Annotated in this window: 55 protein-coding genes and 2 tRNA genes (1 of these 57 running past the window's edge); 28 read left to right on the top strand and 29 right to left on the bottom strand. The window is 43.3% G+C overall.

The features are described 5' to 3' along the window. The 9 genes from HYV65_00285 to HYV65_00245 all read left to right on the top strand — a co-directional run. Window positions 1-769: the 3' portion of a hypothetical protein gene (locus tag HYV65_00285; GenBank protein MBI2462675.1), read on the top strand. Its footprint begins 281 nt before the window's first position; the window shows 769 of its 1050 coding nt (coding positions 282-1050); the start codon falls outside the window, past its left edge; it ends in the stop codon at window positions 767-769. Between the two features lie 44 nt (window positions 770-813). Further along, on the top strand, window positions 814-2379 hold the full coding sequence (locus HYV65_00280; GenBank protein MBI2462674.1) for a phenylacetate--CoA ligase family protein: 1566 nt from the start codon (window positions 814-816) through the stop codon (window positions 2377-2379). 11 nt (window positions 2380-2390) lie between these two features. Continuing rightward, window positions 2391-3425, top strand: a complete 1035-nt coding sequence (locus HYV65_00275) for a ThiF family adenylyltransferase (protein ID MBI2462673.1) — start codon at window positions 2391-2393, stop codon at window positions 3423-3425. 10 nt (window positions 3426-3435) lie between these two features. After that, complete coding sequence (locus tag HYV65_00270; GenBank protein ID MBI2462672.1) at window positions 3436-5004, top strand: hypothetical protein; 1569 nt, start codon at window positions 3436-3438, stop codon at window positions 5002-5004. Window positions 5005-5017: 13 nt separating this feature from the next. Beyond that, entirely contained in the window at window positions 5018-6418 is a 1401-nt protein-coding gene (gene aspS / locus HYV65_00265) for an aspartate--tRNA ligase (protein MBI2462671.1), read from the top strand. A gap of 106 nt (window positions 6419-6524) precedes the next feature. Continuing rightward, window positions 6525-7766 (top strand): D-alanyl-D-alanine carboxypeptidase, encoded by a 1242-nt coding sequence (locus HYV65_00260; GenBank protein ID MBI2462670.1) that lies wholly within the window; start codon window positions 6525-6527, stop codon window positions 7764-7766. A gap of 152 nt (window positions 7767-7918) precedes the next feature. Further along, window positions 7919-8437: a hypothetical protein gene (locus tag HYV65_00255; GenBank protein MBI2462669.1), complete on the top strand. Its 519-nt coding sequence runs from the start codon at window positions 7919-7921 to the stop codon at window positions 8435-8437. Window positions 8438-8535: 98 nt separating this feature from the next. Next, entirely contained in the window at window positions 8536-9669 is a 1134-nt protein-coding gene (locus HYV65_00250; GenBank protein MBI2462668.1) for a DUF1611 domain-containing protein, read from the top strand. Window positions 9670-9715: 46 nt separating this feature from the next. Continuing rightward, window positions 9716-11071, top strand: coding sequence for a hypothetical protein (locus tag HYV65_00245; GenBank protein ID MBI2462667.1), 1356 nt, complete (start codon window positions 9716-9718; stop codon window positions 11069-11071). A 243-nt stretch (window positions 11072-11314) separates the two neighbouring features. On the opposite strand, the gene HYV65_00240 is transcribed toward HYV65_00245, so the two are convergent. Beyond that, on the bottom strand, window positions 11315-11479 hold the full coding sequence (locus HYV65_00240) for a hypothetical protein (protein ID MBI2462666.1): 165 nt from the start codon (window positions 11477-11479) through the stop codon (window positions 11315-11317). Between the two features lie 73 nt (window positions 11480-11552). On the opposite strand from HYV65_00240, the gene HYV65_00235 reads away from it, so the two are divergent. The 10 genes from HYV65_00235 (at window position 11553) to HYV65_00190 (ending at window position 23323) form a co-directional block, all read left to right on the top strand. Further along, the gene (locus HYV65_00235; GenBank protein MBI2462665.1) at window positions 11553-12455 is read left to right on the top strand and encodes a pyridoxal-phosphate dependent enzyme; all 903 of its coding nucleotides are present in this window, start codon (window positions 11553-11555) and stop codon (window positions 12453-12455) included. 217 nt (window positions 12456-12672) lie between these two features. Continuing rightward, a complete protein-coding gene (locus tag HYV65_00230) occupies window positions 12673-13902 on the top strand; it encodes a hypothetical protein (protein ID MBI2462664.1) in 1230 nt (409 codons plus the stop codon). 84 nt (window positions 13903-13986) lie between these two features. Next, window positions 13987-14757, top strand: coding sequence for a hypothetical protein (locus HYV65_00225; GenBank protein MBI2462663.1), 771 nt, complete (start codon window positions 13987-13989; stop codon window positions 14755-14757). Beyond that, entirely contained in the window at window positions 14727-15875 is a 1149-nt protein-coding gene (locus tag HYV65_00220; protein ID MBI2462662.1) for a hypothetical protein, read from the top strand. Before HYV65_00225 ends, HYV65_00220 begins: the two co-directional genes overlap by 31 nt. A gap of 123 nt (window positions 15876-15998) precedes the next feature. Then, the gene (locus HYV65_00215) at window positions 15999-17564 is read left to right on the top strand and encodes an amidohydrolase family protein (GenBank protein MBI2462661.1); all 1566 of its coding nucleotides are present in this window, start codon (window positions 15999-16001) and stop codon (window positions 17562-17564) included. Window positions 17565-17698: 134 nt separating this feature from the next. After that, complete coding sequence (ftsW, locus tag HYV65_00210) at window positions 17699-18757, top strand: putative lipid II flippase FtsW (protein MBI2462660.1); 1059 nt, start codon at window positions 17699-17701, stop codon at window positions 18755-18757. 97 nt (window positions 18758-18854) lie between these two features. Beyond that, on the top strand, window positions 18855-20018 hold the full coding sequence (locus HYV65_00205; protein ID MBI2462659.1) for a UDP-N-acetylglucosamine--N-acetylmuramyl-(pentapeptide) pyrophosphoryl-undecaprenol N-acetylglucosamine transferase: 1164 nt from the start codon (window positions 18855-18857) through the stop codon (window positions 20016-20018). An 82-nt stretch (window positions 20019-20100) separates the two neighbouring features. Then, on the top strand, window positions 20101-21678 hold the full coding sequence (locus tag HYV65_00200; GenBank protein MBI2462658.1) for a glutamate--tRNA ligase: 1578 nt from the start codon (window positions 20101-20103) through the stop codon (window positions 21676-21678). A 68-nt stretch (window positions 21679-21746) separates the two neighbouring features. After that, window positions 21747-22976, top strand: a complete 1230-nt coding sequence (locus HYV65_00195; GenBank protein MBI2462657.1) for a peptidoglycan DD-metalloendopeptidase family protein — start codon at window positions 21747-21749, stop codon at window positions 22974-22976. A gap of 32 nt (window positions 22977-23008) precedes the next feature. Then, the gene (locus tag HYV65_00190) at window positions 23009-23323 is read left to right on the top strand and encodes a hypothetical protein (protein ID MBI2462656.1); all 315 of its coding nucleotides are present in this window, start codon (window positions 23009-23011) and stop codon (window positions 23321-23323) included. Window positions 23324-23524: 201 nt separating this feature from the next. Here HYV65_00190 and HYV65_00185 read toward each other — a convergent pair whose 3' ends face one another. From HYV65_00185 to HYV65_00175, 3 genes are all read right to left on the bottom strand, one after another. Continuing rightward, complete coding sequence (locus HYV65_00185) at window positions 23525-25369, bottom strand: ABC transporter ATP-binding protein (GenBank protein ID MBI2462655.1); 1845 nt, start codon at window positions 25367-25369, stop codon at window positions 23525-23527. 207 nt (window positions 25370-25576) lie between these two features. After that, window positions 25577-26056 carry a hypothetical protein gene (locus tag HYV65_00180; protein MBI2462654.1) on the bottom strand — a complete coding sequence of 160 codons (480 nt, stop codon included), beginning with the start codon at window positions 26054-26056 and terminating at the stop codon, window positions 25577-25579. A gap of 135 nt (window positions 26057-26191) precedes the next feature. Continuing rightward, window positions 26192-26578, bottom strand: coding sequence for a hypothetical protein (locus HYV65_00175; GenBank protein ID MBI2462653.1), 387 nt, complete (start codon window positions 26576-26578; stop codon window positions 26192-26194). A gap of 223 nt (window positions 26579-26801) precedes the next feature. On the opposite strand from HYV65_00175, the gene rpmA reads away from it, so the two are divergent. Beyond that, a complete protein-coding gene (gene rpmA / locus HYV65_00170; GenBank protein ID MBI2462652.1) occupies window positions 26802-27074 on the top strand; it encodes a 50S ribosomal protein L27 in 273 nt (90 codons plus the stop codon). A gap of 78 nt (window positions 27075-27152) precedes the next feature. Here rpmA and HYV65_00165 read toward each other — a convergent pair whose 3' ends face one another. From HYV65_00165 to HYV65_00120, 10 genes are all read right to left on the bottom strand, one after another. Beyond that, the gene (locus HYV65_00165; GenBank protein ID MBI2462651.1) at window positions 27153-28886 is read right to left on the bottom strand and encodes a CTP synthase; all 1734 of its coding nucleotides are present in this window, start codon (window positions 28884-28886) and stop codon (window positions 27153-27155) included. Window positions 28887-29218: 332 nt separating this feature from the next. After that, window positions 29219-29665: a 50S ribosomal protein L9 gene (rplI, locus tag HYV65_00160; GenBank protein ID MBI2462650.1), complete on the bottom strand. Its 447-nt coding sequence runs from the start codon at window positions 29663-29665 to the stop codon at window positions 29219-29221. Between the two features lie 49 nt (window positions 29666-29714). After that, window positions 29715-30968 (bottom strand): S41 family peptidase, encoded by a 1254-nt coding sequence (locus HYV65_00155; GenBank protein ID MBI2462649.1) that lies wholly within the window; start codon window positions 30966-30968, stop codon window positions 29715-29717. Window positions 30969-30989: 21 nt separating this feature from the next. Next, a complete protein-coding gene (locus HYV65_00150) occupies window positions 30990-32087 on the bottom strand; it encodes an LCP family protein (protein MBI2462648.1) in 1098 nt (365 codons plus the stop codon). A 93-nt stretch (window positions 32088-32180) separates the two neighbouring features. Further along, window positions 32181-33209: a glycosyltransferase gene (locus tag HYV65_00145; protein MBI2462647.1), complete on the bottom strand. Its 1029-nt coding sequence runs from the start codon at window positions 33207-33209 to the stop codon at window positions 32181-32183. Between the two features lie 109 nt (window positions 33210-33318). Then, window positions 33319-34881: an O-antigen ligase family protein gene (locus HYV65_00140; GenBank protein MBI2462646.1), complete on the bottom strand. Its 1563-nt coding sequence runs from the start codon at window positions 34879-34881 to the stop codon at window positions 33319-33321. 211 nt (window positions 34882-35092) lie between these two features. Then, window positions 35093-36328: a glycosyltransferase family 4 protein gene (locus HYV65_00135; protein MBI2462645.1), complete on the bottom strand. Its 1236-nt coding sequence runs from the start codon at window positions 36326-36328 to the stop codon at window positions 35093-35095. Between the two features lie 7 nt (window positions 36329-36335). Further along, window positions 36336-37316, bottom strand: a complete 981-nt coding sequence (locus tag HYV65_00130; protein ID MBI2462644.1) for a glycosyltransferase family 2 protein — start codon at window positions 37314-37316, stop codon at window positions 36336-36338. Between the two features lie 103 nt (window positions 37317-37419). Next, a complete protein-coding gene (locus HYV65_00125; GenBank protein MBI2462643.1) occupies window positions 37420-37662 on the bottom strand; it encodes a hypothetical protein in 243 nt (80 codons plus the stop codon). Window positions 37663-37739: 77 nt separating this feature from the next. Then, complete coding sequence (locus tag HYV65_00120; protein ID MBI2462642.1) at window positions 37740-38450, bottom strand: WecB/TagA/CpsF family glycosyltransferase; 711 nt, start codon at window positions 38448-38450, stop codon at window positions 37740-37742. 146 nt (window positions 38451-38596) lie between these two features. Between HYV65_00120 and priA the strand changes: the two genes are divergently transcribed. The 3 genes from priA (at window position 38597) to fmt (ending at window position 42169) form a co-directional block, all read left to right on the top strand. Further along, entirely contained in the window at window positions 38597-40561 is a 1965-nt protein-coding gene (gene priA / locus HYV65_00115; protein ID MBI2462641.1) for a primosomal protein N', read from the top strand. Between the two features lie 158 nt (window positions 40562-40719). Next, entirely contained in the window at window positions 40720-41217 is a 498-nt protein-coding gene (gene def, locus HYV65_00110; GenBank protein MBI2462640.1) for a peptide deformylase, read from the top strand. After that, a complete protein-coding gene (gene fmt, locus HYV65_00105) occupies window positions 41207-42169 on the top strand; it encodes a methionyl-tRNA formyltransferase (GenBank protein MBI2462639.1) in 963 nt (320 codons plus the stop codon). The genes def and fmt overlap by 11 nt, the downstream gene beginning before the upstream one ends. Before the next feature lie 142 nt (window positions 42170-42311). On the opposite strand, the gene HYV65_00100 is transcribed toward fmt, so the two are convergent. From HYV65_00100 to HYV65_00055, 10 genes are all read right to left on the bottom strand, one after another. Then, entirely contained in the window at window positions 42312-43526 is a 1215-nt protein-coding gene (locus HYV65_00100; GenBank protein ID MBI2462638.1) for a hypothetical protein, read from the bottom strand. Then, complete coding sequence (locus tag HYV65_00095) at window positions 43504-44187, bottom strand: hypothetical protein (GenBank protein MBI2462637.1); 684 nt, start codon at window positions 44185-44187, stop codon at window positions 43504-43506. Before HYV65_00095 ends, HYV65_00100 begins: the two co-directional genes overlap by 23 nt. 29 nt (window positions 44188-44216) lie before the next feature. Continuing rightward, window positions 44217-44558, bottom strand: a complete 342-nt coding sequence (locus HYV65_00090; protein ID MBI2462636.1) for a hypothetical protein — start codon at window positions 44556-44558, stop codon at window positions 44217-44219. Window positions 44559-44562: 4 nt separating this feature from the next. Continuing rightward, window positions 44563-45534: a hypothetical protein gene (locus tag HYV65_00085; protein MBI2462635.1), complete on the bottom strand. Its 972-nt coding sequence runs from the start codon at window positions 45532-45534 to the stop codon at window positions 44563-44565. 29 nt (window positions 45535-45563) lie between these two features. Next, window positions 45564-46136 (bottom strand): serine hydrolase family protein, encoded by a 573-nt coding sequence (locus HYV65_00080; protein ID MBI2462634.1) that lies wholly within the window; start codon window positions 46134-46136, stop codon window positions 45564-45566. A 230-nt stretch (window positions 46137-46366) separates the two neighbouring features. Next, window positions 46367-46439 (bottom strand) — tRNA-Lys (locus tag HYV65_00075). 13 nt (window positions 46440-46452) lie between these two features. Beyond that, the gene (locus HYV65_00070; GenBank protein MBI2462633.1) at window positions 46453-46695 is read right to left on the bottom strand and encodes a GIY-YIG nuclease family protein; all 243 of its coding nucleotides are present in this window, start codon (window positions 46693-46695) and stop codon (window positions 46453-46455) included. A gap of 4 nt (window positions 46696-46699) precedes the next feature. Continuing rightward, the gene (locus HYV65_00065; protein MBI2462632.1) at window positions 46700-47233 is read right to left on the bottom strand and encodes a hypothetical protein; all 534 of its coding nucleotides are present in this window, start codon (window positions 47231-47233) and stop codon (window positions 46700-46702) included. Window position 47234: 1 nt separating this feature from the next. Further along, window positions 47235-48317: a molecular chaperone DnaJ gene (gene dnaJ / locus HYV65_00060; protein MBI2462631.1), complete on the bottom strand. Its 1083-nt coding sequence runs from the start codon at window positions 48315-48317 to the stop codon at window positions 47235-47237. A 13-nt stretch (window positions 48318-48330) separates the two neighbouring features. Then, window positions 48331-49290 carry a hypothetical protein gene (locus HYV65_00055; GenBank protein MBI2462630.1) on the bottom strand — a complete coding sequence of 320 codons (960 nt, stop codon included), beginning with the start codon at window positions 49288-49290 and terminating at the stop codon, window positions 48331-48333. A 168-nt stretch (window positions 49291-49458) separates the two neighbouring features. Between HYV65_00055 and HYV65_00050 the strand changes: the two genes are divergently transcribed. Beyond that, a complete protein-coding gene (locus HYV65_00050) occupies window positions 49459-50133 on the top strand; it encodes a hypothetical protein (GenBank protein ID MBI2462629.1) in 675 nt (224 codons plus the stop codon). Window positions 50134-50224: 91 nt separating this feature from the next. On the opposite strand, the gene HYV65_00045 is transcribed toward HYV65_00050, so the two are convergent. The 4 genes from HYV65_00045 to rpsB form a co-directional block, all read right to left on the bottom strand. Next, window positions 50225-50297: transfer RNA gene (locus HYV65_00045), tRNA-Thr, on the bottom strand. Window positions 50298-50336: 39 nt separating this feature from the next. Continuing rightward, window positions 50337-51152, bottom strand: a complete 816-nt coding sequence (locus HYV65_00040) for a hypothetical protein (protein ID MBI2462628.1) — start codon at window positions 51150-51152, stop codon at window positions 50337-50339. A gap of 100 nt (window positions 51153-51252) precedes the next feature. After that, window positions 51253-51840, bottom strand: coding sequence for a translation elongation factor Ts (gene tsf, locus HYV65_00035; GenBank protein MBI2462627.1), 588 nt, complete (start codon window positions 51838-51840; stop codon window positions 51253-51255). Window positions 51841-51932: 92 nt separating this feature from the next. Beyond that, the gene (gene rpsB, locus HYV65_00030) at window positions 51933-52865 is read right to left on the bottom strand and encodes a 30S ribosomal protein S2 (protein ID MBI2462626.1); all 933 of its coding nucleotides are present in this window, start codon (window positions 52863-52865) and stop codon (window positions 51933-51935) included. Window positions 52866-53258: 393 nt separating this feature from the next. Here rpsB and HYV65_00025 point away from each other — a divergent pair, with 393 nt between their 5' ends. The 4 genes from HYV65_00025 (at window position 53259) to HYV65_00010 (ending at window position 56464) form a co-directional block, all read left to right on the top strand. Beyond that, a complete protein-coding gene (locus HYV65_00025; GenBank protein ID MBI2462625.1) occupies window positions 53259-53783 on the top strand; it encodes a hypothetical protein in 525 nt (174 codons plus the stop codon). 152 nt (window positions 53784-53935) lie between these two features. Beyond that, window positions 53936-54154, top strand: coding sequence for a 50S ribosomal protein L31 (gene rpmE / locus HYV65_00020; GenBank protein MBI2462624.1), 219 nt, complete (start codon window positions 53936-53938; stop codon window positions 54152-54154). 129 nt (window positions 54155-54283) lie between these two features. Continuing rightward, window positions 54284-55336 (top strand): peptide chain release factor 1, encoded by a 1053-nt coding sequence (prfA, locus tag HYV65_00015; GenBank protein ID MBI2462623.1) that lies wholly within the window; start codon window positions 54284-54286, stop codon window positions 55334-55336. A gap of 414 nt (window positions 55337-55750) precedes the next feature. Further along, complete coding sequence (locus HYV65_00010) at window positions 55751-56464, top strand: hypothetical protein (protein MBI2462622.1); 714 nt, start codon at window positions 55751-55753, stop codon at window positions 56462-56464. 114 nt (window positions 56465-56578) lie between these two features. Here the strand turns inward: HYV65_00010 and HYV65_00005 are convergent. After that, window positions 56579-57671, bottom strand: a 1093-nt coding sequence (locus HYV65_00005) for a DUF2190 family protein (GenBank protein MBI2462621.1), incomplete at its 5' end; no start/stop codon positions are given.

Below are 57671 nucleotides of genomic sequence, written 5' to 3'. Positions count from 1 at the left end.
CGGTTTTGAATGCGCTGTTCATTATAACGAACAGCTTTCAAACGCTAACGCCGAGCACGCCGTAACGCTAACATGCGACGATAAAGGCCTTGTTAGCCATGATGATGCCTTATTTTCAGCAATTACGCAGCGCGTTTCATACAGAGCAGAGTATCAGAACAAAGAAGTGCCAGCGGAAATTATTGATGATCTTCAGAATCTAGTTAGCGAAAGCGGCATCAATCTAACTATTACCAATAATTTCACCGATAAAAAACTATTGGCTTCGATAGCGGGGGAAGGCATGAAAGAAAAAATGTCGCAGCTTGATTTCCGCAAAGAACTTGCGACATGGATTCGCAATAATTGGACGATGAGCCGAGATGGCATGCCGGGATCTGGACACGAAATGTCTATGCTTAAATCACTTGCGGCACCTTGGGCGTTACGCTTAATAGATGTATCGCCAGTAGAGGAGAAAAAAGCGATTAAGCGCGTGCTAAATTTCGGAGCTGTTGGTATAATAAGCACCAAAGATGATAATGCGGCGGCGTGGCTGCATACCGGAGAGCTTCTTGAAAGCGTACTTCTGACATTACAAAGCAAAGGCATGGCCGCGTCCATTATGGTTGCTGCAATTGAAAGTGGCGAGTCCAGAAAAAAACTCTCGACTTTTATTTTTGAAAAAACTAACCAGACCCTCTCTCCGCAAATGTTTTTTGGACTAGGATATCCTACAAAAGTTGCGCCACATAGCCCGCGAAGAGGAGTTGAAGAAGTGCTAACATGAGATATTCATGAGATATTATTGAAGTTTGCGTCACGTATAAAAATATGAAACACGACACGTTAAATCCTTTTTATAAACTTTTCTTACGCCTTTTTGACAGGCGTGGATTTAAATATGACGGAATCCTCAATTTGTATAAAATAAATCTTGACGAAGCAAATTCCTTGCTTTGCTCAAAAAGCGCCGATTTTTGGGAAACTCACGGACAAGAGATGGCTCTTTCTCTATTTCACGAAGCGGCAGAAAGCGTGCCCGCGTATAAAGATTTTCTAAGAAAGAACAATATCAAGCACACCGAAATTAAAACTATAGATGATTTTAAGAATGTACCTTTTACTGATAAAGAAAACTATATCAAGGCATATTCGTCCGAAGAGCTGTCGTGGGATGGCAAGGTTGAAGAAAATACTATCTTTTCTGTCAGCTCTGGCTCTTCAGGTACGCCATATTTTTGGCCTAGGGGTGACAATCTTGAAATAGAAACGTCTCTTATCCACGCTCTTATATTAAAAGAATTTTTTGATGCCGGCAGCACGCCCACGCTTGTAGTAATAAGTTTCTCAATGGGTATTTATATTGCCGGAATTATTACACTTGATTCTATTTTACATACATCGCAAATGGGGTTGCCTATCAGTATTATTGCTCCGGGAGTTGAGCTTAATGACGTACTGCGTGCTATAAAGGAACTGGGCCCAAAATATAACCAGATTGTTCTCGCCGGGTACCCGCCGTTTGTTAAAGATATTATTGACGCCGGAGAGAAAAGGGGGATATCGTGGGAAAATCAAAAGATAAAATTTCTTTTTGCTACAGAAAATTTCAGCGAAGCATTTCGCGACTACATACTAAGTAAAACCAACGCGACTAGCGCCGAATCTACATCAATTAATATATATGGCTCTGCCGATTCGGGGATTCTGGGACACGAAACACCTCTTTCGGTTGCCATACGCCGCGCGGCATCAGAGGATAAAGACACAGCATCGGAATTGTGGGGAGATGAAACGTTTACCCCGACATTTGTGCAATATCATCCCATCTTTAAATTCTTCGAAGAACAGGAAGGGGAGCTTCTTTTTACGGCAAGGGGTGGAGTGCCGCTTGTAAGGTATAACGTCCACGATGCCGGAAAAATTATTCCTTTTGACGAAGTGATGAAAATTTCAAGCCTTGCTAGCGATCAGTCGGTACAAAAACAACCTAAATGGACGTTTCCATTTTTAGCAGTATTTGGAAAAAGCGATTTTACCATCTCTTTTTACGGGCTAAAGATTTATCCAGAAAACATCAAGGAGGGATTGGAGAACGAAGAAGTTGTGCCATTTGCGACGGGTAAATTTGTGATGCAGCAAAAAAGTAAAAGCAACCAGGACCAATACTGGGAAATTACTGTTGAATTGCGCGAAGGCGTAAAGGAAAGCGCGCTCGCCCGAAAAATCGTAAGCGATTACATCGTCGCGGCGCTTCGCAAAAGAAACCTTGAATACAATCGGCTCTATGATGCTATTGGAGAAAGAGCTATTCCGTCAATTCGTTTTGCAGCCAAGGGAGATGAAAAATACTTCAATGTAAAATCTATTAAACAAAGGTGGACTAAAAAGACGTAATATGCATATCTATGCAATCAATTCGTATAGAAAAAGATAAACAATTGTTACCCGCCGGCGCGATTTTTGTTGACACAATCCCCACAGCGCTGAAAGAACTCTGCGTTATCCGCAACCCCGCGCTAAAATCCGCTCCGCCAACAGAGAGGGCGGAAAAGTGCGATATTTTTATCAAAAATAACGAAGGTTTGCCCGCAGTGTATGTATATTATCCTTGGCGAAATATCGTGGCGCGCGTGCCTAGCGAGGAGATTTATCTTGAGTTGCGCACTGCGCGCAACAAAAATATTATTACCAAGGAAGAACAGGAAACATATAGAGCGGCGAGAGTAGGAATTATAGGTCTTTCCGTTGGTTCTAATGTAATAAACGCGCTGGTTTTCAGCGGTGGTCCGAAAAATTTAAAAATAGCCGACTATGATGTCATTGAGATTACTAATCTCAACCGCCTTCGCGCGCCAGTATTTGCCATAGGAATGAATAAAACTGACTTTGCGGCACAACAGGTTTGGGAGCTAGACCCTTTTTCAGAATTGGATTTATGGACTGATGGTGTAAATCGCCAAACGCTTGAAAAATTTATTCTTGAGCCAAAATTAGACGTTTTCATTGATGAAATGGATAGCTTGGAATTAAAGCTTCTTTCACGCATAGTGTGCCGCGAACATCGCATTCCGGTGGTTATGGCTACAGATAACGGAGATAATGTTATACTTGATGTTGAGAGATTTGATGAAGAACCAGAAAGACCTATTCTACACGGTCTGGTTGAAGGAGTTGATCCCGACAAGATAGCTGGACTGGCGTATTCTGAATGGGTAAAGGTTGCGACAAGAATAGTTGATCCCGCTAACCTCACGCAAAGAATGCGGGAGTCTCTTTCTGAAATCGGCAAAACGATTGCGGCAGTGCCTCAGCTTGGAACCACCGCGACAATCGCGGGATCGGCAGTAGCTTATGCAGTTCGAAAAATTACTACAAAACAAGATTTAAAATCAGGCAGGTATATCGTTTATCTTGATAATAGCAATCAGACAATAAAGTAACTTTTTTCTTATGCCATCACTTTTTGGTGATGTCACATTTATCTCGGCTTTTATTGCTGTCGCGGCAAGTATATTTCTTGGCGCGCTTATTTATTTTAAGGGCGATTCGGGCCCCAGCAGACGATTCTTTGTCTTATCCACAATAGCCCTTGTTCTGTGGACTATTGCAAATTATTTTTCATTGCAGCCATCGCCATACATGCTGATATGGGCAAGGATAGTTTTGATGGTTGCGGTTTTCCTGCAGCTGATGTTTTTCTTTTTGGTTCAAGTCTTCCCGGACGAGGAATTGAAAATGCCGAAGTTCGCCCATGCAGGAATATGGATACTTTCGATCGTCACGATCATAGCCACTCAAACGCCATTTGTTTTTAAGTACATTGATGCCAATGGAGCGCCAATACCCGGGTCACTTATTCCACTATTTGGCATCACGATCCTCCTACTCTTTATATTGGGAGGTAGGCAGTTGATACTTAAATTAAAAATAGCTACTGGACTTAGGCGGGCGCAGATGGTTTACGTTGCTACTGGCTATTTCTTAATGTTTGCGCTACTTATACTAACTCAATTTGTCGCGACGGCATTGCTACACATTACATTCTTCATAAAATTCGGGCCTATTTTTACGTTGCCGTTTCTAATACTCACGGCATATGCCATATTTAGACATCAGCTATTCAATATTCGCGTTATTGCCACAGAAACATTTACTTTTCTAGTTATTCTTATTTTCCTCATAAATGTACTAACATCGCCGACACCGCGAGAATTCTCAGTCAATAGTATTCTATTTATATTTGTAACTATATTTGGCATCTCTCTTATTCGCGGCACGCTTCGTGAAATCAGAGAACTGCAAAAAATTTCCGACCTCAAATCAGAGTTTATCTCCATCGCCTCGCATCAGCTACGCACGCCTCTCACGGCCATCAAGGGCTATCTTTCTATGGTTATTGATGGCGACTACGGAAAAATAGACATCAACGCAAATGACGCGTTAAAAAAGGTTTATTCAAGCAACGAGGTGCTCATAGGACTTGTGAAAGATTTGCTAGACGTGTCTCGCATTGAACGAGGCGAATTTCATTATGTCTTCCAAAAAATCTGCATTCCCGATATGATAGACAGTATTGTAGACGAGCAAAAAATCTCTGCTGAATCAAAAGGCCTAAAGCTTATTTGGCACCATCCAGAAAATGCCGTGCGGTTTTGCGTCAAAGCAGATGATAGCAAATTGCGCCAGGTGATATTGAACCTTATCGACAATGCGATAAAATATACGCCGCGAGGGTCTGTGGAGGTAAGCGTTACTCAATTATACAATAACCCATTGCGCATGCGCATCTCCGTGAAAGATACGGGCATTGGCATTACCGAAGCGGATAAAGAAAAGTTGTTCCAGCGTTTTTCCCGTGGGGAGGGAGGTAAAAAAATTGACGTTAATGGCACCGGACTTGGCTTATTTATAGTCAAGCGTATTGTAGAAGATCACGGCGGTACGGCGTGGGTTGAGTCAGAGGGGGAAGGGAAAGGGTCAACCTTTATAGTGTCACTGCCGTTTTATAGAAACGAATAATATAACTATAACTATGAACAGAATTCTTATAAAAGACATAGTTCAACACGAAAACGAATCGGTAACCATCGCCGGATGGGTGCATGTTCGCCGCGACCATGGCAAGATTATTTTCCTGGACATGCGCGATGTATCCGGGCTTTTGCAGGTCGTGATATTGCCTTCTGCGGGTGAATTCTACGAAAAGGCAAAAGACGCGCGTTCAGAATGGGTTTTGAAAATTACAGGCACAGTCCAGCGCCGCCCTGAAAACATGAAAAACCCAAATATGATAACGGGTGATTTTGAAATGCTGGCGCAAACGATTGAAGTTTTAAGCGTGGCAAAAACACTGCCGTTTTCTATTGATGGTGATGGATACGATATCAGCGAAGAACTTCGCTGGAAGTATCGTTACCTTGATATTCGCCGCGCTCGCGTGCGAGAGATATTGCAAGCGCGCCACAAAGTGAAGCAGACCTTGCGCAATATGCTGACGGAAAAAGGATTTACCGAAATCGACACGCCAATCCTTACCAAAAGCACACCGGAAGGCGCGCGCGACTTCCTTGTACCATCTCGTCATTATCCGGGAAAATTTTACGCACTCCCGCAATCACCACAGCAATACAAGCAATTATTGATGGTTGGCGGCATGGATCGGTATTTTCAATTCGCGCGTTGTTTCCGCGATGAAGATTTGCGCAACGACCGCCTCTTTGAGTTTGATCAGTTAGACATAGAAATGTCATTTGTAGAGCAAGAAGATATTATTTCTCTGCTTGAGGAGCTCGTGGTATATGTCACGGAGAACGTGCTGGGCAAAACAATACAGGAAAAGCCATTCCCGCGTATGTCATACGCCGATGCTATGAAAGATTATGGCCGCGATAACCCTGATGTGCGCAAGAATAAAGAAGATAAAAATGTAATGGCCTATACATGGGTTGTAGATTTTCCAATGTTTGAAAAAAAAGACGATGGAAGTTGGGGAGCAGCTCACCATCCGTTTACAGCAATTGTAGATGATGACATAATAAAATTAGACGATCCTTCCGCGTACGGCCAAATTCGCGCAAAGCAATACGACTTGGTGCTAAATGGCGCTGAAGTCTTCGGAGGCAGTATCAGGACCACAGACCCCAATGTTCTTACAAAGGTTTTTCAAGCGCTAGGGCATAGCAAAGAAGAAATTGAAGATCGTTTCGGACATCTTCTTGAAGCTTTTTCTTTCGGCGTTCCTCCTCATGGAGGCATTGCTGGCTTTGACCGCTGGCTTCTGGTATTATTAGGAGAGCAGAGTATTCGCGAAGTAATTCCGTTTCCAACAACCGGAAATGGCAGGACTTCCGTAATGGAAGCGCCAAGCACGGTTGACGAAGCGCAACTTAATGAATTACATCTCAAGATTATTCCTGTAAAAGAAAAAGAATAGAACTGATCGTTAGTAGCAGCTGTCATCTCGAACATAGTGAGAGATCTCTCGTCCCGCCGCTACGGGACTTCGAGATGACAAATCTTTCAAAGAGTTAAAACCTTAAATGGACACAAGACATATTCTTATTTCAGTTGGATTTGCAATTTTTCTACCAGTGTTTGCGCTGGCGGGTATTTTTGCTGGAAATGTACAGAACCCTCCTTCGCACGAGGCTACGGCGAGGCAAGGTCAGCCACCGGCAATTTCTTCTTTTGAAGCTTCAGTTAATGAAGCGGTAAGCGATACGCCAACGCAACCTGCTGAAAGTCCTGAAATTCAGCAAGGACAAGGATTGAAGGAAGCTCAATCTGCAAGCCAAGATGAAACGATAAAAGAAGATAATGCAGATGACACCCCCACCGAAACTCAACCAACTTCAGTAGATAAAGAGCCATCACCGCAAACACCACTAATTCAAGACTGGAAAGACTTTCTATCTAAATACAATTCCGCGCCCGCGAATCTACCAGTTTCATCAGTAATGATGTCGTCTAATTCTCTGTTCTTGCACGGAGTGCGATCGCCCGATCTTTTCCCAATTCGCAATTGGCAAGTGCCTCTTATGGATATAGATGGCTTGTCCGTGCTTGCGGTAGAGCTTCCTGATAACAAAATCTTGTACGAGAAAGATTCCCTCACCGCGCGGCCAATCGCCAGCATTTCAAAATTAATGAATGCTCTCGTCGTTGTTGATTCTATGGCACTCGATGAAAAAGTGGTCATAAGCCAAAATGCAATAAATACAACGGGAACAGAAGGGGATCTAGTAGTAAATGAAATTTTTTCTGTAAACCAGCTTTTGTACGCGTTGCTTTTGGAATCAAGCAACGATGCCGCGGTGGCACTGCAAGAACAATATGATAGAAATAATTCAGGAGAGGGAATTACATTTTTAGGCACTATGAATCAAAAAGCGCACGAACTTGGACTAGCTTCCGCTTTTTTTGAAGATTCAAGTGGGTTATCGCAAAATAATGTGGCGAGCGCGTCTGATGTGGCAACGCTTATTTTTGAAGCATACAAGAACGAAACCCTTCGCGGCATTCTCGCATTGCCAATATACGAAACTAAAAGCAAAGATGGAATTTCTCATCGTTGGGTTAGCACAAATTCGCTTCTCGGGGCAATTTCTGGCGTTGTAGCGGGCAAAACCGGCTATACCGACGAGGCAGGAGAGTGCATGACTATTGTGACAAAGATTACAAACGACAAATCTGTCGTCACTGTTGTGTTGGGTTCCACCAATCGCATTCAAGCGATGACTAACCTTATCACGTGGGTTAAGGATGCCTATTATTGGCAATGAGCCAGCTAGTAGTTAATATATTAAACACAATGCGTTAGTGCATTGTGTTTAATATTGACAAAGATGTTATTATCATGTAATCTATAAAATACGAAAAATGGCTGCTGGGGTATTGAATACTACCGAAGGAGGTGTCTGTGGGGAGCGTTATAATGGATGTCATAAGTTCTTTTGACAATTTTATACTGCGTGTCGTGAGGCGCGCGGTTGATTTTTGGTCAGAATGGACGGGCGAAACCAACATCGCATTGGCAAAAATATTATTGCTCATAGCAATATTTTTTCGTTTAATCAGGGTAGTCTTTTTTGTACTGGCTGATCAATCGATGCCAGCTAGTATATTATTCGGCTTCGATACCGTAGTAGCCCTTTCGTTATACGGGCTATTCTACGCAATGCTTGAAAAAATTAAGATGAAGTCCGCAAGCGATATTGCTCCGATGGAAATGAGCATGTATTATGCGCCATTAACAATTCTGTTTAGAAGTATTTTTCTAATTTCATATATTATTATGATGCCAGCGTCTCTACAAGCTATTTCGAGCATATGTTTCCTATTACATTTTTATGTTGCAGTATGCTCTAATAGCGGGGGGAAAAGCCGCTTAAAGGAAGCGGTGAAAAGTATAGGCAATTTATTTATGCCAGCCAGGCACCCGGCAATGGCATAAAGTATAAGTTCTACAAACAAACAAAGCTCGTGTTCGCACGGGCTTTTTCATTTTCTTATGCTAGAATATATTTAGATTGTGTGCTATTATAACTTCTTATGGCTAGCCCAATAAATGCGCCGATTAACCTAGCAGAGCACGTATCTCTCATCTACGCCGAGGGGGTTTTTGGCCTTAATGCACGCAAAAAATTCCCCATGCGGGCAAAAACCGCGGATGGGATTTTGCGATACGCGGAATATCCGATAGCGGGCATCGTGGACTCCACATCTTATGTGGGGTATCGGATACCCCACATAAGAGTATATGATGTGCTTGGCGGATATCTCGATGATTCAAAAAATGTCGATACGCCAATTTTTTCGTCGCTCGCTGAAGCGCGTGATATTACCAAAGCATCTGTTCTTTTACTAGGCGCCGCCCCAGAGGGCGGAGGGTTGCCACGCGAGTGGGAAAATGATATTCTAACGGCTTTGCAACAAGGCATGCATGTAGTTTCGGGAATGCATTATCCGCTAAAAAATAATGCGCAGTTTAGCGAGGCCGCTAAAACCAGTGGCTCAATAATTTGGGACGTGCGCTCTGATGTTGATTTGCAAAGTATTCCCGTGTGTTCCTCGCAATCTTATCACATTACAAAACCTATAGTTTTAACGGTAGGTACCGATGCCGCTATTGGAAAGATGACAACAAGCTATGAACTCGCGCGAGCTGCGCAAAAGCGGGGCATGCGTGCCTGCGTAATCCCTACGGGACAAACGAGCATTATGATTGAGGGCTGGGGGATTTCCATAGACGCCCTGCCAGCGGATTTTATGGCTGGCGCGGTGGAGAAAATGCTGATTGAAAAACAAAATGATTACGATATTTTTTTTGTGGAAGGGCAGGGGAGTTTATTTCATCCCGCATTCTCGAATACCTGCATCTCCCTAATTCACGGCGCGGTGCCAACGCATATGGTGTTAGTCCACAGGCCCGCGCGAAAACACTCCATTGGCTCCAAGCTTGTGGCTCTTCCTTCGCTGAAAGAAGCGATTAAGCACTACGAATCTAGTATTTTACCGACATACCGCGACACAAAAGTTGCAGCGGTGGCTTTGAATACATCCGGCATGTCTGAAGAAGACACGCGACGCGCGACACAAGAAGCGGAGAATGAAACTGGTCTGCCTGTAGGGGATGTGGTACGCGATAAAGATTACGCGGAGAAAGTATTAGCGAAAATTATATGATAAGCGCGAGTATAGAAGCCGTGCTTCTATAGACTACCCGATAAAGATGACCAAAGAAACTCAAAAACACATTCATTTTATAGGCATTTCTGGGGTGACAATGGCACCTCTGGCTGTTTTGTATAAAAAACTTGGCTGGAAAGTGACTGGTTCCGATCGCGCGTTTTTCCCGCCCATGAGTACCTATTTGAAGAAAAATGGCATTGCAATTATGCCTGGCTACAAAGAAAAACATCTTAGCCAAAGGCCCGATCTTGTGCTAGTTATGGCGTTCATTAGCAAAAAGAATCCCGAACTTGCCTATGCTATAAAAAATAAGATTCCCTACAAGACATATGGCGAAGTTTTACCAGAACTAATAGAAAAAGAAAATTCTATTGTTGTGGCAGGATCGTGCGGCAAAACTTCTGTAACGTCACTCGTTGCGTGGCTGCTCGAAGTCGCCAAATTCAATCCCAGTTTTATGATAGGCGGCATTGCCAAAAACTTCACCGACGGCATCCGCAGCACGGATAGCAAGTGGTCGGTTCTTGAGGGTGATGAATATCCCATCGCAAATTGGAAGAAAACATCGCGATTTTTGGCTTATCACCCCAAATATCTTATTCTCACGGGTGCCACCTGGGACCACATGGATATGTTTCCGACCAAGAGTTCTTATATAAATACATTCCATAAGCTTGCCCTAAAAATGCCTAAAAATGGCGTGATTATTGCCAATAGAAGGGGAGAGAATGCCCAAGAGGTTCTAAATGGTGCAAAAGCACAAATTTGCTGGTACGATGAAAATAGCGCCGAAGGCTTTACCCCTCCCTTTTTGGGCGCGGCATGGAAAGAGAATATTGGTTCGGTCGTGGCGCTAGCCAAACAGATAGGAATAGAAGATAAACAAATAAAGAGAGCGCTGCGAACTTTTAAGGGCATTAAACGCCGCCAGGAAGTGCGCTACCAGGACAAAAACATAGTAGTGATAGACGACAACGCCCATTCTCCGGAAAAAGTTGAGGGGGCGCTTGAAGCAATCCGCGCGCAATTTCCTTGCAAATCTATAATCGCAATATACGAACCGGGAAATAGAAGCGATTTGGCGCTGAAGCAAAAAGAATACCACAAATGTTTTGCGAAGGCGGATTATGTCTTACTGCCTCGCTTGAGCGGCACTTCGGCTGAATCACAAGAGTTTAATAAAAAGCTTGCGCGGAAAATTCAAAAAGATTACAAGCGCGTACAATTTATAACGGAAGACGAGGAGGTAATTTCGCAAATTAAAAAAATTGTAGTTGGTTGGAGGAAACGGGATATCTTTGGCTGTGTTGTTTTCATGAGCCAAAAAGGGTTTAGGGGGATGATAGAGGAGACAATAAGAACTATAAAACAGAAAAATGATCAATTTTCAATTTAACAATTTTCAATAAATTTACAATTACTAAATTTTCTCCGCCTGAGACGCCTGCCCGCCTCTGGCGGGGATCAGCCTTAGCGTAAAATTACATTTTGTTGTAATTTTTGTTAAACGTAGAAATACATTTTTTTGTATTTCTTGCTATGGCTGAAAACATAACCATTGAAAATTTTGAAACCAGATAACACCTGATTATAAAACAAAAGGCACCTCATATTGAGATGCCCCGGTAAGACTAGATACTTATTTTTCCTCCTCAATCATTTGCAGCTGCGGCTCACCGTCTTCGTCAATATCGACAATCTCGTAGGTAGTGCCACAATAGTCGCACTCAAACCAGTTGCCTGCTTGCGCGTCAAAGTCGTCTAACGCTTTTTCATTTTTACATTCTTGGCATTTTACTTTCATGATATTTTGGGACTTTAATGATTTGTTTTCTCCGCCCATCCCGGATGGTTGTAAATCCTCCTTGGGAGAGGGAATGACCCCAGTATATAGTCTGCAAAAAACGCAGTCAATTGGGGATATTTCGGTGTGGGGAAAACTTGAATTTCGCAACCCCACTGGTACGCACAAAGATCGATCTTTCGCGTATTGGATTTCGCTTTGTCGTATGAATGGCGTAAAAGAGCTCGCTATTGCCTCGTCCGGAAATTCCGCTATTTCCGCGGCGGCATATTGCAAGCTAGCAAATATCCGCCTGCATGTTTTTATTAGCACCAAGCTTGCCAAAGAAAAACTAGCACGCCTTCAATCTTTTGACAACATCCAGATATACCAGAGCGCGCTTCCGCGCAAGGAATCCGTACAATTCAGCCAAAAGAACAATATTCCTAATCTGCTCGCGTCAAAGCATGAGGAGGGGATTGAGGGATATAAAACAATCTCGTTTGAGCTACGCGATCAGTTGCCCGATACGAAACGCATTTTTATACCTACTAGCTCAGGCGCAACCTTGCAGGGAATATACAATGGATATAAAGTCCTTGGATGTGAGGTTCCGGAACTTCATATAGTACAAACAAGCAAGGTGCACACGATAGCGCAAGAATTTAGCAAAGATTTTATAGAAGAAAAAGAAAGTTTGGCCACGGCAATCGTAGACCGCGTAGCACCTCGCAAAAAAACAGTTGCGAATATTGTCCGCGCAACCGGTGGCAATGGCTATGTTATTTTCAATCAAGAACTGGAAAATGCCGCGAAGTACTTTGAGGGCTGTGAGTTTAAGCCAGGTTGGCAAAGCGTTTTGGCATTCGCGGGATTTCTAAAATGGAAAGAAAAAGCCCAGCCTCTTGGTGAAGCTGGGCAGTCGGTGTGTCTAATGACGGATTTATTATACACGGATGAGGTAGACAAGTACGATGGACAAGACAAAACAAAATAATGCTACAAATTGAAAGAGACTGCGCTCGAACGCACGACTTCTAGAAGAGCTTCCCGTTCTAGAAGAGCTTTCCACAAAGTTTCCGAACGCACAACCAATAAATACCGCAATAGCAAGATAGATTACTTCACCGATGTCAACCACTCTTATTCCTCCTTTAAGGAATATATTGCGATACTCCCGATTATTTTTTTTATATACCATATATTATAATTATATGTCAATAGGGAATAACAAAATTTTCTATCTCGCCCTTGACCCTGAACGCGCAACCGGCGTTGAGGATGATTTGGCTAACTACGCTATTATTTGTCCATATAAAAGCGCTTTTACAGATGACTTGGAGGCAAGGGGCACAAAAATGTTTATTCTGGAACGCGATTGTGTTGACAAAAATTGGGAAGATAATCTGCGCGCTGGCACTTATGGCGTGGCGAAGTTAACCTGCGTTATAAAATATATTGATGATTTGTCGGCCGGACAGCAATCAAACATTCTTGTACTAAAAACCTCCGAGCCTATCGAGCAAGAATGCCAAAAGAACAGCTGGCAACTTATGGCGCCGCGCGCGGATTTAGCAACTCTTTTTGAAGATAAAATAACCCAATATCAACATCTTAAAGATAGCATTGAGTTTCCGCCAACTATTATTACAACATTGTCGCAAGCAACCAAAGTTATTGCAAAAATGCCGTTACCGTTAGTTGCCCAGTATAATATCGGCCACAGCGGAGGAGGGACGTTTATTTTGCAGTCAATCGAAGATCTTACTCCGCACGCGGAAAAATTCCCGAATAGGGAAGTAAGGATCGCGCAATTCATCACGGGAAATACTTACACTCTTAATGCGTTTGCAGCAAAAAATGGCACGGTCTATACGGGCTCTATCAGCAAACAGCTTACCGGACTACCTGAAGCAACAAACAATCCGTCATCAACCGTGGGAAACGATTTCGGCATCGTGTCCGAAGAACTTTCGCAAAGTCAAATAGAAGCTATCGGCGTGATGGCGAGAAACGTAGGAACCGCGATGCATGCTAAGGGCTACAATGGCCTTTTTGGCATTGACGCTGTGGCAGAAAAAAGCACTGGTAAAGTATACTTTATTGAAGTAAACACGCATCAGCCAGCTAGCATTTCATTTGAAGCAAAACTGCATCGAGCCATAAATAAAACCCCTCTAATTCTATTGTTTATTAACGACATGCTGGAGCCAGGATTCGAGCCGAAAAAGGAGCTTGCCCTGAGCTTGTCGAACGGGGACTTACCGCCGCTTGTCTTGCGTGGTAAGGTACGGCAAGTGCTGTATCGCAATAAACTACAGAATGAAGTGCTGGTTTCGGAAATTCAGCTGCCCTTAGGTGAAGGAATTGTTACTTCGCGTATGAAAGTGGTAGGGGTGAATGAGGAGCTATATAGGGTGCAAGAATATATCATCAACGAATAACGAATAGCGTACGAATATACGAATACTCCGCTACAGCCAATTCGTTTATTCGTAAAGGATTCGTTATTCGTTGATAGTAAACATATGAATACAATTGTAAGTATCCCTCAACCAGCTCTAGACGTTATAGAGCGCTATAAACATCTCAACATAGGTGACAACAGGGCAGTCCGTTGCCCTTATTATCGCAATCCTCGCAGTGGTAAGGAGCGCTGGGGCTTGAACGCTTTTTCCGGCAAAGGGTCTCCTCAAGAGATTGAAGACGAACTCAAAATAATTGAGCGCCTTGAGCATAAAAACTTTTCCTCAATGGAAGAAGATGAAGTTCGTGATATAATGAGAAAGAGGCGGCTCGGCGTGGAATGCTCCGGTTTTATCGCCCATATATTTGATGCTTGGACGCGTCAAAGTAAGAGCAAGCGCGTATATGAAGTTTTGCAATTCCCGCAGTCTGGCTTATTTGCAAAAATCGCAATTTATTTACGCCCATTCACGCACATCGGTGTTGCAACGCTTACCGATCTACAAAATGCTAGGGAATTAAAGAATTGGCAAGAATTGCAGCCCGGCGACTTGATTAGATTTGTCGCTGAAGTTGACCATGCCATACTTGTTATAAAAACTGAACGAGATAATAACGATAAGTTGATTTCCGTGGAATACGCTCAATCGGTACGTGAAGAAACTGGCGAGGGAATAAAAGAAGGAAAAATAACTATCACGAATGAATCGTTGCCTTTGGTTGAACAGCATTGGGAAGAGTGGCCCAACACATCACGCACAATTAACCAGCAACGCGGGTTTATATCGGGCCAGGAGGTAGCATGTGGTCTATATCGTCCGCTGTACTTGTAAGTATGATTTTTACTTCATTTCCGGATTCTATTTTTGCATTTTTTTTCACGGCATTCGCTTTAACCGTCATAGGCTCAATTCCGCTTATCGCGCTTCTTAAAAAATTACACATAACTCGACGAGATGAACACGATTTTTCATCGTTAATTGCCGGGCGCGAGGCAAAAATAGGTACACCAATCATGGGAGGCATTATAATTGTTAGCGTTATCGCGGTGCTCACAACGATGTTTAATTGGCATCGTGAGACGACATATGTACCAATAGGAGTGCTACTGTTGTCAGCTGCTTTGGGTGGTTTGGACGACCTGCTGAATATCTTTTATACAAAAACCCGCCCCGTGCGTACGCTTGGAAAAGTTTGGACGCTTATACGCGTCCACAAAAATATTTTAGCTCGCGTATGGTATGTACTGTTATTGCCGTGGTACGCGTATAAAAGATTTTTCTATCTTCTGGGATCGCATCCCGGCAGTGGCATTCAGGCTCATGAGAAAATTTTGGTACAATTCATTATAGGATGCATTATTGCCTGGTGGCTTTCATTTAAGCTTAGCTGGACGTCAATCTGGATTCCATGGCATGGTTCATATGATCTGGGCTGGATGATTGTTCCTTTAATTATTTTCCTGGTTATGTTTATGTCTAATGCTGTAAACATTACCGACGGCATTGACGGGCTATCTGCTGGGACATTACTGCTATCCTACAGCGCGTTTTTTATCGTAGCGCTCCAACATAGAAACACAGATTTCATTTTCCTGATTGCGGTAACGATAGGCGCACTGCTTGGCTATTTACTATTTAATATCAAACCCGCACGATATCAAATGGGAGACGTGGCATCGCTTGGAATGGGGGTAATGCTTACCGCGATTGCGTTTGCGTTAGACAGGGTAGTGCTTTTGCCAATCATAGGAGGAATATTCGTTATTGAAATCGTATCAGTTCTCATTCAAGTCGCGTGGCGTGTATTATTCGGACATAGATTGCTTGCAATGGCCCCGTTACATCATCACCTTGAAATTACAGGTTGGAGCGAGGCGACTATAGTGATGTACGCATGGGCTGTAGCTTCGCTTTTTTCAATGACAGCAATTTGGCTTAGCTTCCATTAAATAAATGTCAAAACTCCAATCGCAAATCGCAAAACTAAAACTTAAATCTAAAAATTACGACTGAAGCTTTAAGATTTGCGATGTAGATTTAAGATTTGCCATTTGAGATTTTAGATTAAATTTATGCTCATCAAAAATTGCATAATTATAGATGGCATGCAACAGCCTCGATACGAAGCTGATATTAGAATTGAGAAAAATCTTATCCATGAAATTGGAAATCTTCACGAGCATAACAATGAACGTGTCATTAACGCGCAAAATAATTTCGTCGTCCCCGGATTCGTAGATATTCTTAATCATTCCGACGTCTATTTAACGTTATTTTCCAACGCTGGCCAGAATAGTCTTGTTCAACAGGGTATAACAACCATCCTGATGGGCAATTGCGGCACGTCACTCGCGCCGTTAACGAACCCCGGTGTTATTATGATGGTACAAAAATGGGCTGATCCGTCACTGTTAAATGTCAACTGGATGTCGATGGGTGAGTATCTTGCGGAATTAGATCATCATCATCTGCGTATCAATGTCGGCACTCTTGTTGGTCACTCAACGCTCCGTCGCGGTATTCTTGGTGATAGTTTTCGCGAAGCTAATAGTCATGAAATAAAACAAATGCAATTCCTGCTGGATAATGCTATGAACGAAGGCGCGTTTGGTCTTTCAACCGGTTTTGCTTATTCGCATGCCAAAATTGCGTCAGCGTCAGAAATTGACGCGTTGCTCGATGTGGTAAAAAAATATGATGGCCTTTATAGCGCGCACCTACGCGACGAAGGAGAACATTTAATTCCGGCGGTGGAAGAAGCGCTTGATTCAGCCAGCCGCAACACAGTACATCTTGAAATATCCCATTTCAAAGCGATGGGAGAAACATTCTGGTCAAATTTTTCAAAAGCAATTGATATGATAACAGAAGCTCGGTCGCAGGGAGTGTTTGTAAATTTTGACCTTTATCCGTATACAACGACTTTATCTGTACTCTATATATTTCTTCCCGATTGGGTTGCTGAAGGCGGAAAGAAAAAAATGCTTGAGCGTATTCAAGATTCTGTGATACGCAAACGCCTTGTGCAGGAAATGCGGCAAGATCCGCATCAGTACGATAGAATGGTTATCGCATCTGCTAACCTTGACCCTACGTTTATTGGCCGAACCATAAAAGAGATTGCCAAAAATCAGGAAACCTCCATTGAAGATGCGGTACTCAATATGCTTTCGGCGTCGGAAGGACGCGTATCAGTATTTACGACCACACTTTCGGAGGCAAATATTATGCAAGCAGTACAGAATCCTTATTCTTTTACATCGTCCGATGGTATCGGATATCTACATTCTGACGGCAAGTCAGGGAAACTCGTTCATCCGCGATCATTTGGAGCATTTCCAAGATATTTTTCGCGATATATTCAAGAAAACAATCTGCTGACATGGGAACAAGCCATCTACAAGGCGACATACGGCCCTGCGCAAAAAATAGGTTTAAAGAATCGCGGAAAAATTGAAAAAGGCGCTTATGCTGACATAGTGATATTTAATCCAAAGAAAATAAAAGATAACGCGACTTTTCAAAATCCTTATCAATACCCATCTGGTATAAATTGGGTTATCGTCAATGGCGAAGTAGCGGTGCGAGATGGAAAGACGACGACGAATCGAGCGGGAGAGATACTAAGAAGAGAATAACATCAACGAATTTTTTACGAATAAACGAATTAGCGGTAGTGGAGTATTCGTATATTCGTACGCCATTCGTTATTCGCTGATTGTTCCACATGAACAAACATTTGCTGCTCAAAAAACCAGATTTCATTTTGCTTATGTCCATAGCAGCCCTGTTTAGTGTCGGGCTTGTTATTTTATCATCCGCGTCAGGAGGCGAAAGTCAGTATGTTTTTGGCAACATATATGGATATTTGCAACATCAATTGATTTACGGAGTGGGGTTGGGACTGATTGGCGGGTTTATATTTTATTTTTTACCGTACAAAATATTGCATAGTTTAGCGCTTCCATTCTATCTAACCTCGCTATTTCTGCTTATACTTATTTTTGTTCCGGGGTTTGCATACGCAGCCGGTGGCGCGCAGCGATGGATTCATATTGGGTCTTTTCTAATGCAACCCTCGGAAATTACCAAACTTACATTTGTAATATATCTTGCCGCATGGTTTGCATCAAAAAAAAATGAAGTGCAAAATATTGGAACTGGTTTAGTACCCTTTACGATCCTGGTTGGCATGTTGGCTTTTTTCCTCTTTCTTCAACCCGATATTAGCACTTTAATTTTAATTGGTCTTACCGCGGGATTTATGTATATTGTAGCTGGGGGAAAAATACAGCATTTTGCTTTTCTGGGCGTCCTGGGCGTTATAGGATTATTTATTCTTATTCAAATTGCGCCGTACAGACTAGAAAGAATATCTACGTTTCTTAACCCTCAAACCGATCCTATGGGTATTAGCTATCATCTTAATCAAGCGTTGCTCGCGGAAGGTTCGGGAGGACTTTGGGGGGTTGGAATAGCCCAAGGCCAGCAATCTCATAATTTTCTTCCAGAACCAATGGGAGACTCTATCTTTGCGGTGTGGAGCGAAGAGACGGGATTTGTTGGCGCTATTTCACTCATACTACTTTTTTTAATTTTTATTTGGCGGGGACTAAAAATCGCGCGAGACTCAAATGATAGATTTTCTTCCATGTTAGCGCTCGGCATCACTTCCTGGATTGGCATCCAGGCATTTATCAACATCGGATCTATAACAGGCGTTTTGCCCTTGATGGGAATACCTTTGCCATTTATTAGTTATGGCGGTTCGGCTATGGTGTCAACACTGGCGGCTTCCGGATTACTACTTCAGATTTCTCGGCATAACTGATATAATCAACGAATAACGAATCCAACACGAATAAACGAATCGATTTGGTAGAGTATTCGTATATTCGTACACTATTCGTTATTCGCTGATTACTGCAATGTCAAACGAAAAAGAAAAATTACATATCCTGCTTACCGGCGGTGGCACTGGCGGACACTTATTTCCGCTTATTGCTGTTGCGCGCAGTTTTGTTTTTCGCACGCAAGAAGAGGGATTCGCAGAGCCAGAAGTTATATTCCTTGGACCTGGAAAAATGGCACAAGAAATATTCGCGCAAGAAGGCATTACTGTATGGAATCTTGTTGCCGGCAAATTGCGCAGATATTTTTCGCTCACAACTATTTTAGATATATTAAAGCCGCCCATAACTCTTATACAATCTCTCGCGTATTTATACTGGCTCATGCCTGATGTGATATTCGCAAAAGGAGGTTACGGCAGCGCTTTCCCTGTCTTAGTTGGTTGGCTTTATCGCATACCGATAGTAATTCATGAGTCAGATAGCGTTATGGGGCTCGCAAATCGCTTACTGGCACGATTTGCTGACAAAGTTATACTTTCATTTCCGGTTGTTTACCCCGAGTTTGTTCGAGGGGCTAAACGCGAGCACCTACCAGAGTTGTACACGGTTCTAGGAAACCCGATTCGCCCTAATCTTATGAACGGTTCTACTGATGAGGGGAGGAAAATTTTTCAAATAGATTCGCAGAAGCCGATTATTTTAATACAGGGAGGAAGCCAGGGCGCGCAAAAAATTAACGAACTTGTTTTGGAATCATTGCCAAAACTTCTTGCTAACTTTGAAGTGATACATCAAATCGGAGAAAAGCATTTTGTTGCCGTGAAAGAAATTGCGCTTGCAAGGACTCCGCTAGAATTGTACTCATCTTACCACCCGCATGCATTTATGGATGAAGCAGGCCTCGCGCACGCCTACGCTTTATGCTCGCTTGTGGTAAGCAGGGCGGGGTCGGGAAGTATTTTTGAAATTGCCGCTATACAAAAACCAAGTATCCTTATTCCACTGCCAAGCGCGGCGGATGATCACCAGAAAAAAAATGCTTATCTTTATGCTGATTTTGGCGCCAGTACGGTGCTTGAGGAGCAAAACCTTACACCCAATTTATTTTTTGAAACAATTAATTTTGTTATTAATGATGAACAAAAACGGCGATTTATGTCACAACGCGCCGCGGAGTTTGCACGGCCAAGGGCTGCGGATGAGATTGCAGGAATGATATTGGACTTAATCAACGAATAACGAATTTTTTACGAATAAACGAATTGGCTGTAGTGGAGTATTCGTATATTCTTATGCCATTCGTTATTCGCTAATATATTTTATGAATACCACTAAAGAACAATTCGTAACCCCTGACCAAACCGTTCGCGTCCGCATAGCTCCAAGCCCAACGGGAATGCTGCACGTCGGCACGGCTCGCACCGCATTATTTAACTACCTTTTTGCTCGTCACCATGGGGGAGTATTTATAGTACGCATTGAGGATACTGATACCGAACGTTCCAAAAAAGAATATGAAGAAAATATCCTCAAGGGGCTTAAATTGCTAGGCATGGATTGGGACGAAGGGCCCGATGTTGGCGGCCTCCATGGCCCATATCGTCAAAGCGAACGCCTAAAAATTCATAAACAGTATTTAAATCAATTATTAGAACAAGGCGATGCTTTTTATTGCTGGCATACACAAGCAGAGCTTGAAAAAGAACGCGCGCAACAAGAGGCGCAAAAGCAACCGCCAATGCATATATGTGATTATCGCAAATTTGCTGCAATCGATGTTACTGATACTAATAAAGAAAAATCTATCATACGTTTTCAGAATCCTGGAGGCAGCGTAAAATTTTATGATCATGTACGAGGAGAGATAGAATTTAATGCTGATTTGCTGGGAGATTTTTCACTCGCAAAGTCGCTTGATTTGCCGTTATATAATTTTGCGGCTGTAATTGACGACAGCGACATGGAAATTACGCATGTTATTCGCGGCGAAGATCATATCTCAAATACCCCGAAACAAATTCTGATCCAACGCGCGCTTAAATTGCAATCGCCTAAGTACGCTCACTTGCCGTTGCTACTCGGTACAGATCGATCAAAGCTTAGCAAGCGCCACGGCGCGGTTTCTGTTCTTGAATATGAAAAAATGGGATATCTGCCCGAAGCATTTATAAACTTTCTTGCTATCCTTGGCTGGAACGCCAATGATGATAAAGAAATAATGACAATGAAGGAGCTTATCGAACGATTTGACGGCGACAATATTCAGCAGAGCGGAGCTATTTTTAATCTCGAAAAATTGGATTGGATGAATGGCATGTACATACGTAACATGGAGATAGGCGAATTAACCCAGCGTTGTGTACCATTTTTGGTTTATGCGGGATACATCGAGGAATCGCAAATCGCAAATCGCAAATCTCCTCACTCCGCCTATGCTTCGCGAGACAAGCAAAATGACGGTTTGAAATTCAAAATTATTAAAACCGGCGAGATAGTTAATTTTGAATGGCTAAAAAAAATTATTGCTCTGGAGCAAGAACGGTTAAAGCGCCTCGCGGAAATAGGGGAGAGAGCAGGATTTTTCTTTACAGATAGTCCCTCTTACGATGAATCCCTGCTTGTTTGGAAAAATACCGACAAAATAACTATTACCAAAACGCTGTCTGAATTAGAAAACTTTATCATGTCGTTAGATAATAAAATATTTCAGACCGCAAAATCTCTGGAAGACGTTTTAATGCCTTATGCTTCGGCAAAGGGGGATAAAGGCACTATATTATGGCCTTTGCGCGTTGCCTTAACTGGTCAAAAAGCATCACCTGGCCCGTTTGAAGTAGCTAGTATTCTGGGTAAAGAAAAAACGCTTGCTCGATTAGCGTATGCAAAAAGCCTCCTCTGAAATCGGTAAGTATAAAAGTTTCATAGTGAGCTCCTTTCATGCCAATGTTTCATGTATCAAAATACTTTTTGCGATCAATCTGCCTATTATTGCAGTTACTTTTAGTATTGTCAGGTTTTGCCAACTACGCCTCTGCCACAACAGCAGACGATATTCAAAAACAGCTTGACGAAAAACAACAGCAAATAAGAGAATTGCAAGAACAAGCGCAATCTTATAAAGAAAATATTGATACAACGCAACAGCAGGCCAATACTTTAAAAAATCTAATTGCTAACTATAACAGGTCAATTCAATCGCTTGAAAAACAAATAAACAAAGATCGGCAGGCAATAACATTGTTGTCTGATAAGATAACGCAAACCGAATTGCAGATTCACGCTCTTGAACGATCTATTGAAAGAAATAAAGAGCAGACTGCCGCTTTGGTGCGCGAAATATACGCGAGTGATAGCGAGTCAATCCTCGAACTTGTGCTAAAATATGAAAATTTATCCAATTTCTACGATCAGGTTCAGAATCAGGATAGCTTAAATAGTAATCTTTATGAAAATCTAAAAAATTTAAAATCTGAAAAAGCCGGGCTTGAAAATGCGAAATTGGAACTTAACCAGCGGCAAGACGATCTTAACAACGCAAAGGACGACCTTACTGCTCAACAGGCAATTGTTGAATCGCAAAGGGCCGACCAGCAGGATGTTCTAAAGCAGACTCGCAATCAAGAAGCGCAATATCAGAATCTGCTCAAAGATGTCACAAGTAAACAAGATGAAGTTCAGCGCCAAATTTTTGAATTAGAAGATCGATTACGGGAAACACTCGATCCCAGCATTATACCAACTACTGGTCATGGCGTTCTTGAATGGCCGGCTAGCGGTAGGCTTTCACAAGGATACGGATGCACGGCATTTGCTAAAAAGTCCAAAGCATATCCCACGTGCTTTCATAATGGCATTGATATCGCGGGGCCTATAGGCACGCCACTTCGCGCTGCGCGCGAAGGTGTTGTAATAGGAGTGGCTAGCGCGCCTTACGCATATGGAAAATGGATAACTATAGAGCACGACAATGGTCTCGTAACCCTTTATGGACATATGTCTGTGCAGACCGCAAAAGTTGGCCAAACCGTAAAAAGAGGGGATATAATAGGATATATGGGGTCTACGGGCTATTCTACGGGCTCCCATGTGCATTTTACGGTGTATGCGCCCAATACATACACCACTAAAGCCAGCAAACTGGCTGGCACATTGCCAATCGGCGCGTCATTGAATCCAATGGATTATTTGCCGAAATAATCTATTTTACACTAATAATTATTATACGACATATGGCGAAATTCCTTATATTTACAATAATTTTATTGCTAATATTTGCATATGTGGTGCCCGATAATCTAGTGCAAAAAATTCCTTACGGATCAGACATAAAAAATTTTGTTGTAAGTATTGTTAATAAGACAAAGGGATTGATTGATAGCATTAAGGACGAAGATTTTATAAAACAACTTTTTCAACAATCTAAAATAAGCGCTGTTGAGGCCGTTAATGATGTCAAAAACTATTTAAAAGACAATCTCAAGCAACGGGTTAGCCAACAAATTGATAAAGGTGTTGATAGGGTGATACCAACACCGTCGCGATAGATGTATCAACGAATAACGAATACTATCTACTTCTTATTTTTAATTCGTTTATTCGTAGGGATTCGTTATTCGTTGATTTTATATTGTATGTCGCATAAGGTACATTATACGACTATATAAATAACGGCCAAAGAAGCTTCTTCTTATACTCCCCTCTATTCTATATCGCCGATGAAAAAGGGCCTCCCGGAGGCCCTTTTTTTATTCTTCCGTTTCTCCGGCCGAAATAAATCCACCGACCTGTAAATTCCATAGTTTAGTATAAATACTGTCGGGGTTAGCTATAAGTTCTGCATGCGTCCCCTGCTCAACTACTTTTCCGTTATCAAGAACAACTATGCGATCCATTTTACTTATCGTTGATAAACGGTGTGCTATCACTATTGTTGTACGGCCTTGCCCCGCCGTCTCGTCCGCCAGAACTTTAGTGCCGGCGGAAGCATTTTGCGAAGGCTGGCCTTGCATAAGCCGTTCGAGCGCTTGCTGAATGATTTGCTCAGAATGAGAGTCTAGGCTGCTGGTTGCCTCATCCAAAATCAAAACAGAGGCGTTCTTTAAAAATGCGCGCGCTATGGCTATACGCTGGCGCTGTCCGCCTGAAAGCTTGATGCCTCTCTCCCCTACATACGTTTGATATTTCTCCGGCAAAGTTTCTACAAACTCATCGCAATACGCGTCGCGCGCCGCTTGTATAACTTCCTTATCTTTTGCGTCCCTTTTCCCGTAGCGAATATTCTCCCAAAGAGTACGATGAAAAAGAATTGGGTCTTGTGGCACAAAACTTATGCTTGAATGGAGTGAATCCTGCGTAACATCTGCAATATTTTGACCATCAATAAGAATCGCGCCATCTTGAATATCAAACAGGCGTAAAATTAACGAAGCGATGGTTGTCTTACCTGAACCGGATAACCCTACAACACCGACTTTTTCGCCCGGCTTAATCTTAAGATTTAGATGATTTATTACATCTCTAGTCTGATTGTACGCGAATGTCACGTCGCGAAACTCAACCTCGCCGTTGGTAACTTTTAATTTCTTTGCGCGAGACTTATCAATAATTCCGTGCGGTGTATTGATAATCTCCACCATTTCCTCGGCATTGGCGAGATAACGGAACATATTGCGCATTGCGCGAGCAAAGCCCCACAATCGGCCGAATAGATCTATTAAATAAGATTGAATGAGCACGAAGTCCCCTACCCCAATCTGGCCGGATTGCCACAAAGAAATAGCAAAATAGAATATAACGAACTCCAAAATGACCATGAGGCCCGCGCGAACCGCCTCGGAAGATTCCGCCAGCCACCAAGCAAAACGCCTCAAACGGAACTGCTCTTCTGTAAGTTTTACAAATTGGCTTATTTCGTACTTAATGCCAGTAAAAAGCTTAACGTTAGTATTGTTAGTAAGCGTATCAGCAAGCTGCCCAGATACAATTGAATCCATTGCCGAGCTTTTTTCGTCGTATTTAATGCTATAAATTATAAAAAAATAATTTATAGCCAAATACATAATAGTCCACGCTATCGTGATAAAGGCAACTAACTTGCTACTTAAGAATAAAACAAAAACAATAGCGATTATCTTTACAATAAGCGGCAGGAAATCATAATATACGCGATCCGCAATCCCTTCAAAAGAATCAGAAAGACGGCCAGCGCGCCGCACTAGCGTACCTACGAAACGGTTAGCAAAGAAATAATATGAATGATTTTGTAGGTTCTCAAAAGCAGTGTTGAGAAGATCGGACATCACCCTGCTTTGTAAATGCGCTATAACAAAAGTAGAAACGCGCCAAAAAGCCCACGAAATAACGCGCAAAGCAATTATTATAAATAGAATTTGCAGAAGCACGTTGGCATACAAGTCGCGGCCTTGCGCGCCTCGTACGAGCGCTTCGAAGAACTCTTTGAAGTAAAGAGGTATAATAACTTCCAAAACACTTGCGATCACAACCCCCGCGACAGTCACAAAAAGCCAGAAAGAATACTTTCGAGCGTGCTGCCAGTATAGAAGATATGTTTGTTTTGTAAGTGGCTTCATGGTTTAGAAAAACACAAAACTCAAAGCACAAAGTCCAAACAAAACACAGGATACAAATTCCAAATTCGCAGTAGTTTGTACTTTGTAAATTGAAATTTGTTTGGCTTTTGTAATTTGTGTTTTGTGTTTTTCTTTTATACCATAACACGAAAGTTAGTAATAAAAAAGGCGCGCAGAGTTTCCTCATACGCGCCTCTTGATGCCGAATTACGCTCGGCGCTTCTCAATCGCCCGGTCCACGGCGGGACCAAGCACGTCGGCGACGTCCGCAAGACCTAGGCTCAAGATCACAATTCCTTCACTATTCGCCACCGTGGTCTCTTTATTGAGATCGGCCTTCACATCCTCGGCCGCTTCCAATGTACTCATATGGTGAGTCGCTTGAGCGACGACCGAGTTTACGTCTCCCGTACTGCGAAGCTCCGAGATAGCTTGCTCCGCAGCGCCATCACCGTTGCCGCGGTCGTACCCCCACGTGTCCAGCACATCGCCGGACAGATCTACCTTCATGACTCGACCTTTGATATAATCAAAGTCGGTCATTCTTTGAAGCAAATACTCCGCCTCCTCGAGGGTCATTGGCTTGGGGTCATACTGCAAAAACCCCATGCCTTGAGGCCTGGAAGCGTTATAAAGCGCCGCCAAAACATTTCCCTTATTAAGACCTTGTAGAGAAATCTGACTCACGACTTTGCCTCCTTGCTAAACTAGCTATTCCGTAATGCCCACAATCCAGACAGAACCAGGCTTGCTTTTTCATAAAGCACCCCTTTTCTTTAATTTCAAATATTATAACAAACTCATATAATTTGTCAAATTATCTTAAAACAGACTTATCTCCGGACAGCTTGCCGCGGGCTTTAGCCCAGCAGCCTCCGCCTCCTTGCGCGTGGCAAATTCCACTTTATTTTTGTCGCTTATTTGGCCTTGTTTAAGACACCAGGGGAGATAGTAGACCTTGCCATTCTTGCTAGCAAAGAAGGTGACTTTTTCTGCCGTCAGGGCATCTTGGGCATTCTGGCTTATGCCATCTTGCAAGGATGCGGTTTTTGCGGTAGTATTACTATCAGTATTTTCCGACTCTTTTTCTACGGTAATCGGCTGTCTCCGTATCTCCAAAAAAGATCGCGAGGCATATCCTGCCACAAAGATCCCGTAGGCAATTACTATAGAGAAAGCTATTAGAGAAACTATTAATTTTTTATCCATAATATCTGAATAATTATTTATTTACATATTCATCTCAAATCTTAAAGCTCAAATCGCAAAACTGAAAATCAAATCTAAGAAACTACTGCTGGAGATTTAAGATTTGCGATGTAGATTTGAGTTTTGACATTTGCGTTTTGAGATAATAAAATTTCAAAATAGTCATTTATATGTTGAATGATTCGGCTAATCTAAAATTTATTATTTGATTTAATCTAACACTATGTCAAAAACAAAAGCAGCAGGAACAACCCGTCTCGGGCGAGACTCGCACTCACAACGCCTCGGAGTAAAACTCTTTGCGGGCCAAGACGTGAAAGCGGGAAATATAATCGTGCGCCAGCGTGGCTCGCATTTTATCGCGGGAGACAATGTACGCTCCGGCAAGGATGACACGCTTTACGCCGCGCGAAATGGCAAGATATCATTTACTACCGTGCGAAAACGACGATTTAATGGACAGCAACGTGTTGCGAAGGTTGTGCATGTACTATAATCAACGAATAACGAATCCTATCCGAATAAACGAATCAGCTATAGATAGTAGGATATTCGTAAATTCGTAATGGATTCGTTATTCGTTGATATTCACTGCCGCCCCAATGAACGCAACAAACAATGGATGTGGCCTCAAGGGGCGCGATTGAAGCTCTGGATGAAATTGCGTACCCATGAAAAATTTGTGTTTTGGCAACTCAATAATCTCTACAAGATCGCGCTCTGGGTTCACACCAGAAAAAACCAAGCCGTTTGCGGTAAACTGTTCTCGGTAAGCATTATTTAATTCATATCTATGGCGATGGCGTTCTGAAATAAGCAGTTCGCCATTTTTTTTACCCATCGACAAGATAGGAGGGTCGGACCCTCCGCGAAGGGTACGACCCTCCTGTGCATATGCTTGATACGCATAAGTTCCTTCTTTCAGGGCGCATCCGTATGCACCAAGTCGCATGGAAGCGCCGTAGTCCCCTTTTGCTAGCTTAGCTTTTTGTTCGGTCATTATATCTATCACCGGGTAAGGTGTCTTGCCATCAATCTCAGTGGTATTGGCACCTTCCATGCCGCAAACGTTTCGCGCAAATTCAATTGTTGCAAGCTGCATGCCATAGCACAGTCCAAAATATGGAATATTATTTTCGCGGCAATAACGGATAACATTAATCTTACCCTCCACCCCCCTGCTGCCAAATCCTCCGGGTACAATAATGCCATCAAATTCTCTAAGTTGCGCCAATTGCTTTTTTATTCCTTGCCCTGAGCTTGTCGAAAGGGTCGAATTCGCCGAAGGATCGTAGTCGCCAGCATTAAGCCATTGGATGATAGGAATACGATTCTGGTACCACGCGGCATGCTTTACTGCCTCTAGCACCGAAAGATAAGAGTCAGATAATACAAAGTTCCCTGATTCGAAGTATTTTCCCACGACTCCGATTTTTACCTCCGGATTTTGCGCCTGAATCTTGGAAACAACGCTCTTCCATTGCTTTAATTCCACGGCTTTGTCACGCATGCCAAACTTTACCACTATACGCTTGCCAAGACCATCATTTTCAAAATTAACAGGTATCTCGTAAATGCTTGACTGAATATCTGGCGCAGAGATAATATCTTCCGGTCCGACATTGCAAAACACGGAAAGCTTTTTTTTGCGCGGTTCATCTATAGGGCATTCTGAACGCGCAATGATAAGATCCGGCTGAATGCCGGCAGAGTTTAGAGATCGCACGGCATACTGCGTTGGCTTAGTTTTCATCTCGCCAACCATTTTAGGTACTGGCAAATAGCTAACCAAAGCAAAAATTACTTGCTTTGGAGTGCGCAAACGCATCATACGCGCCGCTTCCAAAAAAAGAAGATTCTGATATTCGCCCACAGTGCCACCTATTTCTACCAACACAAAATCTGCCTTTGAGACTTTGGCAACACGCTGCAAACGGCCAATTACTTCCTCCGGGATATCTGGCACCACTTCAACGCAACGTCCTCCGTAACCCAAGTTTCTCTCACGCTGAATTACCGTGTAATAAACACTTCCGCTAGTCATATAATTAATGGCGGGAATATCTTTATTTAAAAATCGCTCGTAGTTGCCAATATCCTGGTCGCATTCCATGCCGTCACTGGTCACAAAAACCTCGCCATGCTCAACCGGGTTCATGGTGCCGGCATCTACGTTTAAGTAGGGATCAATTTTTACCGCAGTAACGCGAAAACCCCGCGCCTGCAGGATTGTTCCAATTGACGAAGTCGCGACGCCCTTACCAACCCCTGACATTACTCCTCCAACTACGAATATGAAACGAGGCATATAATATAATTAAAATCAAAAATGCCGAAAGAATTTTCAATGATCAATTTACAATTTTCAATCAACGTAGAGTTGCGTGGCAACTCCGTAAAGAGGGCGTGGCCCTCCACGGAGGGTTTTACGCCCCACGTTGCTTTACGCAATAACTCAATGCCCTAATTTTCTCCGCCTGAGGCGGATCAGCCTATGGCTGAAAACACACGATTAGTAATTGAGTCATTGTAAATTCATTGTCTGGCTATGCTAGATCTCGCGAAGCGAGATAAATTTCCGCCGAAGGCGGATCAGCCTTTGGCTGAGAAAATTGGTGCTTGAAAATTAATGTATAGAATTTATTTTTCTGCCTCAATATTAACCCTCACCTCTCCCTTAATCTCTTGATTGAACTTCAAAACAACGACATACTCTCCCAGTTTCTTCAAAGGCTTTGGGAGCTGAACGTGACTGGGCGCAACATCAAACCCTTGTTTGCGCATAGCAGAGCTTATTTCCTGCGCGCCTACGGAACCAAACAAACCGCCGTCGTCGTGCGCTTTGGCATTTATTTTAATAATTTCATTTTTTAATTTTGATGCGATTTCCTGAAAACGAAAGTTCTCTGCGTCGTGATGAATCGCCTGTTGTTGTTTCTGTGAATTTGCTAGTGCCAAACGCTCAGTAGTTGCAATATCAGCTAATTTTTTAGGGAAGAGAAAATTGCGCGCGTATCCTTCAGAGACATTCTTTACGTCTCCTTTTTGCGCAATGTTTTGTACATGTTGAAGAAAGATGACTTTCATAGCTTACATCTATCTAAATGTTAAAATCCAAGATAAATTATCATTAGACTTAATCTTGATTTCTTATCAATTCCATAATGGTATCCAATGCCTTATTAAGCTGGTCATCTTCTTTCGAACTCTCGTTTTGCTTAACCGTAATAGTCGGGTCAATCCCCTGCTCTTGTATAGAGCGGCCTGATGGAGTAAGCCATCTTGCCACGGTAATTTTTAGACTAGATCCGCCGGAAAGCGAGTCGAGCTGTTGTACAGAGCCTTTCCCAAAACTTTTTTCTCCAATCAATGGCACTTGCCTATTATCTAGAAGCGCGCCAGCCAATATCTCTGACGCTGATGCCGATCCTTTATTTATCAATACGACTAGGGGCATATTCTGTAAAGTTGCGGGACCTTTGGTTGTGTGCTCTTCAGTATTCTCTCTGCCAAAATCCTCTGTAACCACAATTTGGTTTTTTGGCAAAAACCAACCGGCAATATCTACTGCCGCCGAAAGGTAGCCGCCCGGATTATTGCGCAAATCAAGAATAATGCCTCGCGTATCTGCCCGTTGAATTTCTTCTACAATTTTTTGAAAATCCTGAGGTGACCTCTCGCTAAATTGAAAGAAAGATATTGCGGCAATATTGCCGTCTTTCATTTCCCATTTCATGCTTGGGACCTTTATTGTTTCGCGAGTGATGGTGATTGAAAATATTTTTTGTTCACCATTTTGGCGAGCAATGCCCAGCACAACATTTGTGCCGCGAAGACCGCGAATTTTACTAACCGCTTCCTCAAGGGTCATGCCTTTCGTGCTTACTGAGTCAATGGTTGTAATTTGATCGGCCGCTTTTAGTCCGGAGCGTTCTGCTGGAGAATCTTTAAGTGGAGCAATAATAGTAAGTTGACTGTCGCGCATGCCCACTTCAGCTCCAATACCATCAAACTGACCATTCACTGTTTCCAAAAAATCTTTTGATTCTTGTGGATTAAAAAATACGCTATAAGGATCGCCTACAGCTCCGAGCATACCCCTAATTGCTCCGTAAATAAGTTGGGAGTCATCCAATTTGTCATTGTAAACATATTGCGTATGGATGCGCTTCCATACATCTTCAATCAACGAAAACGATGACGGCACTGTTTGCCCCGAAAGATTGATGGAATTAAACGGAAGTATGCTTGTCGGCAAAGGAGTTTGCTTTAACTGGCCAACAATCAGCCCAGCGCCAAAACTTATGCCAACAAGCATAATTACAAGAACAACTCGCGCGAAAAACGCGCGAGCTTTGCTTGATTGTTGCTGGGATTCGTCTTGCATCATCTATAAGTCTAGCAAAAATTTTTATTTTGCGCTAATTAAACTCTGAATAAATACCCTTAACTGATCAAAATTTCCCGAACGAGGAAGTAATACATATTGATTATCTTCTCGTCCATCCATAAGAAAACTATTGGTTGAAGTATCAAGCACATATTCCGCTACATTACCCGCCGATGCGTTTTCCTGTAATATAGGCAAATAGTTTAATATCTGTCGGGAACTTATATCAGTTTTCACCGATTTTCCAATAATATCCATCAACTCAGAAACTTTAAATGGGTTTGAAAGGACTCCTAGTGAAAGCATTTTTTTTGCAACTTGATTGATTATTTCCTGCTGTCGCTTCATTCTGTCAAAGTCAGAAGTCGTATATCGAGATCGCGCGTAATACAGGGCATCAAAACTATCGAGCGTGGATGTGCCAATCGGAACCTCGAATACCCATGCCTGAGAACCATCACCGCTAGTTTCAATATGCCAAAACTGGTCGTCTTCCCTTCCTTCTTGGGTCCATTGTTTATCCTCTATTAGGGTCGTTGTACGCTTCACGGTGACTCCGCCAACCGCATCCACTGTCTTTGAAAAGGTGTCAAAATCAACCACCGCGGCATAATCAACGTAGACGCCGGTAATATAAGACACAGCTTGTTTTGTCAGAATCAAACCGCCACCACGCTCATTTTTTTCACCGGTTTCATACACGGCATTAATCTTCATCATCTTGCCCGCTGGCGGTATAAATACGTAAAGATCGCGAGGAATGGAAATCATTGCCGCTTTTTTTGTTTCAGTATCAAAGCTTATCAATATCATTGAGTCTGTAAGCAAACCGCCATTTGGATCATCGGACCCGCGTATCGCCATCAATAATACATCTATGCGGTTTGGCTCTTCCTTCACCCTGAAGTCAGGATACAGCGAGCCCGCGTCCACATTTGCGTCACCCGCTTGAATCACGGTAAGAGTGCGCGCGCCTTGCCAAAAAAAGAATATGCCTGCCGCAACAAGCACAAAAACGCCAAGCGCAACGCCCAGCCTTAAATATTTTTTTTCTGACCCATACTCCAATTGATGCTGTGGAATTAAAGGTTGAGGTTGTTCGTCTTGTTGAAAATCCATATGGAATAATCAACGAATAACGTACGAATATACGAATACTCCACTACGGCCGATTCATATATTCGTACGTTATTCGTTGATGACATTCATTTATTACAAAAACCACTTTCTTATATCGCCTGCGTTTGTCTTATCATTCTTCAATATCGCTCGTCGTTTGCGCAGCATTAGGGGCGCCATGCGCAACATACCAATATACGCCCACAAACTTGTTCTTTCAAAAATGATAAAATACCCAAACATCATCATTTCTCGCGGAAGCCAGAAGAATACATCCTTAAGCACAGATGAAAGATAGTCATTTTTCAAGAATGCCAATCTTTGGTTGCGCCAATCAAGCACGCGTTTAAACGCAGGAATTGTTTTGCGAAGTTCTATAAAACCTCTATACCCCTTACTCAATTTTTTTGTGGTCTGGCGATCGTGCGCCGCAAGCACGGTTGGGTCATACCAATTCATCCAGCCGGCATGATGAAGCCGCCATCCCAAATCAAGCTCGTCAGCATACCAAACAAAATCCTCGTCCAGATACTCGTACGGAAACTCTGCGTCTGGTTTTGATTTTGGCATCTTTATTGCTTCCAGCGCCTCGCGGCGGAAAAATGGCACCGCGCCTTCATAGCAGAATATTTCCTCTGCCTTATTGTACTGCCCGGTGTCTTCCTCTCCATGCCCGCGATTGATAATACGGCGCGAGCGGAAGATCTGCATACCAGTGGTATCTATTATAGATGTCACTTTTGCATGCTCATAATCATACCGCAAAACCTTGGCTTGCACCACCCCTGCCGTTGGGTGCGCTTCCGCGACCGCCACCGCCCTTTCAATAAAGTCAGGCGCCATCATCACGTCCACGCACAAACCCACCACATAGGGCGCCCTACTCCAAGACAAACTGCGATTAAACCCACCACCAAGGATATAGTTTTTAGGGAATCTAATGATTTCCGCGCTCGGCATTATCTCCTTTACAATTTCGCGAGTCCTGTCGGTGGAAGCATTGTCAAACACCCTAAACTCAATGTTAGGATAAGTCTGCTTTTGCACGTGTTCAAGACACTGGCGAATATATTTTTCGCCGTCTTTTACGATTAGGTGGATTGAGACTAGAGGAGATTGCATAACTTTAAAAATCCCAATGACCAAATCCAAATGACCAATCAAGCCCCAAATCCAAATGATTAAAGTTAGGTCTTGGGATTTTAGGCATTGGGATTTGATTGGTCATTGGTCATTGGGGTTTGGGATTTTTTATTTCATTTTGCCTCGTTATCCCAAGTAACACGCCTATAAACACCAAGAAACCCAAAAATGCCCGCTCGTCAAACAGCGCCGCATCAGTTAGGCTGTAACCCAAAATCCAAATAAATGAAAAAATGATTGCGAAAGCAAAAAGGCCCGTTAACGTATTATACGACGGTTTTTGAGCAAACCGCCACGCGCGAGCAAACACCTCCCACAAGAACCATATAAATATTATAGCAGCTGGAATGCCCATTTCCGAGGCAACCTGTAAATATAGATTATGCGCGGATGCGCCCATTCTTGTTGCCGATATATTTTGATCTAAAACCACGGGATAATTCCCTATGCCTATACCAAGCGCTGGATTATGCGCTATTGATTTCAGCGTGCTTCTCCAAATAGCGATGCGGCCTTGGTTTGAAGTTTCAGAAGTATCTATCAAAGAACCAATCCTAGTAAAGAAAACATTATGCGACGGCACATTGTCGTCTTGAAATTGCGGCAGCATCAATATCGCCCACGCGAAAGGGAACATCAAAATAAATGCCCCTATAGATAAAGCAACTTTTTTTCCGTATACGCGCGTATACGGCATGAAAAACCACGCTGTACCAAGTGCCACTGCCGGAAAAATAATACCCGCCCATATTCCTCTGGTACCACTTAAAATAAGCGCGAGGTGCAATGCCAAAAATCCAAACCATGCCAGCCGGCGTTCCCATTTTGTGAGCGTTCGTTTTGCATCGTATATGAACAAAAACAAAAACGGCAAAACCATGAGCAAGTATAACGGAAATGTATGCGAGTCGGGAAATAAAGAAAACATACGCAGGCGCAGCCCACCGCCCGAATAACTAAACCACGTGTTGCCAAAATTTGTTACTATATTCGCCCATTGTTGTCCATACATATTCAAAGACACGATCTGCCCCCACCAATAATGAAAAATCCAGACGGGTAAAAAATATGTGCTTATCCACTGGCCAAATCCAACAACCACAGCCACCATCCCTGATACTACAAAATTATTCGTCAGTTTTTGCACGTATCCATTTTCGCGCCGCACCAAACCGCGCACTATTACAAACAAAAGAGTTAGGTTAGCAAAATAAATAATCCTTTTAACACCAGTGGATATATCCTGCGCAACAAACAACGAGATGAAAGCTAGCGCAAACAATGCGCTGCCAAGAACTTCTGCCCGCGCGCTGTTCCACAGATTGCGCAAATTATTCCATTGCAATGAAGCTACAATTTCATCGAGATTTCTGCCGCTTAAAATCCATTTCGCGAAAAGCAAAATTATGGCAATACGCCAGAGATTAAAATTATCAAATCCTTGCGTGAGCGGCAGGGCAAAGAAAAATGGAATAAATCTAACAAACAAAAGTAAGCCGTTTTGATGCGGCGCGACAAGCATATATCCCAGAATAAGGACTGCTGGAATAAAAATAAACTCCCGAGGCACAACGCCAAAGACAGCCGCGAACAGAGTTACCAGCGAGAGGATATAGATTATGTTTAGAGGGGAGAAAATGCGAGAGGACATAGCTAGTAAATTACAAAGTCCAAATTACAAATGTCAAATCAATGTCTCGGCCATAGGCTGATCCCCGCCAGAGGCGGACAGGCGCCTCAGGCGGAAAAGTCTCAAATATTCAAAACCTAAAATTTTAGCATTTGACATTTAGTATTTGAAATTGATTTGTAATTTGACATTTGGATTTTGAAATTTTGCTTATAGTTTATGAATAGACTTTTTAATTCTTCTGCACCCCATTAAACACGCTGATCGTCTGCCCCGCGCATCGTTTCCAGCTAAATTGCGCCGCGTGCTTTGGGCCATTTAAACGCGCGCGATCTATAACTTCTTGATTAGTAAAGGCAAAAGTTAGTTTCTCAGCTATTTCTTTTACACTTGAGGCGTCTTCTACTATAATTTGCTCGCCTCGCAAAGCTTCTTTTAATGAAGTGGTGTTAGGCGCAAGTACCGGAGTACCACATGCTAAAAATTCAAGCGGCGGCAAACCAAAGCCCTCGTAATTTGATATATAAACACCTACCCTAGCTCCAGATAAAAGCGCGGGCAGATCTTTTTCTTCCGCGTACTGAACGCGTATCACTGCTTCCCGATCTAATTTTCTATTGATATCCCCACATATCTCATCGATTGGCTGGTGGGGGCTAGTGCCGTTCCTTCCAGATACAACAAATTGCGCGCAGGGAAATTTATCCGCAATAATTTCAAAAGCGCGCAGAGATTCTAGAACATGCCTTCGATTAAATATCTGCCCCACCCAAAGTATGTACTCACCCGTTATATCCAACTTCTGCTTTACGCGCCGTATCTCCTCATCGCTAGCTCGCTTAATCCTTTCATTCACGCCAAGATAAGTTACAAAAATTTTTTCTGCTGGAACTTTATATATCTCTTTAATTTCCCTCTTGCAAAATTCTGAAACGGTAATTACGGCTTGGCTATGATTTGCGCCAAATCTTCCCAGGATACGATAGGGCAGACGATAACGAATTGGGAAAAGCTCCGGGAAACGTTCAAAGGAAATATCGTGCAAAACTATTACTGATTTACCGCGCCATAATGGCGATGCCATATATGACGGGAAAAACATAATATCTATTTTATCGCGCATAGCCCGTAGCGGCAAAGAAAAAAGAAAATACAAAAAAAAGCTTGGGCGCGGCAATATCTGCAGGGAGCGGCAAGTAAAAATTGAATCTTCCAAAAAATCGTCGTCAGGAACTCGGCCCTTGAAATAAAGGGTAAAATGGAAATTGCCGCGCATTTTCGGATCTTTTGCCCACTCGCGCAAAAGATTTTCAAGATACCGAGCAACACCCGCGCGGTTTAGTTCCAAATTATGTGCGTCGATGCCAATTTGAATCATTTTTAGTTTGTCATCTCGAAGTCCTGCAACGACGGGACGAGAGATCTCTCGCGTGCTCGCTCGAGATGACAACACTTTTTCATTTATCATAATAAGACTAATCAATTTTTCCCCAATTACCTTTATAATAATCAGTAATTCCGCGAATAATCGCCCTAGACTGCTCTCTGTTTATACCGAGCAAAATTTTCAATAATTGCAATTTAACTTTTGCCGCCGCCCAGTAATGTTTATAAACATTTGCCCAGAATGGTCCGTGTAATTTCGTAATGAGCATGCCATTGCGATGGTGATAATACAAAATCTTTGGGCTGCCAACTTTGCCTAGTGCTGTTGCGGATACCTTGTGCCAAATTTTGGCGCTGGGAATAATGTGCAATTTCCATCCCAGATCCTTTGCTCGCAAGCTATAATCAACATCCTCAAAATATAGAAAAAATCGCTCGTCCCACTCGCCCACTCGCTGCGCAACTTTCCTGCGCGCAAGCATCGCGCATCCAGTTATAAACTCTGTTTCAAAATAGTCTGATTTATTTGCGTTATAAATAAAAGGTATTTCGCCCCGCGTAGGGCGAAATGATTGCTTTGCGAACACGCTGCTGCGTGTGGCAAATCTAATCACGTGCTCGCCTATCTGGCTTACACGCATCCAGCGCAGCTTCCCTCCGGCAAACCAAATTTCGTCGGGACGAGCAGAGTAGTAAATAACGGGCGCCCACATGCCGCCCGCTTTGTCGCCCTCCGCAACCTCAATCATTTTATCCAAAAAATCCGGCGCGACTGTCGTATCATTATTTAAAAAAAGTATATACGAGATGTCGTTGTCTTCCAACGCCTTGCGCATGCCAATATTGCAACCGCCACTAAAACCAGTGTTCTCCTTACTTTCAACGAACGTAAAATTAAGGGCTTGCTGTTGCGCTGACAAAACCTCGACCGAATCGTCAGAAGAGCCGTTGTCTACAACAAAAATGCGTTTCCTGTCATAGGAAACGCCAGATAGAGATTTGAGGCATTCGAGCGTTTCTTGAGGGTTGTTCCAGTTAATAGTAACAATCCCGACCCAAGGTTTTTCCATAGGCATTTTATTATCTCTATAGAGATAATATCCTTTTTATAGCATACAAACCTTGTTTTTTCAAATGAAAAATCACCATAGCATGGTGATTTTTCATTACTAATTACGAATTCATTCCTCCGTCCCGCGTGTTCTCATCCTCCATTTTATCTTCCACCTTGTCGTCGTGCGCCATTCCGCCCATATTGCTCATATCATGTCCCGTCTCATGAGATTCCATCTGGCCTGGGGGCATTGTTCCTCCACCCATGTTGTCGCCGCCACCCTCCTCTCTCTTCATAAAAAAATAGTAATACGCGGCGCCTGCGGCGATTAAGATCACCAATAGTACAACAAATAGTGTCATATTGTTTGTCGTCCCGCGTTCATTCGACGACTTCGAATATTAGCGGGTAATAAATTTTAAAATACCCTTTCATTATATCACAGATTTTTCAAAATATTTATACTGTACACAATCGGAAAAACAATAACCGCATTTACTACGCGCTTAATGCGCCAAGGCTGAAGGAAAATCCGCCACAACCATTCGAGTCCGAGCGAACGCATGCTCTGTGGCGCTCTTGGCAGTGAACCTGCTAATATATCAAATGCGCCGCCGACACCTACCATTACTCCACGCGCATCAAAAGATTTCTGTCTGACCACCATCCATTCTTCTTGTTTCGGCGCGCCAAGCGCTACAAATATGATATCGGCATCAACTGGTTTGTTCATCATCTCATCTGCGAGTGATTGAAAAAAACTAGCGGGGTGCATTTGTTGATAATGCGCGCAAAGGTTTTCTCTCACATCGCTAGAAGCGCCGACAAATGCAACTCGCCACTTTTTTTCCGCCGCCCTGTGGCAAAGCGCGTCCATAAAATCCACTCCCGTAATACGCTGCGTAAATCTTTTGCCATTTAACATTCCCGCAAGAAAAACACCCATTCCATCGCACAGCGACATTGAAGCATTGTTGAGAATTTCGCGTAGTCTAGAGTCGCGATAAGCCCGCAGAACAATTTCCGGGTTGGGTGTTACAATGTAATGAGCGCCACCACTTTCAAGCAAATCCTCAGCGCGTAAGAGAGCCTCGCTAAGGGAGAGATTGTCTACGCGCACGCCTAAAATATTGACTGCTTTGCTAGACATAAAAATAAATTTCAAAATCCAAATTTCAAATGTTAAATGAATGCCGAAGGACAAAAACTTAAAACTACAATATAGTTTTTGGCATTAAGTTTTTGACATTGATTTGATATTTAGTATTTGAAATTTGTCATTATATTCATTATACCATGTTTATCGTTTCAATTGCTCCACTTAATTCAATACCTCGTCCCGCGAGCCAGATTCTGGACTATTTTTCGCGCAACTCCGTCTCCGTTGGTCAGCTTGTTGAAGTGCCGCTAAATAGACGCAAAACGCTCGGCATCGTATTTGCCTGCCGCGATGTACAAGACGCGCGCATGGAGATAAAAAACTCTCCCTTTCCGCTAAAATCAATTTTTTCGATTGTTTCTCAACACATTTTGCCTGAAGAATATCTGCAATTTGCCCGTTGGTTATCCGACTATTACTACGCCTCGCTTGGCACGGTAATAAAACGCATGATCCCAAGCTCAATACTGAAGAAGCCATCGCTTGCATTAGATTTGCCCAACAAAATAAAATATAGAAAGAAACCCTCCGATTCCACTCAGGGCAAGCTCCACGGTATGCTGATTTTAGGCGCGGGGCGAGTCAACGAGTATAAAAAAATTCTAGCTAGCGGTAGGAGGGGACAAGCTCTTTTTTTAATGCCGGATCTTGTTACTCTGTCTGCGCTAGCAAAGCAGTTGGACAAACTGGAGGTATTGTACAGCGGCCTTGGAGCAACAAAACAAAGAGATCTATGGCTCCGCGCCCGGCGAGGTGAATCATTAAAATTAGCTGGCACTAGACTTGCATCTTTGATGCCTTTTGCAGATCTTTCCCAAGCACTAATAGAAAATCCTCAAGACCCCTCTCATACTTCGTGGGATCAAAACCCGCATACAAACAGTGTCCGCGCTATGTTATGGCTGCATGATCATTTTGGAATTAGTTTAACCTTAGGATCTGAGTGTCCCACCATTGAAATACAGCACACAGCTCTGGTGAGAAATTGGAACATATCTTCGACCACACCAAGACTTTCACCAAAGCCGCTTCTTATTGATATGAGAAACGAGCTGAAAGAAAAGAATTTCTCAATACTTAGCAAGCAAGTTCAAAACTGGCTCGCTGACGCGAATAAAAAGGGTGGTCGGGTTACCCTTTTTATTCATCGCAAAGGATTTGCTTCGGGGCTTTTGTGCCGTGACTGCGGGCATATAATTTTCTGCACCGAATGCTCCGTGCCAATGGTTTATCATCGCTCTAATAACATTCATATGCCCTGGCCTGAGCCGTGTCGAAGGCTTGTCTGCCACAGATGCGGCAAGCGCGATACCCCTCCAACAGTCTGCCCCAAATGCCAAAGCGACCGCATAAAATATATGGGCGGAGGAACACAAAAAGTTCAAGAAGAAATAGAAATTCTTTTTCCAGAATTAAAGGTGTGCAGGATCGACTCTGACGCCGCCCAAACCTTTGAAGCCCAGCGAGAAATTATCAAGGATTTCAATGAGGGAAAATATGACGTGCTAATCGGTACACACTTCTCGCTAAAGCCGCTCGCCTATTCGCCTGTTGCGTATTCCGCCATTATTTCCATAGATCCTCTTTTGAGCCTTCCTGATTATCGCATGGGCGAACGCGTGTTTGATATTGTGCAAAAATTACGCGCTATGTGCGCAAAAGAATATGCTGTGCAGACATACCACCCTGAAGCGCCGGTGCTACAGCTTGCGATGCAAAACAAATGGAATGAATTTGCGCGGCAGGAAATCCCCTTGCGCAAGATGCTAAAATGGCCTCCTTTTTCCCAAATAATACGTCTAGCGTACGAACATAAGGATAGTAATCGCGCTCAACAAGATGTGCTTACAACAAAAAAACGCCTGGAGACGCAAATTAAATATCTAGCCAAAGATTATCCTTCGGTGATGCCAGCAGTTCAACTGCTAGGTCCTTCGCCCGCATTCGTTCCTAAAGTTAATAACTGGTTCTTGTGGTATATTATAGTAAAATGGCCTGTCGCGCGGCTTGGAGATCCTGTGGAGATAGAAGCGCGCAACCGCCTGCTTGACATTTTGCCAAAAGGTTGGGACATTGACGTAGATCCGATAGATTTAATTTAGAATTTTGAATTTTGAATAAAATTAGAATTATTTAATTTTGAAACACGTGCTATCTAGCGCTAATATATAACTTTTTGATGATAAAGATGATAATTCTTCTAATTTCAGTCATTCAAAATTTATTCAAAATTCGAAATTAAAAATTCAAAATTTTAGTTATGATCCGTCCCGTAATCCAGGAACCACATCCTACATTACGACAAAAGGCACAGCTCGTGTCTAATTTTAACGATCCCAAATTAAAAGTTCTGCTGAAAGACATGGAAGATACGCTTATCCAGCAAGAAGGCCTTGGGCTGGCCGCGCCGCAAATTAACGAAAGTTTGACAATATTTGTAATACCAAAAGAAGTAGCGCCCATGGTTCGTTCTCTGTGCATACCCTCATCTTTATTCAAGCCATTCCGCGCAACTATTTTCTTTAATCCAAAACTATCAGACTATTCTTCTAAAAAAGAGATTGAGGAAGAGGGGTGCCTTAGCGTTCGCGGCATTTTCCATCCTCTGCCGCGTTCCGGTCGAGTGACTATTGAAGCGCAAAACGAAAAAGGCCAGAGGTTTCGCGTTACCGTGGAGGGGCTTCTAGCTCGCATATTTCAGCATGAGACCGATCACTTAAATGGGACGCTGTTTATTGATCGCTTACATGAAAAATAATACTAATTTATCTATTGTATTCTTCGGCACACCGGAATTCGCGGCAATTGTTTTGGAGCGCCTTGATGCATCACCATACAAGCCTGCTTTCATTGTGACGACACCCGACATGCCTGCTGGACGAAAACAGATACTCAACCCGCCGCCGGTAAAGTTGTATGCGGAAAAATTGAGCATCCCTGTTTTTCAACCCGCAACGCGCAAGGAGTTGCAGGAAGGACCGACCCTCCGCGGAGGGTCGGTCCTTCCTGCGCGGGCTGATTTATTCATTGTCGCCGCGTACGGAAAAATTTTACCGAAAGAAATTTTAAAAATTCCTAAGTATGGCACGCTAAACGTACATCCATCGCTTCTGCCGCGATGGCGAGGCGCCTCCCCCATTCAAAGCGCGATTCTTGCCGGAGATAAAGAAACAGGTGCCTCTATAATACTGATGGACGCGCGGATGGATCACGGACCTGTTCTTGCGCAAAAAAAATGGCCTATAGCGGTCGACGCAACCACAGAGAGCCTATCTATGGAGCTTGCGAACTTTAGCGCGGAATTATTGCTTGAAACTATCCCAGAATGGCTTGAGGGCAGAATTACTCCGATAGAACAGGATCACGAAAAGGCTGTATTTTGCAAACCCGTTTCCAAAGAAAACGCGCGTATTGATTGGAATAAATCCGCGGAAGAAATTGAACGAATGGTTCGCGCATATACTCCCTGGCCCGGTACTTTTACGCTTTGGGATGGCAAGCGAATTATTATTCATTCCGCGCGCGTCGCAAACTCACAACAAGAAAATTTAGAGCCGGGAAAAGTTATTGCTTTTGAAAATACTTTAGCGATACAAGCAGGCGCTAATATTTTAATTCCTGTTCTAGTTCAGTACGAAGGAAAAAAAGAACAGAGCGCGCAAGAATTCCTCCGAGGACATTCGCAGATAATTGGAGCAATACTAAAGTAATAACATTCTATTAGGGGCAAGCAGGGTAAACTGCTCGCAGTGGCAAAAAGGGGCTACCCGGTAGCCCTTTTTTGCCGAATAGATTAGTTAGAGATACTATAAAAGCGTCCTGCCTTGCGGGACGCTTTTTTTCTTTAAGAAATTAAATTAACGCGATTATACTTCTATAAGAAGTAGCGACGAATTTACTTTGTTGCACTCCTAAATTACTTAACAATTTAAGGCATTGATGCAAATCGTCAATTGTATCACCACGAACTTCAAGCCATAAATGCACAATATCGTCGTTCGTAATAAAAGAATCAAGCGCTATCTCATAATTATTTATACCTTTTTTATGATACATAACCCTTTCTTTTTTAAGCCTTCTTCTTCCGCTTCTGTATCCCAGAGCGATTAAACCATCTATGATTTCGGAAGTAATGGAAAATTCCAATACCCCTCTTGGGGAAGAGTCGGCCGGAGTTTTGTATGTAAGAGTAAGGTGTTGATGTGCTGTGTCTAGCTGCAAATACTCAGCGCGAACGCGTATCAATTCCTCGTCAGATATATCGTAGTTGCTCGGGGGAACCAGCCATTTATCATGCTGAAGAACTTTTTTCTCACTCTTAAATCCTGCGGCGGCAAGAATACCGAGAATCCTATTGTACTCCCCCGCATCATAGGGAGATGCTATACACCCCCTTAATTGGTATTGCATGCTTAAGATTTTTTGCATTTCACCCGGAAACATGTCATTTATTACAATTATCTGCGCACACTCTCGCGTCGGAAGAATAAATTTTTTATATGCAGGATAAACGTTATTAATAAACACACCGGCGATATCGAGGGGACTTTGACGAGTTCGCTCAATATCGCGCACAATGCGCCGCCAAAACGTCCCGTGTACTCCCGCTTCAACAAAAACCGTCAAGTCAAGCATGCTCCGTGTTGGTTCCATGAGGACAAATATACCTTCTACGAAAATTATCGGGGCGCAAGCAAAAGATACCAAATCATCTTCCGGCTCACCCGTATTAAAAGAATAGATTGATTTTTGTATAGCCTCTCCTCTCTTGAGAGATGCTAGATGCTCTGCTATTAGTTGCAAGTTGACACAGTTTGGATCGTCAAAACTAACTAGATTATGCTTGCGCATATACCTTTTGCCGTAGAAATAGTCATCGGCTGCAAGTATGGCAGAACCAGGCCATGCCTGTTGCAAAAGTTTGCTTAATACGGTTTTTCCGGAACCCGAAGCGCCGGCAATGCCCACAATAAGAGGATTTGTTTTTTGTATTGCATAATTACCGATAGACTGGCTTATACGCGCAATGCCTTCATTCAAACCGTTAACGGTTATTTGCCCTGTCATTCTGGCCATCCTCCTTCAACGCAATTCCGTATTTTCGCAATAATTCCAACATCGCTTTCCTGGTTTTTAATCTAGCGAGGCTCGCGCTGCGAAATCGTTGGTCCTCTGTTACCTCAACTACGTCAAAGCCATCGGGAATATAAACTTGCTCGGCTGCATTTTTAAGCTCTATTTCCATAACCACAAGCCCACGCAATTGTGGACTGGTGTAAATGTCCAATTCAAAACGCCCAATAACATAGCGCGCCTTGCGCACGCCCGGAGCGCCTTTGCTAAATTCCCGAACAAATTCAAGATCAATAGGGCTTTCGCATTCAATTTGCGTACGCCAATCATTGTTATTAGCGCGCGCCTTCATAGTAATAGTTCCCTGCCACTCCTCGCTTATTATAGTTGGCCCATCTGGCACAGAACTAATAGATGCGGGGGGTTGTATGTAGGGATTACGCAATTTCTCCCTTACTCTAATTCCACGCTTAAATCTTGGATACGCCTGCTGGATCCAGTAACATTCTCGTCCTCGCAATACTTCAATTGGAAAAGAACGCACTAGGAACTTACGCTCAATCTCCGGCTTATAAGCCACGTCGGCCTCCTTTCTCGGCATATTCTTGGATTTAAGATAATAAAACAAAACACCGTTTTTAACAAGAAGCTGCATAGTAACCCCTTTCCACGATTATATCCCACTTATTGCGCTTGGCTATCTGCCAAAACTTTTTTAATCCTCGCTGCCTCCTGCTCTACAAGCGGACCTTCGTATTCACCGCTGTGAGCACTTGCACCATTATAACTTGCTCCTTTCTGGTCTAAATGCAAATTCATATTCAAATCTTGCTTGCGACCATATGGGTCGGGTTCCGATGATTTCTGCAAGGTGGCATAAACATGAAAACGCGGAAAATCTCCAGCGCCCATATTACGCGCGGCGCTCACTTCGTTGCTTTTTTCGTGCTCTCGCTCAAAATGATAGCCACACATACGCAACGCGTTCGCGATACTTAGGCGTGTGTTTGGAATAACGAATTTCATAATGTTACTGCGCAACTGCCGGTGGCCGAACATAATCTATAGGCAACATTTCTCCTCGCTTTGCAGTTTTATAAAGTTCCGGATCAATCTCTTTTGGAAAACAGACGCGGCCGACTGCGTGATTCCAATTTTGACCGTATGGACCATGCTTATATATGCGCTGATCCGACTGCCCCGCAGTAGAGGCTTCAAAGTTAGAGCAGAGTTGAAACGTAAGCGCGCCAGAGACTGCGTATTCGTACAACTCGTTAGTCCGAGGATCTTTTGGCGCGCTATAACCAGAAATGCTATTTGTAAGCGCATCTAAGCTTTGCGGCAAGACTTCTTTTTGTTGCCAATAATTCACTATCTCATTTTGAATACCCTGTAAATCTTGCACGCGCTGATCGTCAAAGCGCCTGGCACGCTGCTGCTCTGGGCTGCCCACCAAAATAAAACCATACGCGATTGTCGCCAGCACTACTAGAAGCGACACGGCGCCAAGTTTTATCTGCATGCGAACGGTTTTTATCTCGTCTTTTATTCGCATGTCCCAAATATAATATCCAAAGACAACCGCGGCAATTGCTAGAACGAGCGCTACTTTCAGAAAAAACCTCATCGTCAGTTCACCGTTAAAATATGTATAGATGAGCGTGATCAGGTCAACTATAATCGTAATTGAGGCAATAAAGAGTGTTAGGTTAACTAACCATTTGCGAATAGCAAATTCACGCTTTTCTGGAAAGGACATAAAATCTTTTTCTATCATCCACGTGCTAAGTAAGTACACGGGAAAAGAGATTGCCAGTGAAGCGCTGGAAAGATGTATAGAATCCAATATTCCCATCAGATAAAAATTCAACTGATCAGGAAACATATAATTAATATACTGAAAGAATAAAGTTATAAAACTTACCACGCTCACGTAGAGCATGCTGATATGCAAAAGATGCAAAAATACATCTTTCGGTGTGTTTGTGATTGGTGTATTCATAAACTAATTATACCATTTTTTTATTTGAGTTAAGCAAGTTTTAACACAGATTGCAATACAATTGGCAGCCGTGTTAACCCGTCGCTAAAATGCCTCATTTTATGTTGAATGATAATTTCAGAACCTAGTTTATCGCGAAAGTCATTTTGATTATCTAACGGCACATAAGGATCATCATCAGAAAATATAGCTATGCTTTTTGATAGGTGTGACGCTATCTTTTCAAAGTCAACGGGCGTCTCAAGCCAATGCCTCTCCGTTACTCTCGCGTTTGTGTCGTTCTCAAGTCCGCTTAGCCGCTTAAAGAATCCCGCGACAAAAACCGCTCCTCCAACCCTTACTCCTTCGGGCAAAGTTTCAAGATAGCGAGCGATGGTTTGGCAACCCATACTGTGACCTACAAAATAGGTATTTTCATCGGCAACCCCGACTATCTCGGCAAGCTTTGGCACCCAATTGTAAATGCGCGGATTGTCGGCGTCTGGTAACTGAGGAACGATAGCTTCAAAACCATTTGCTTCTAGCTCGTGCTTCAGCCAAGGGAACCAACCTTCTTCAGGATGCCCACCCCAGCCGTGAACTATAAAAACTCTTTTGGTCATATTTTTTCTTTTAGACTGATCCCCTTCTGAGGCGGACAGACACCTCGGGGCGGAAAAAGGGAGCTGCTCTACATAGTTAAGTGTTTTGTGCACCCAGCAGGATTCGGACCTGCGACCATCTCCTTTCAGCCAAAGGCTGATCCTTCGGACCTGCGACCATCTCCTTTCAGCCAAAGGCTGATCCGCCTCTGGCGGAAAAAGGGAGCTGCTCTACATAGTTAAGTGTTTTGTGCACCCAGCAGGATTCGGACCTGCGACCATCTCCTTAAAAGGGAGCTGCTCTACCAGCTGAGCTATGGGTGCACAAAACACTTAACTAACTAAGAATACTATCTAGGTACTTTCTTCCAACTCCTGATTTTAAAAAATTCTCTCTTTTTCTTGATGCTGTTTTGTCAGTACACTGTTCTCGATAGACCAATACAAATGGCCCATTTCTTTTTGTAAATTGATTGGTACCGGAATTATGCCGCTTCAATCTTTCTTCAGGATTAAGTTCGGTACTTCCAATATACCTCTTGCCATTCCGCAGACTCTTTAACACGTATACAGATGACATGGATTTATTCCGTCCCTCCTCGCCGTACCAATGCAATTGCAATAATTGGCGCTACCGTCCAGCCAAATAACGCGTAAGGCGAGAAAAACGCCATCTTGACGGTAGATGAAAGGGCTGTGCCATCCGTCATTAAATGTAACAAAGTTGCCATAAAAAATCCAGACGTAATCAGGCTAAGCAAGATAATATGCCACCACGATGCGTCGCCATTATTAGGCAGGCGCAAAGCCATGCGCAAAGCCGATCCAGCTAGCAAAAAATATATTATAGCAACCAGGATTAAAAACAGCAGCCCCATTATCCATGAAAAAAAATTGGTATTAAAAGAATACACCTTCGCGCTCACATCAAATGGCAAAACCTGAAATACTACTCGAGCTATGTATCCGCTCAAAAGTAAAACCGTGATACGCTTTCGCCCGATAGACATGCAATACAGAAATAACGCGATAAGACCAAATACAACGATTCCCAAATCAAGAGAAAACTGGAATGGAGTGTGAATTGACGGAAAAGAAAAAGATTTTAAAAAGCTCATATTATAATCCTTCTTTTTGTAGCCCTTGTAACAACTCTTTTGCCCGCCTGGAAACTTTCTTTGGTGTTTCCACGATTACTTGAAAGAAATGATTGCCTCTGCCGCCGCGCTGAGGGCTAGACATGCCCTTGCCGCTTAACTTCAACAATGTGCCAGACTGAATTCCCGCTGGTATTTCTAGCTTACCGTTTCCATCAATTACCCTGACACTTTTTTCACCACCTAAAATTGCTTCTGTCATTGGTATTGTTATTGTGCTGTAAAGATCGCTCTCCTTTCTTATAAACACGGGGTGTTTTTTAATATATATTCTAGCATATAAATCGCCCGCGCCATTTATATCATACTCACCCTTGCCTGAAACACGCACCATTTCCCCGTCAGAGATCCCTGCTGGAATATTGAATGTAATCTTTTCAACCTGCTGTTCCCGTCCAGTACCGCGACACTGCTTGCATGGCTTTTCCGCTATCGTACCTATGCCGCCGCACTGCGGACATGTTTGCATGCTGGCAAATGAACCCAAAATAGTGTTTTGCACATGGCGAATCTCTCCCTTACCGTCACATTTTGAACAAGTTTTAACAGACGTGCCAGGCTCTCCTCGCCTACCTTCACAACGTGAACATTTTGCAAACTTCTTTAGGTGAGCAGTGTGATCGATTCCGCTAAATGCCTGCTCGAGCGTAAGCTCGACATCTATAGAAATATCGCTACCGCGTTGTCTTGGCGTTTGACCGCCTCCAAAGCCCGCGCCAAAACCATCGTGGCCGCCGCCAAAAAACTCACGGAAAATATCATTTATATCGCCTTGCCATGCTCCACCGCCCCGACCAAAGCCAGCGCCGCCGAAACCACTAAATCCTCCTTGTTGCTCAAAAGCGGAGCCGAACTGATCGTACCGAGCACGCTTAGTGTCATCAGACAATACTTGATAGGCTTCGTTTATTTCTTTAAACTTCTTTTCATCTCCGCCTTGTTTATCGGGATGATATTGGTGCGCAAGCTTGCGATAGGCCTTTTTGATATCGTCTTTTGAGGCTCTTTTTTCAAGGCCCAATATCTTATAATAATCTTTTTCCATTTCATTAATTGTTTTACTTCAACACCAGCCTGTCTTTTTCTATTATTTCCTTATTAAACCCTGCTATACCGAGTGCAATAAATAGCTTCATTAAACCCCACGCGGCAAGCTGAGTAAACCATACAAATGGTATACTCAATAATTTAAAAGTCAAGAATGAAGTAAGCACGAAAAATATTGGCAAATAGCTTTTATACGGCTCAACGAATTTTGCAAGATAGGCGTTTGACTGCTCGTATATAAATTGGGGCAGGGGCATTCCGAGCGTTTTTTCATCTTTAATCACGCTGAAATTTTTTTTCACATCTTCTGTAATTTGAACCGGTCCGGTACTGTGAGTTAATATTGGCAAAAGATTTTGGATCATCAACGATTGGAACTGGCCGACAGTTGCTCCTGGTTCGTAGCCGTAGATTGTTGTTGCGGCAATAACGTCTATTGGAATAAATGAGAGATCAACTACCGCGCGCGGAATTTCCGGCCGCAAGTTTGCTGCTCCGTACGGAGAAAAATAATAAACGAACGCGAGCAGTATGGCAACGCCGGTAAAAAATGACGACAATCCCTTTTTAACAAAGCGGCTCAATCTAAACGATGCAAGTAATTCACGCTCATTTGTAACACTTTGGCGCGCGGACACCGTAAAAATTAAGAACGAAGCAACACCAACGATAGGCCATTGCTGCCAGCCGAACAATGCGAGAAGCACGATACTTGTAATAATATATACAATGTATGCAAGCCACGGCGGATCAAGCAAAAGAAAGCTTAGAGCAAATAGCGCGGACCATAGGGTAAAACCAATAAGCCCAATTATCAGATGAATATCTGCGATTTCAGACCCAGAAACCAAAACATTCACCCCTTCCCACATTGCAAACGTCGCAAAAATCAAAAAAGCAGACGCTATATATTGATTGCGTGGAGTGGCTGAAAAATTATCGCGTAATTTGTCAACGAATAAATTATTCACGAGGTTATTATACCATATTTCTCTGCATTTGATGTAACTGCTGGTAATGTGCGGCACATTACCCGGGGTACTTGACAGGAGGCAGAATTTTGTTATACATAACGCAGAAAGTGTCATGCCAGAGACAGATCCGCCTTTGGCGGAAAAGTCCAGAAGGAGGAAGGACAGATGGTAAATCAGTTTCAGTTGATCGGGAGGTTGGTCGCCCTCTTGCGAGAGGCCGACCCGGAGAAGTTCGATGACGCGGTGGCGCAGGCCAAGCGGAACGACCTCGAGAAGCTCTTCGATGCTCAGATCGCGACTCTCAAGGATCGCGGCGTCCCAGAGCAGATCGTGGAGATCCTCCAGAACCAGAAGGGCGCAGTGGTGAAGAAGGCGAGCGAGGTGGCGATCGGAGACGGCAACATTCCGTTCCTCCCGGTCATCCCCCGTTCGTATCGGAGCCCCTACGACCTCATGGCGATGGTCAAGAACGGCGGGAAGGTGGGCTACACCTATCTCAACCCGACCGCGATCTCCGATGTGGTGGACGCTCCCAGCGAGCCCTACTACATCTACGATGTCGAGGACGGCAACAGCACGCGCGGCAAGTCGCCGGAGAACGCCGAGAAAATCCTCAAGCAGCAGAAGCGGTCTCCGCTCACTGCCGCCGAGGTCATGGCGCTCACCACTCACACGGATGTGCTCTCGCGGCACTATGTGTGGGCTACCGGCTCCCGCTACGAGTCCGCCGACGGGGTGCCGAATGTCTATCTGGACGGCGGCGATCGGCCGAGGCTCTTCTGGTACGGGGTCGGCGACTCGGATGGCCGCTGGGGTTCCGCGTCTTGCGGTAGTCGCTAAACGAAATGCCCTCGACTGTTGTTGAGGGCATTGCTATTTCTACCGCACTTATTTTACTTCTTCCGCCCAACCCACATTAAAGATGCCAATGAGCCAGCGGTCGGATTCGAACCGACGACCTTCACTTTACAAAAGTGTTGCTCTACCAACTGAGCTACGCTGGCTAAATTGAATATAAACCAAGAAATCTTAAATACTAGCCCTTACTTCCTTTTTATATTCTCAAGCCATTTCATAGTTTCCTGATCATCGGGATTTCGCTTCAAAACATACACAAACGCTGCCTTCGCCTCATGATATTCACCGCGGTTCATATATATCTCGCCTAATTTTTTATATGGATGAGGGTTGTGTGGATTTTGCCTAAGAACACTTAGCCAAAATTCTTCTTCTTCGGAATTTGTGCTTACGATTGAAACTGGAGAAATCTGGACTGACTGCTCCTGTTTACTGCTTTTAGATTTTCTGTCTACCTCGCCGGAACCCCAATTAGACGAGATGGGGGCGGATTTCTTCTTTTGCCGTACAATAACATTTAGATCAGCGTCTGAATTTGAGCTTGCCAATATAGGATCAGCTATCTTCTTAAAACCATCCTTCGCCGAAGACTTCGGCTTGGCAGAGAAAAAATTTCCCTCTGTTTGACGAATGTCGTCCCAGCTAATTCTGTGTTTGGATTCTTGGTCAAATCTTTCCTTCAAAATACGCTGCGAAGAACGAGTTGAAAAATACTCTAATGCTTTGCTCAGCTTATTTTCCCAACGCATCAGAAGCACCTTTACTTTGCGAAGCAATTTTTCTAAATAGATAAATACCTTTTCTCGTTGCGAGTATCCAAAAAAACGACTAAACAAAATATGCGCGGAACGAAACACGTCATACAAAAAAGATGTTGTTGCCTCATAATTCAATGGCTCGACATCCGTAGTATTTTTAAGCGTCGGGAGTTTTTTACCAAAAATGATGATGATACCAGCTACGCTTAGTAAAAAAAGAATGTGGGGGAAAAAAGAAAGCATGAATAAAAAATGAATATGGGATCATGAATTGTGAATCATAAATGCTAACTGACGTGATTCATAATTCATAATTCATGATTCGTGATTCACTATTCTAGATTTAGAGCTCATAACGCACAAATCCCCCAATCTGAATATTCTCCCCTATTTTTGCAATTGCCTCGTTAATAACATCTTCCACGGTTTTATCCAGATCTTTAACGAATGGCTGTTTGGTGAGCGCGACTTCTTGCATAAACTTCTCTATCTTTCCTTCAATAATTTGCGCTAAAACATCGGTCGGCTTTTGCAATCCCTGCAATTGCTCTGTATAAATACGGCGTTCGTTGTCCAAAATTTGCGCGGGAACGTCGGCTGGAGAAACATATTGAGGATTTGATGCCGCGATGTGCAACACAAGATCGTGCGCAAGCTGAGCAAACTGTTCGTTTTGCGCGACAAAATCTGTTTCGCAATAAAGCTTCAACAATACTCCGACTTTATTATTTGCATGAATATATGCTTCAACGCGGCCTTCGTGTGTTTCACGTTCCATTTTTTTAGCCGCCTTAATCATTCCCTTCTTACGCAAAATATCACGCGCAATTTGTATATCACCACCAGCTTCCTCAAGAGCTTGCTTCACATCCATAACACCCGCGCCCGATGCTTGGCGTAGTTCCTGAACTTGTTGGGCAGAAATAGACATAAAAAAAGATGAATTATGAATAGTGAGGTGCAGTATTCATGATTCATGATTCTGTCTTCACTATTCGCGCCTACCTATTTTCTTCAAATGATCTATTGACTCACCTTGCTCTTCCCCTTAGTAATTGCCTCAGCCAACTTCTCTAGTATAAACTCCACGCTTGCGAGAGAATCGTCGCTTGCAGGAATTGGATAAGTTGCCAAATTGACATTAATATTGGTGTCTGCAATCGCGACAACTGGAATATCGAGCTTATTTGCTTCTGCGACCGCCAAACTATCGCTATGCATATCAACAACCACAACGACATCCGGTTGCTTTTTCATATCATGAATACCTCCCCAATCTCTTGCAAGCCGTCCGAGTTCCTCTTCCATGTGCAAACGCTCAATTTTAGGATACTTTTCCCAATCTTCAGATTTGGTCTTTGCCTCAAGGTCGCGATAATACTCAACGCGCAAAGAAATAGTTTTCCAGTTGGTTAAAATGCCACCTGCCCATCGTTCGATAATATATGGCATTCCTGCTTCTTCCGCATACTTTTTAACCAAACCGCGAACAGGTAATTTGGTACCCACGAAAAGAATAATTTTCCCTTGAGTTGCTTGAGTGCTAAGAAAATTTCGCGCTACCTCTAATTTGTCTAATGTTTGCTGTACATCAATAATGTGCACGTTGTTTCTAACGCCCACAATGTATGGCATCATAGACGGATGCACGTACGATTTTTGGTGCCCAAAATGCGCTCCGCGAGCAAACAAATTTGCAATTTCTTGCGAAACAGGCTCTATTATTCCTGGCTTCGTCTCGCTGTAGCCTTGCGCGAGACCATCCTCCGCCAAAGGCCTCGGCTTGGCGAGACTGGACTTCGCTGAAACGTTTGATGCATCCACTTCATCTGTAAACCCCGTTAGATTAACAATACGGGAAACGGGATTGTTGTTTGACCTTATATATCCCTCATCTACAACTTGAGAGCTGGAGTTTTGAGGATCTAAGGGGGTAAATTGAATTTTTTCTAACATATCAAAAAGTATAGCAGAACATTTAATAGTACGCAATACTTACTTACGCGCGCGCCCCATCTCTGCGGAGGGAACCCCTCTCACACCCCTAAATAATGATTTGGCTTACATAAACCATTTTTGAAGACGCATGAGCAGTTATTACCGACCGCTCCCATTGACCCTTCATTGCTCCATTGTTTCATTGTTTATGTAACCATGAAACCATGCAACAATGAAACAATGTAACAATGTAACGATAGAGCAATGAAACAATGGAATCTGGCGAGGTTTAATCTCAACGTAACGTCATCTTTAAGAGGTGTGAGCAGTTCCTCTGCAGGGGCTTGTGTTTAGCAGATAATCGTGATATAAGCCATATACAGCACATTTCAACAAAACCAGTGAGGGAGGATGGCTATGACTACCCAGCCGGACACGCTGCTTAATGGTAACGGTAATAGCAATGCGACGGTGGATGCCGTTGTCATTGCGGAAAATATAAAAAACTTTCTTTTCTGCTTCAGCGCGGGAATTACTGTACTGTATCTTGTCATTATCCTTCTGCGTTTTGCGGGCTTCCAGTGGTTTGCCCAAGCGCCGACAATGCTAAACGAGATATACCTTATACTCTTGGGAGTATACCTCGGCACAAAGGAAGTTTATAAGGCAAAGTGCAATGGAGCCCTCAAGCGCAAGCCAGGGGAAGTATTCTTTGTGGCATGGTGGAGCTTGTTCCTAGCACTCCTAACATTTTCCTCTTTCCATATTGGTCAAAGTAAGGTGCTAGATGAGGTGTGGCCACATCCACTGTTGAGTGTTAGTGTGTTTTTTGTTGGCAACGAGATGGTGCGGTTTCGCAGTGACATTATTTCATTGCTTCGCAGCGCTATTTCAACGATCTCCGCGTCGCTTCCCCAAAAAAACTCTGCCAGTTAACAATAACCCCAAGGTGGACTGCTGCTTATCCTACGAGGCGGGGGCTTGTTAGCCTCCCGCCTTGCCTATTTTTTCCTGCCAGATTTACAAAATACCGGTTTTCGCCTATTATATAAAAGAAATCGGAACACTTACTAAATTCATTCAATCCTATGAAAAAAGATATTCATCCTAAATATTTCCCTAATGCCAAAGTAACCTGCGCCTGCGGCGTTACTTTTACTATTGGCGCGACCAAAGAATCTATTGAGATAGAAACCTGCAGCGCCTGCCATCCTTTCTACACCGGCGCGCAGAGCGCGTTACGAGGCAGCCGCGTAGAACGTTTCCGTAAACGAGCGGAGAAACATGAGGATCTGAAGACGAAATAATTTTCAATGGCATCATCAACGAATAGCGAATCCCGCGCTAAATTACGAATGCTGGTCAATTCGTTTATTCGTAACAGATTCGTTATTCGTTGATGATATAATTCATGTCCAGCTTCTCAAATCATAGCTATGCATGATACTTCCGAACTAAAAAAAGAACGGGATGAGCTCGCGGGTAAACTAAGCAACCCGAGAGCTTTTTCGTCTAGCCAAGAACTGCGAGAAGCGTCCAAAAGGTACTCTTTTGTAGAGCAGATCGTCTCCTTCCAGGAACAAATCAATGAGCTTGAGGAAATGATAAAAGAACACGAGGAAATGGCTCAGAAAGAAACCGATCCGGAGATGGCGCAACTCGCCACAGAAACAGCGCGGGAAGATAAACAAAAAATGGCTGACATTGAGAAACAGCTAACAGAATTCGTTAATCCCACAACATCTGATAAAGAATATGACGATTTGATTATGGAAATACGAGCTGGTGTCGGTGGTGATGAGGCGGCCTTGTTCGCGCAAAACCTTCTGCGTATGTACACACGATATGCCGAACGCAAAAATTGGAAATTTACCATTCTAGATTCAAGCAGAACGGAAATTGGCGGCATTAAAGAAGCGGTTTGTGAAATACATGGCAAGGGCGCTTTTTCGCGCCTAGAATATGAAAGCGGCGTACATCGTGTACAGCGTATTCCGGAAACAGAAAAAGCGGGTCGCGTGCATACATCCACGGCATCCGTGGCAATTTTGCCAAAAGCAAAACCGATCGATATTCAAATCCGCCAAGACGAATTACAGATAGACGTTTTTCGCGCGTCTGGGCCTGGCGGACAATATGTAAATAAAACATCTTCGGCTGTAAGGGTAACCCACATTCCCACCGGTACGGTCGTTGCTTCGCAAGCCGGACGCTCGCAAGCGGAAAACAAAGAGATCGCGCTAACAATTTTGCGTAGCCGCATATTACAAGAACAGCGTGAAAAAGAAGAAAAAGCGCGCGGAGAGGCGCGCCGTTCTCAAATAGGCAGCGGCGAGCGAAGTGAAAAAATTCGCACATACAATATTCCTCAAGATCGCGTTACGGATCATCGTATTAACGAAAATTGGCACAACATCACCGCAATTCTCGATGGTGATTTAGATGAAATGCTTGACGTAATTTCATCCGCGGCACAGAATGAGAAATAAATAGTATTAATTCTAAGTATGAGATCTTAGATTTTAATAAGACTATAAATTTGATTGTTTTTATCTCAAATCTCAAATGGCAAATCTTAAATCTGCATCTTAAATCTACAATCTCCTCTCTGTCAGATTAAAAGTTTTTCCGCCGGAGGCGGATCAGCCCTTGGCTGAGAGATTTGAGTTTTAGTTTTGCGATTTAACATTTGAGATTTGAGATGTTATATTGATAACTATTGAAATAGAATTTGTTCATTAACAAACATATCGCTTTAATATAGCGATAAAAACAACGGATATTATCCGTTTCATTTTTAATTATAATTATTGTCTAGCGAGCAAGAGAAGAGAAAGCAAGCTTTCTCTTCCTAGCGAGCGACGACCCAAAAAGGGTTTTTTAACCCTTATTTCCGTATCTCTATGTTTACTTTTTCTCAAGATTCTCCACTACAACAAAACGGTTCACCTTCTCAAGGTCACCAGGGGCCGCGTTTTTCATCGGGAAAAAATACAGGTGATGATTTAGTAATGGATGACTTCTACACTATTATGGATAGGGCGCGAACAAATGGGTGGGGCTTTCAGCTTGCAATCTGGTTTCAGCAAAACCGCGCGCGCGTGATGATGGTTATCGCCGGCATTGCTCTTATTGCGGCTGGCGCGTTTATCGCTTTCCGCGTCGCGCCTTCATTCTCCACTAATTTTCCCGAAAAACTTGTAGCCAGCCTGTCGCAAAAAGACTCTAGCGCGCCTGTATCATCTATATCATCGGCTAATTCCAATATGCGGGTGCAAATTGGGCCTGACGGAAAAACAATACAAGTTGAAGGACCGGCAGTATCACAGCAAGGAGATTTTATAACCGAGCAAGCAGTACGCGGCGAAGGAATGACGCATCTTGCAAGACACGCAATTACGCGATACTTGAAAGACAAAAATATTACACTTTCTCCAGAACAACGTGTGTATGCCGAAGATTTTGCCCGCAAAGCAATGGGACCAGCACAAGTGCATGTTGGGGATAATCTTTCATTTAGCACCCAGTTGCTAGATCAATCAATAACAAAAGCGCAGAACCTTTCCGAGGGTCAAATACACAACTTGAGCAAGTATTCCGCGCATGTGAAATTCTAGACCATTTTATCGGCTAGAAAGCTTAAAACAAAAAATCGCCAGCGCTGGCGATTTTTTGTTTTAAGTTAAAATCTGATCAGGTTGCTCTGTAATAAGCCGGGTTTTCACAACACTCTAATGTTCATCAATTTTTTCTTCTGCGTTATTACCTTTATTACCAATGTCTTTTTGTAAAAGTTCTTGCAATTTTTGTTCGGTTACGCATGTGCTACCTATACACAGCTCATCTGTTATTACTTTTTTACTCGTTATTTCATTCACCACGATCTTGCTAACCTGCAAAATCCCCTCTTGAACATACACGCCTAGCTTCCGCAGACCTGCTTGAATGTCGCTAATAATGTAATCAATCACGGAAGTGGGGGCTGGGGAGTTTGAAGCTGTGCCTACCGTGCCTAGCGAGTTTAGCGTAAGCGCTCCATATGGATCCGCAAACCCCACGCTCACAAAGACAAGGATTCTACTAACTCCATTGTCACATTGTTTCATTGTTGCATTGCTACATTGTTTCATTGTTTCATTGCTACATTGCTTCATTGTTGGTAGAGCCATGGAGCAATCAAAAGATTCTAGCCCTGTTAAGGCAACGGGCTGATGGTTGCCTTGCTGAAGCTGGCCTATGACAATGGCGGGGTTGGTGGAGATAATACCGATGATGTTTGTCTGGTAGGCAGAGGTTGATCTGGCAACAGTAGGGTTTTGTTCTGTGCTGGTACTGGATATTGACACGATGTCTCCCGGTTCTCCTTCTCCTTCCACCAGATACTCTTCGGCAATATCGGCAAAGTTGTAGTTATGGGCTCTGACTGTGTTCAGCAATATCGAGGTGGAAGATACGGCAAGACCTATTTGCGTATTGCCCGCCGATGTCGTAAGGCTTCCGTCAGTATTGGCATAATAGATCGCTCCGATGGCAAGGCCTGAGTGGACGGCAGATACTCCGGAAACAATGACTGATACTGTTTGGCCGTTTGTTTTGCTGGCGCTGGCAATGCCTAAAACAAGGAAACGGGGGGTCAAAGCGTTTTTATTGCCGTAGCTGCTAATACCAGTGCCGCTCGTTAACCCCACAATGGCAGTGCCGTAAGAGGAGTTGCCAGCGTCCATATAGCTTGCCACAAAGTGAGTGGAGTCAAGGGCGGAGACGGAGGTGTATTGAGAAGTGGCTGCGTTAAACACGTTTTCAGCTCCATACGAGGAAATGGTG

The organism is Candidatus Spechtbacteria bacterium, assembly GCA_016188605.1.
GTDB lineage: Bacteria > Patescibacteriota > Minisyncoccia > Spechtbacterales > JACPHP01 > JACPHP01.
Note: the sequence above shows the minus strand (reverse complement) of the source record. Positions and strands in the feature narration are given on the sequence as shown.

Bases quoted from the DNA above. Each gene is read 5' to 3' on its own strand.
- HYV65_00280 (MBI2462674.1), top strand. From the start codon at position 814: ATGAAACACGACACGTTAAATCCTTTTTATAAACTTTTCTTACGCCTT.
- HYV65_00275 (MBI2462673.1), top strand. From the start codon at position 2,391: ATGCAATCAATTCGTATAGAAAAAGATAAACAATTGTTACCCGCCGGC.
- HYV65_00270 (MBI2462672.1), top strand. From the start codon at position 3,436: ATGCCATCACTTTTTGGTGATGTCACATTTATCTCGGCTTTTATTGCT.
- aspS (MBI2462671.1), top strand. From the start codon at position 5,018: ATGAACAGAATTCTTATAAAAGACATAGTTCAACACGAAAACGAATCG.
- HYV65_00260 (MBI2462670.1), top strand. From the start codon at position 6,525: ATGGACACAAGACATATTCTTATTTCAGTTGGATTTGCAATTTTTCTA.
- HYV65_00255 (MBI2462669.1), top strand. From the start codon at position 7,919: ATGGATGTCATAAGTTCTTTTGACAATTTTATACTGCGTGTCGTGAGG.
- HYV65_00250 (MBI2462668.1), top strand. From the start codon at position 8,536: ATGGCTAGCCCAATAAATGCGCCGATTAACCTAGCAGAGCACGTATCT.
- HYV65_00245 (MBI2462667.1), top strand. From the start codon at position 9,716: ATGACCAAAGAAACTCAAAAACACATTCATTTTATAGGCATTTCTGGG.
- HYV65_00240 (MBI2462666.1), bottom strand. From the start codon at position 11,479: ATGAAAGTAAAATGCCAAGAATGTAAAAATGAAAAAGCGTTAGACGAC.
- HYV65_00235 (MBI2462665.1), top strand. From the start codon at position 11,553: ATGACCCCAGTATATAGTCTGCAAAAAACGCAGTCAATTGGGGATATT.
- HYV65_00230 (MBI2462664.1), top strand. From the start codon at position 12,673: ATGTCAATAGGGAATAACAAAATTTTCTATCTCGCCCTTGACCCTGAA.
- HYV65_00225 (MBI2462663.1), top strand. From the start codon at position 13,987: ATGAATACAATTGTAAGTATCCCTCAACCAGCTCTAGACGTTATAGAG.
- HYV65_00220 (MBI2462662.1), top strand. From the start codon at position 14,727: ATGTGGTCTATATCGTCCGCTGTACTTGTAAGTATGATTTTTACTTCA.
- HYV65_00215 (MBI2462661.1), top strand. From the start codon at position 15,999: ATGCTCATCAAAAATTGCATAATTATAGATGGCATGCAACAGCCTCGA.
- ftsW (MBI2462660.1), top strand. From the start codon at position 17,699: ATGTCCATAGCAGCCCTGTTTAGTGTCGGGCTTGTTATTTTATCATCC.
- HYV65_00205 (MBI2462659.1), top strand. From the start codon at position 18,855: ATGTCAAACGAAAAAGAAAAATTACATATCCTGCTTACCGGCGGTGGC.
- HYV65_00200 (MBI2462658.1), top strand. From the start codon at position 20,101: ATGAATACCACTAAAGAACAATTCGTAACCCCTGACCAAACCGTTCGC.
- HYV65_00190 (MBI2462656.1), top strand. From the start codon at position 23,009: ATGGCGAAATTCCTTATATTTACAATAATTTTATTGCTAATATTTGCA.
- HYV65_00185 (MBI2462655.1), bottom strand. From the start codon at position 25,369: ATGAAGCCACTTACAAAACAAACATATCTTCTATACTGGCAGCACGCT.
- HYV65_00175 (MBI2462653.1), bottom strand. From the start codon at position 26,578: ATGGATAAAAAATTAATAGTTTCTCTAATAGCTTTCTCTATAGTAATT.
- rpmA (MBI2462652.1), top strand. From the start codon at position 26,802: ATGTCAAAAACAAAAGCAGCAGGAACAACCCGTCTCGGGCGAGACTCG.
- HYV65_00165 (MBI2462651.1), bottom strand. From the start codon at position 28,886: ATGCCTCGTTTCATATTCGTAGTTGGAGGAGTAATGTCAGGGGTTGGT.
- rplI (MBI2462650.1), bottom strand. From the start codon at position 29,665: ATGAAAGTCATCTTTCTTCAACATGTACAAAACATTGCGCAAAAAGGA.
- HYV65_00155 (MBI2462649.1), bottom strand. From the start codon at position 30,968: ATGATGCAAGACGAATCCCAGCAACAATCAAGCAAAGCTCGCGCGTTT.
- HYV65_00150 (MBI2462648.1), bottom strand. From the start codon at position 32,087: ATGGATTTTCAACAAGACGAACAACCTCAACCTTTAATTCCACAGCAT.
- HYV65_00145 (MBI2462647.1), bottom strand. From the start codon at position 33,209: ATGCAATCTCCTCTAGTCTCAATCCACCTAATCGTAAAAGACGGCGAA.
- HYV65_00140 (MBI2462646.1), bottom strand. From the start codon at position 34,881: ATGTCCTCTCGCATTTTCTCCCCTCTAAACATAATCTATATCCTCTCG.
- HYV65_00135 (MBI2462645.1), bottom strand. From the start codon at position 36,328: ATGATAAATGAAAAAGTGTTGTCATCTCGAGCGAGCACGCGAGAGATC.
- HYV65_00130 (MBI2462644.1), bottom strand. From the start codon at position 37,316: ATGGAAAAACCTTGGGTCGGGATTGTTACTATTAACTGGAACAACCCT.
- HYV65_00125 (MBI2462643.1), bottom strand. From the start codon at position 37,662: ATGACACTATTTGTTGTACTATTGGTGATCTTAATCGCCGCAGGCGCC.
- HYV65_00120 (MBI2462642.1), bottom strand. From the start codon at position 38,450: ATGTCTAGCAAAGCAGTCAATATTTTAGGCGTGCGCGTAGACAATCTC.
- priA (MBI2462641.1), top strand. From the start codon at position 38,597: ATGTTTATCGTTTCAATTGCTCCACTTAATTCAATACCTCGTCCCGCG.
- def (MBI2462640.1), top strand. From the start codon at position 40,720: ATGATCCGTCCCGTAATCCAGGAACCACATCCTACATTACGACAAAAG.
- fmt (MBI2462639.1), top strand. From the start codon at position 41,207: ATGAAAAATAATACTAATTTATCTATTGTATTCTTCGGCACACCGGAA.
- HYV65_00100 (MBI2462638.1), bottom strand. From the start codon at position 43,526: ATGACAGGGCAAATAACCGTTAACGGTTTGAATGAAGGCATTGCGCGT.
- HYV65_00095 (MBI2462637.1), bottom strand. From the start codon at position 44,187: ATGCAGCTTCTTGTTAAAAACGGTGTTTTGTTTTATTATCTTAAATCC.
- HYV65_00090 (MBI2462636.1), bottom strand. From the start codon at position 44,558: ATGAAATTCGTTATTCCAAACACACGCCTAAGTATCGCGAACGCGTTG.
- HYV65_00085 (MBI2462635.1), bottom strand. From the start codon at position 45,534: ATGAATACACCAATCACAAACACACCGAAAGATGTATTTTTGCATCTT.
- HYV65_00080 (MBI2462634.1), bottom strand. From the start codon at position 46,136: ATGACCAAAAGAGTTTTTATAGTTCACGGCTGGGGTGGGCATCCTGAA.
- HYV65_00070 (MBI2462633.1), bottom strand. From the start codon at position 46,695: ATGTCATCTGTATACGTGTTAAAGAGTCTGCGGAATGGCAAGAGGTAT.
- HYV65_00065 (MBI2462632.1), bottom strand. From the start codon at position 47,233: ATGAGCTTTTTAAAATCTTTTTCTTTTCCGTCAATTCACACTCCATTC.
- dnaJ (MBI2462631.1), bottom strand. From the start codon at position 48,317: ATGGAAAAAGATTATTATAAGATATTGGGCCTTGAAAAAAGAGCCTCA.
- HYV65_00050 (MBI2462629.1), top strand. From the start codon at position 49,459: ATGGTAAATCAGTTTCAGTTGATCGGGAGGTTGGTCGCCCTCTTGCGA.
- HYV65_00040 (MBI2462628.1), bottom strand. From the start codon at position 51,152: ATGCTTTCTTTTTTCCCCCACATTCTTTTTTTACTAAGCGTAGCTGGT.
- tsf (MBI2462627.1), bottom strand. From the start codon at position 51,840: ATGTCTATTTCTGCCCAACAAGTTCAGGAACTACGCCAAGCATCGGGC.
- rpsB (MBI2462626.1), bottom strand. From the start codon at position 52,865: ATGTTAGAAAAAATTCAATTTACCCCCTTAGATCCTCAAAACTCCAGC.
- HYV65_00025 (MBI2462625.1), top strand. From the start codon at position 53,259: ATGGCTATGACTACCCAGCCGGACACGCTGCTTAATGGTAACGGTAAT.
- rpmE (MBI2462624.1), top strand. From the start codon at position 53,936: ATGAAAAAAGATATTCATCCTAAATATTTCCCTAATGCCAAAGTAACC.
- prfA (MBI2462623.1), top strand. From the start codon at position 54,284: ATGCATGATACTTCCGAACTAAAAAAAGAACGGGATGAGCTCGCGGGT.
- HYV65_00010 (MBI2462622.1), top strand. From the start codon at position 55,751: ATGTTTACTTTTTCTCAAGATTCTCCACTACAACAAAACGGTTCACCT.